Source organism: Janthinobacterium sp. BHSEK, assembly GCF_056174685.1.
Map to the genome: position 1 here is coordinate 1 of NZ_JBWBYV010000035.1, position 55,902 is coordinate 55,902.

53 protein-coding genes and 1 pseudogene are annotated in these 55,902 nt (G+C 63.6%); 21 read left to right on the top strand and 33 right to left on the bottom strand.

The genetic code is table 11. The features are described 5' to 3' along the window. Positions 1-113 (bottom strand): annotated as a pseudogene (locus AC0V2Y_RS14105) (IS5/IS1182 family transposase); the annotation flags it as partial. 140 nt (positions 114-253) lie between these two features. Here AC0V2Y_RS14105 and pcaC point away from each other — a divergent pair. After that, positions 254-652: a 4-carboxymuconolactone decarboxylase gene (gene pcaC, locus AC0V2Y_RS14110; RefSeq protein ID WP_475416777.1), complete on the top strand. Its 399-nt coding sequence runs from the start codon at positions 254-256 to the stop codon at positions 650-652. A 71-nt stretch (positions 653-723) separates the two neighbouring features. Here pcaC and AC0V2Y_RS14115 read toward each other — a convergent pair whose 3' ends face one another. The 3 genes from AC0V2Y_RS14115 to dprA all read right to left on the bottom strand — a co-directional run bounded on the left by AC0V2Y_RS14115 (position 724) and on the right by dprA (position 5,326). Continuing rightward, positions 724-3,390, bottom strand: coding sequence for a DNA topoisomerase III (locus tag AC0V2Y_RS14115; RefSeq protein ID WP_475416776.1), 2,667 nt, complete (start codon positions 3,388-3,390; stop codon positions 724-726). Between the two features lie 273 nt (positions 3,391-3,663). Beyond that, positions 3,664-4,128 carry a Smg family protein gene (locus tag AC0V2Y_RS14120; RefSeq protein ID WP_475416775.1) on the bottom strand — a complete coding sequence of 155 codons (465 nt, stop codon included), beginning with the start codon at positions 4,126-4,128 and terminating at the stop codon, positions 3,664-3,666. A 94-nt stretch (positions 4,129-4,222) separates the two neighbouring features. Beyond that, a complete protein-coding gene (dprA, locus tag AC0V2Y_RS14125; protein ID WP_475416774.1) occupies positions 4,223-5,326 on the bottom strand; it encodes a DNA-processing protein DprA in 1,104 nt (367 codons plus the stop codon). Positions 5,327-5,630: 304 nt separating this feature from the next. Between dprA and def the strand changes: the two genes are divergently transcribed. After that, the gene (def, locus tag AC0V2Y_RS14130; RefSeq protein WP_099665527.1) at positions 5,631-6,173 is read left to right on the top strand and encodes a peptide deformylase; all 543 of its coding nucleotides are present in this window, start codon (positions 5,631-5,633) and stop codon (positions 6,171-6,173) included. 93 nt (positions 6,174-6,266) lie between these two features. Beyond that, positions 6,267-7,223 carry a methionyl-tRNA formyltransferase gene (fmt, locus tag AC0V2Y_RS14135; protein ID WP_475416773.1) on the top strand — a complete coding sequence of 319 codons (957 nt, stop codon included), beginning with the start codon at positions 6,267-6,269 and terminating at the stop codon, positions 7,221-7,223. An 88-nt stretch (positions 7,224-7,311) separates the two neighbouring features. Here the strand turns inward: fmt and AC0V2Y_RS14140 are convergent, their stop codons facing one another. Then, positions 7,312-9,792 (bottom strand): hypothetical protein, encoded by a 2,481-nt coding sequence (locus tag AC0V2Y_RS14140; RefSeq protein ID WP_475416772.1) that lies wholly within the window; start codon positions 9,790-9,792, stop codon positions 7,312-7,314. Positions 9,793-10,433: 641 nt separating this feature from the next. On the opposite strand from AC0V2Y_RS14140, the gene metH reads away from it, so the two are divergent. Beyond that, a complete protein-coding gene (gene metH, locus AC0V2Y_RS14145; RefSeq protein ID WP_475416771.1) occupies positions 10,434-14,228 on the top strand; it encodes a methionine synthase in 3,795 nt (1,264 codons plus the stop codon). Positions 14,229-14,341: 113 nt separating this feature from the next. Next, complete coding sequence (locus AC0V2Y_RS14150; RefSeq protein WP_099409758.1) at positions 14,342-14,713, top strand: SPW repeat protein; 372 nt, start codon at positions 14,342-14,344, stop codon at positions 14,711-14,713. 104 nt (positions 14,714-14,817) lie between these two features. On the opposite strand, the gene AC0V2Y_RS14155 is transcribed toward AC0V2Y_RS14150, so the two are convergent. From AC0V2Y_RS14155 to AC0V2Y_RS14195, 9 genes are all read right to left on the bottom strand, one after another. Further along, positions 14,818-16,098, bottom strand: a complete 1,281-nt coding sequence (locus AC0V2Y_RS14155) for an EAL and HDOD domain-containing protein (RefSeq protein ID WP_034784728.1) — start codon at positions 16,096-16,098, stop codon at positions 14,818-14,820. Positions 16,099-16,235: 137 nt separating this feature from the next. Continuing rightward, on the bottom strand, positions 16,236-17,015 hold the full coding sequence (locus tag AC0V2Y_RS14160; RefSeq protein ID WP_475416770.1) for a class II glutamine amidotransferase: 780 nt from the start codon (positions 17,013-17,015) through the stop codon (positions 16,236-16,238). Between the two features lie 86 nt (positions 17,016-17,101). Beyond that, positions 17,102-17,359, bottom strand: coding sequence for a BTH_I0359 family protein (locus tag AC0V2Y_RS14165; protein ID WP_010393222.1), 258 nt, complete (start codon positions 17,357-17,359; stop codon positions 17,102-17,104). 156 nt (positions 17,360-17,515) lie between these two features. Next, positions 17,516-17,917 carry a GTPase gene (locus AC0V2Y_RS14170; protein WP_475416769.1) on the bottom strand — a complete coding sequence of 134 codons (402 nt, stop codon included), beginning with the start codon at positions 17,915-17,917 and terminating at the stop codon, positions 17,516-17,518. Further along, on the bottom strand, positions 17,914-18,633 hold the full coding sequence (locus AC0V2Y_RS14175) for a response regulator (protein ID WP_034749318.1): 720 nt from the start codon (positions 18,631-18,633) through the stop codon (positions 17,914-17,916). The genes AC0V2Y_RS14170 and AC0V2Y_RS14175 overlap by 4 nt, the downstream gene beginning before the upstream one ends. Before the next feature lie 98 nt (positions 18,634-18,731). After that, complete coding sequence (locus AC0V2Y_RS14180) at positions 18,732-21,026, bottom strand: sensor histidine kinase (protein ID WP_475416768.1); 2,295 nt, start codon at positions 21,024-21,026, stop codon at positions 18,732-18,734. Next, positions 21,026-21,532: a DUF4390 domain-containing protein gene (locus tag AC0V2Y_RS14185; protein ID WP_226939765.1), complete on the bottom strand. Its 507-nt coding sequence runs from the start codon at positions 21,530-21,532 to the stop codon at positions 21,026-21,028. The genes AC0V2Y_RS14180 and AC0V2Y_RS14185 overlap by 1 nt, the downstream gene beginning before the upstream one ends. 97 nt (positions 21,533-21,629) lie before the next feature. Beyond that, positions 21,630-23,051 (bottom strand): 16S rRNA (cytosine(967)-C(5))-methyltransferase RsmB, encoded by a 1,422-nt coding sequence (gene rsmB, locus AC0V2Y_RS14190; protein ID WP_475416767.1) that lies wholly within the window; start codon positions 23,049-23,051, stop codon positions 21,630-21,632. 2 nt (positions 23,052-23,053) lie between these two features. After that, a complete protein-coding gene (locus AC0V2Y_RS14195) occupies positions 23,054-23,245 on the bottom strand; it encodes a hypothetical protein (protein ID WP_475416766.1) in 192 nt (63 codons plus the stop codon). A 182-nt stretch (positions 23,246-23,427) separates the two neighbouring features. Between AC0V2Y_RS14195 and argS the strand changes: the two genes are divergently transcribed. From argS to AC0V2Y_RS14230, 7 genes are read left to right on the top strand one after another with little or no spacing between them, the layout of a single operon-like run. Then, the gene (gene argS / locus AC0V2Y_RS14200; RefSeq protein ID WP_475416765.1) at positions 23,428-25,137 is read left to right on the top strand and encodes an arginine--tRNA ligase; all 1,710 of its coding nucleotides are present in this window, start codon (positions 23,428-23,430) and stop codon (positions 25,135-25,137) included. Positions 25,138-25,157: 20 nt separating this feature from the next. Beyond that, complete coding sequence (locus AC0V2Y_RS14205; protein WP_475416764.1) at positions 25,158-25,865, top strand: SPOR domain-containing protein; 708 nt, start codon at positions 25,158-25,160, stop codon at positions 25,863-25,865. 9 nt (positions 25,866-25,874) lie between these two features. Further along, complete coding sequence (locus AC0V2Y_RS14210; RefSeq protein WP_475416763.1) at positions 25,875-26,546, top strand: thiol:disulfide interchange protein DsbA/DsbL; 672 nt, start codon at positions 25,875-25,877, stop codon at positions 26,544-26,546. A 37-nt stretch (positions 26,547-26,583) separates the two neighbouring features. Then, complete coding sequence (locus AC0V2Y_RS14215; RefSeq protein ID WP_475416762.1) at positions 26,584-27,345, top strand: SDR family oxidoreductase; 762 nt, start codon at positions 26,584-26,586, stop codon at positions 27,343-27,345. Positions 27,346-27,355: 10 nt separating this feature from the next. Further along, on the top strand, positions 27,356-28,159 hold the full coding sequence (locus tag AC0V2Y_RS14220) for a biotin--[acetyl-CoA-carboxylase] ligase (protein ID WP_475416761.1): 804 nt from the start codon (positions 27,356-27,358) through the stop codon (positions 28,157-28,159). Positions 28,160-28,163: 4 nt separating this feature from the next. Further along, complete coding sequence (locus AC0V2Y_RS14225; protein WP_475416760.1) at positions 28,164-28,922, top strand: type III pantothenate kinase; 759 nt, start codon at positions 28,164-28,166, stop codon at positions 28,920-28,922. Then, entirely contained in the window at positions 28,916-29,614 is a 699-nt protein-coding gene (locus AC0V2Y_RS14230; protein WP_475416759.1) for an SPOR domain-containing protein, read from the top strand. Before AC0V2Y_RS14225 ends, AC0V2Y_RS14230 begins: the two co-directional genes overlap by 7 nt. Here AC0V2Y_RS14230 and AC0V2Y_RS14235 read toward each other — a convergent pair whose 3' ends face one another. The 6 genes from AC0V2Y_RS14235 to AC0V2Y_RS14260 all read right to left on the bottom strand — a co-directional run bounded on the left by AC0V2Y_RS14235 (position 29,615) and on the right by AC0V2Y_RS14260 (position 36,488). Continuing rightward, a complete protein-coding gene (locus tag AC0V2Y_RS14235) occupies positions 29,615-30,658 on the bottom strand; it encodes a septal ring lytic transglycosylase RlpA family protein (RefSeq protein ID WP_475416758.1) in 1,044 nt (347 codons plus the stop codon). Next, positions 30,658-31,773, bottom strand: a complete 1,116-nt coding sequence (rodA, locus tag AC0V2Y_RS14240) for a rod shape-determining protein RodA (RefSeq protein ID WP_436520050.1) — start codon at positions 31,771-31,773, stop codon at positions 30,658-30,660. Before rodA ends, AC0V2Y_RS14235 begins: the two co-directional genes overlap by 1 nt. An 8-nt stretch (positions 31,774-31,781) precedes the next feature. Further along, a complete protein-coding gene (gene mrdA / locus AC0V2Y_RS14245; protein ID WP_475416757.1) occupies positions 31,782-33,752 on the bottom strand; it encodes a penicillin-binding protein 2 in 1,971 nt (656 codons plus the stop codon). Between the two features lie 12 nt (positions 33,753-33,764). Then, on the bottom strand, positions 33,765-34,277 hold the full coding sequence (mreD, locus tag AC0V2Y_RS14250; RefSeq protein WP_035824494.1) for a rod shape-determining protein MreD: 513 nt from the start codon (positions 34,275-34,277) through the stop codon (positions 33,765-33,767). Further along, a complete protein-coding gene (gene mreC, locus AC0V2Y_RS14255; RefSeq protein WP_475416756.1) occupies positions 34,274-35,338 on the bottom strand; it encodes a rod shape-determining protein MreC in 1,065 nt (354 codons plus the stop codon). The genes mreD and mreC overlap by 4 nt, the downstream gene beginning before the upstream one ends. A gap of 106 nt (positions 35,339-35,444) precedes the next feature. Further along, positions 35,445-36,488 (bottom strand): rod shape-determining protein, encoded by a 1,044-nt coding sequence (locus AC0V2Y_RS14260; RefSeq protein ID WP_010393186.1) that lies wholly within the window; start codon positions 36,486-36,488, stop codon positions 35,445-35,447. 351 nt (positions 36,489-36,839) lie between these two features. Between AC0V2Y_RS14260 and gatC the strand changes: the two genes are divergently transcribed. The 6 genes from gatC (at position 36,840) to AC0V2Y_RS14290 (ending at position 43,147) form a co-directional block, all read left to right on the top strand. After that, positions 36,840-37,142, top strand: a complete 303-nt coding sequence (gatC, locus tag AC0V2Y_RS14265; protein ID WP_076568266.1) for an Asp-tRNA(Asn)/Glu-tRNA(Gln) amidotransferase subunit GatC — start codon at positions 36,840-36,842, stop codon at positions 37,140-37,142. A 53-nt stretch (positions 37,143-37,195) separates the two neighbouring features. After that, positions 37,196-38,692, top strand: a complete 1,497-nt coding sequence (gene gatA / locus AC0V2Y_RS14270) for an Asp-tRNA(Asn)/Glu-tRNA(Gln) amidotransferase subunit GatA (protein WP_475416755.1) — start codon at positions 37,196-37,198, stop codon at positions 38,690-38,692. 37 nt (positions 38,693-38,729) lie between these two features. Further along, positions 38,730-40,205, top strand: coding sequence for an Asp-tRNA(Asn)/Glu-tRNA(Gln) amidotransferase subunit GatB (gene gatB / locus AC0V2Y_RS14275; protein WP_475416778.1), 1,476 nt, complete (start codon positions 38,730-38,732; stop codon positions 40,203-40,205). Between the two features lie 191 nt (positions 40,206-40,396). After that, on the top strand, positions 40,397-40,780 hold the full coding sequence (locus AC0V2Y_RS14280) for a BlaI/MecI/CopY family transcriptional regulator (protein ID WP_475416754.1): 384 nt from the start codon (positions 40,397-40,399) through the stop codon (positions 40,778-40,780). Then, positions 40,777-42,024, top strand: a complete 1,248-nt coding sequence (locus tag AC0V2Y_RS14285; protein ID WP_475416753.1) for a M56 family metallopeptidase — start codon at positions 40,777-40,779, stop codon at positions 42,022-42,024. Before AC0V2Y_RS14280 ends, AC0V2Y_RS14285 begins: the two co-directional genes overlap by 4 nt. Positions 42,025-42,109: 85 nt before the next feature. Next, positions 42,110-43,147: an oxidoreductase gene (locus AC0V2Y_RS14290; RefSeq protein ID WP_475416752.1), complete on the top strand. Its 1,038-nt coding sequence runs from the start codon at positions 42,110-42,112 to the stop codon at positions 43,145-43,147. Positions 43,148-43,166: 19 nt separating this feature from the next. Here the strand turns inward: AC0V2Y_RS14290 and AC0V2Y_RS14295 are convergent, their stop codons facing one another. The 4 genes from AC0V2Y_RS14295 to AC0V2Y_RS14310 form a co-directional block, all read right to left on the bottom strand. Continuing rightward, complete coding sequence (locus AC0V2Y_RS14295) at positions 43,167-43,631, bottom strand: carboxypeptidase regulatory-like domain-containing protein (protein ID WP_475416751.1); 465 nt, start codon at positions 43,629-43,631, stop codon at positions 43,167-43,169. 62 nt (positions 43,632-43,693) lie between these two features. After that, positions 43,694-43,885 (bottom strand): YqaE/Pmp3 family membrane protein, encoded by a 192-nt coding sequence (locus tag AC0V2Y_RS14300; protein ID WP_326458128.1) that lies wholly within the window; start codon positions 43,883-43,885, stop codon positions 43,694-43,696. 95 nt (positions 43,886-43,980) lie between these two features. Next, positions 43,981-44,847 (bottom strand): alpha/beta fold hydrolase, encoded by an 867-nt coding sequence (locus AC0V2Y_RS14305; RefSeq protein WP_475416750.1) that lies wholly within the window; start codon positions 44,845-44,847, stop codon positions 43,981-43,983. 21 nt (positions 44,848-44,868) lie between these two features. Continuing rightward, positions 44,869-45,762, bottom strand: coding sequence for a LysR substrate-binding domain-containing protein (locus tag AC0V2Y_RS14310; RefSeq protein WP_034749390.1), 894 nt, complete (start codon positions 45,760-45,762; stop codon positions 44,869-44,871). A 125-nt stretch (positions 45,763-45,887) separates the two neighbouring features. Between AC0V2Y_RS14310 and AC0V2Y_RS14315 the strand changes: the two genes are divergently transcribed. Then, on the top strand, positions 45,888-46,631 hold the full coding sequence (locus AC0V2Y_RS14315) for a sulfite exporter TauE/SafE family protein (protein ID WP_475416749.1): 744 nt from the start codon (positions 45,888-45,890) through the stop codon (positions 46,629-46,631). After that, positions 46,619-46,891, top strand: coding sequence for a GNAT family N-acetyltransferase (locus AC0V2Y_RS14320; RefSeq protein WP_475418344.1), 273 nt, complete (start codon positions 46,619-46,621; stop codon positions 46,889-46,891). The genes AC0V2Y_RS14315 and AC0V2Y_RS14320 overlap by 13 nt, the downstream gene beginning before the upstream one ends. Here AC0V2Y_RS14320 and AC0V2Y_RS14325 read toward each other — a convergent pair. Next, positions 46,827-47,153, bottom strand: coding sequence for a low molecular weight protein tyrosine phosphatase family protein (locus tag AC0V2Y_RS14325; protein ID WP_475416747.1), 327 nt, complete (start codon positions 47,151-47,153; stop codon positions 46,827-46,829). The two genes, AC0V2Y_RS14320 and AC0V2Y_RS14325, sit on opposite strands and share 65 nt — an antisense overlap. Before the next feature lie 13 nt (positions 47,154-47,166). Then, a complete protein-coding gene (gene pyrE / locus AC0V2Y_RS14330; protein ID WP_475416746.1) occupies positions 47,167-47,829 on the bottom strand; it encodes an orotate phosphoribosyltransferase in 663 nt (220 codons plus the stop codon). Positions 47,830-47,938: 109 nt separating this feature from the next. Between pyrE and AC0V2Y_RS14335 the strand changes: the two genes are divergently transcribed. Further along, positions 47,939-48,715: an exodeoxyribonuclease III gene (locus AC0V2Y_RS14335; protein WP_436544100.1), complete on the top strand. Its 777-nt coding sequence runs from the start codon at positions 47,939-47,941 to the stop codon at positions 48,713-48,715. A 140-nt stretch (positions 48,716-48,855) separates the two neighbouring features. On the opposite strand, the gene AC0V2Y_RS14340 is transcribed toward AC0V2Y_RS14335, so the two are convergent. The 7 genes from AC0V2Y_RS14340 to AC0V2Y_RS14370 form a co-directional block, all read right to left on the bottom strand. Continuing rightward, the gene (locus AC0V2Y_RS14340; RefSeq protein WP_475416745.1) at positions 48,856-49,758 is read right to left on the bottom strand and encodes a pseudouridine synthase; all 903 of its coding nucleotides are present in this window, start codon (positions 49,756-49,758) and stop codon (positions 48,856-48,858) included. Between the two features lies 1 nt (position 49,759). Continuing rightward, positions 49,760-50,662, bottom strand: coding sequence for a M48 family metallopeptidase (locus tag AC0V2Y_RS14345; RefSeq protein WP_475416744.1), 903 nt, complete (start codon positions 50,660-50,662; stop codon positions 49,760-49,762). Next, positions 50,643-51,902, bottom strand: a complete 1,260-nt coding sequence (locus tag AC0V2Y_RS14350; protein ID WP_475416743.1) for an AmpG family muropeptide MFS transporter — start codon at positions 51,900-51,902, stop codon at positions 50,643-50,645. The genes AC0V2Y_RS14345 and AC0V2Y_RS14350 overlap by 20 nt, the downstream gene beginning before the upstream one ends. Beyond that, complete coding sequence (gene metW / locus AC0V2Y_RS14355; protein WP_475416742.1) at positions 51,902-52,513, bottom strand: methionine biosynthesis protein MetW; 612 nt, start codon at positions 52,511-52,513, stop codon at positions 51,902-51,904. The genes AC0V2Y_RS14350 and metW overlap by 1 nt, the downstream gene beginning before the upstream one ends. Further along, entirely contained in the window at positions 52,510-53,709 is a 1,200-nt protein-coding gene (gene metX / locus AC0V2Y_RS14360) for a homoserine O-succinyltransferase MetX (protein ID WP_475416741.1), read from the bottom strand. The genes metW and metX overlap by 4 nt, the downstream gene beginning before the upstream one ends. A 133-nt stretch (positions 53,710-53,842) precedes the next feature. Beyond that, positions 53,843-55,585, bottom strand: a complete 1,743-nt coding sequence (gene ptsP, locus AC0V2Y_RS14365; protein ID WP_475416740.1) for a phosphoenolpyruvate--protein phosphotransferase — start codon at positions 55,583-55,585, stop codon at positions 53,843-53,845. Between the two features lie 44 nt (positions 55,586-55,629). Next, positions 55,630-55,899 (bottom strand): HPr family phosphocarrier protein, encoded by a 270-nt coding sequence (locus tag AC0V2Y_RS14370; protein ID WP_010393142.1) that lies wholly within the window; start codon positions 55,897-55,899, stop codon positions 55,630-55,632. Positions 55,900-55,902 lie beyond the last annotated feature (3 nt).

Consider the following 55,902-nt stretch of genomic DNA (forward strand, 5'->3'; position numbering starts at 1 on the left):
CGCGGGTTATGGCAACCCAACGGATGAGATTTGCGTGGCGGCAAAAGCGGCTCCAACTGCGCCCACATCGCATCCGGCAAGCGCCAACCATCGTCCTTGTTCAGCATGCCCATGATTTTTCCTCCTGCAGAAAAATCATGGACTTCATAACATCACGATGGTTCCAGCAGGATGCCTACTGAAATGTGCTCTAAGCTTGACCACCGCATGCCAGCTCGCTAGTATCGAAAGCGTACAGCAACGGGAGCGCGGCATGGATGAACAATTCGAGAATGGTTTGCGCATGCGCAAACAAGTAATGGGCGACGCCTTTGTCGAACGCGCCTTTGCCCAGGTGGACGCCTTCACGGCGCCCTTGCAGGACTTCGTCACGCGCAACGCCTGGGGCACGACCTGGTGCCGCAACGGTCTGGATTTAAAAACGCGCAGCCTGGCGACGATCGCCATGCTGACGGCCCTGGGCCGCGTCCAGGAACTGCGCGGCCACGTGCGCGGCGCCGTCAACAATGGCGCCTCCATGCAGGAAATCCAGGAAGTGCTGCTGCACGCCGCAGTGTATTGCGGCATGCCGCTGGCCATCGACGCCTTCCGCTCGGCGCATGAAGTACTCAAGGAAATGGGCCTGGTGGCGCCGGCCGCGCCGCCAGCCTGAGCATTGCCCCATCAAATCGGGACGTAAAAAAAGCCAGGGAAATCCCTGGCTTTTGTCTGGCTGGCGCGCAATTACTCCGCCGCTGCCGCCTTCTTCGCCGGCGCCTTCTTGGCGGCCGGCTTTTTCACGGCCGTGGCCTTCTTGACCGGCGCCTTCTTGACGGCTGCCGCTTTCTTGACGGCCGTTTTCTTCGCTGGCGCCGCGCCTTCTTCGCCTTCGACTTCGGCAGCTGCCGCTTTGGTCTTCGCGCCCGGCTTGGCCTTGCGCTCTTCAAACTCGAAGCTCACCTTGCCATCCTTGCCCCGTACGAGGAAAGCCTTGAACGGACGGCGCGTGCGCTGCGAAACAAAGCCCGGCAGCAAGTCCGTCTTGCCATCGTTGAGCAGCTTTGCCATTTGTTCCGGCAAGATTTCCTGCTGCAAGATGATGCGGCCGCTGCGGAAGTCGCACGTCTTCGGCTTGGCTACGCTGTGTTCGCACACATAGGCCAGGCCCATTTCGTACACGCCGGCATTGCACTTGGGGCACGGTCCCACGGGCGTCTGGCCCGTGAAATCGACGCCTTCGCCATCTTCGCTCTCGTCGTTCTGGCCGAAATCGAATTCCAGCTTGAAGTTCTTGATCTCTTCATCGCGCACGATGCGCAGGATGGCGGCGAACGGACGGCCCATCTTCGAGCGGAAGCCTTGCAGCGGGCCGATGGTGCGGTCCTTCAGCAATTGCTCCACTTCGGCGATTTCGAACTGGCGCGAACCCGGTGTCTTGCTCATCGAGAATTCGCACTTGGTGCAGGCGAAACGGCGGTAGTTTTCCTTCACCACGCCGCCGCAGTTCGGGCACGGCGTTTCCAGCGTCGCATAGTCGCCGGGAATCGTGTCGTTGTCGTATTCCTTGGCGCGCTTGACGATGATTTGCGTCATCTGCGCGATTTCACGCATGAATTCTTCGCGCGAAATCTTGCCTTTTTCCATCTGCGACAGCTTGTATTCCCACTCGCCCGTCAGCTCCGGCGCCGTCAATTCATTGACGCCCAGGCCTTTGAGCAAAGTCATCAGCTGCGACGCCTTGGCCGTCGGAATCAGTTCGCGGCCTTCGCGGATCAGGTAGCGTTCCGTCAGCAAGCCCTCGATGGTGGCCGCGCGCGTGGCCGGGGTTCCAAGACCCTTGCCGGCCATCGCATCGCGCAGCTCGTCGTCGTCGATCAGCTTGCCGGCGCCCTCCATGGCCGACAGCAAGGTCGCTTCCGTGAAACGCGCGGGCGGCTTCGTCACCAGGCCGTTGGCGCTGACACTTTCCGTCTGCACCTTCTCGCCCTTGGCGACGGGCACCAGGTTGCCGTTGCCATTGCTTTCCTTGTCGGCGTCCGTCGACGCTTCCTTGCCGTAGATGGCCAGCCAGCCCGGATTGGTCATGACCTTGCCTTCAGTCTTGAACTGATGGCCCGACACTTCCGTGTAGCGCGTGGTGACCTGGAATTCGGCAGGCGGGAAGAACACGGCCATGAAGCGGCGCGTGACCAGGTCGTACAGCTTCTGTTCCGGCTCGGACAAATTCTTTGGCGCGATCGTCGTCGGGATGATGGCGAAGTGATCCGAGATCTTCGTGTTGTCGAAGATGCGCTTGTTCGGCTTGACCCAGCCCTTGTCGATGATCTGCTTGGCGAACTGGTGGTAGTTGCTGTTTTCCTTGACCGTTTCCAGCGCCTGCAGCACGGTCGGCATGTAGTCTTCCGGCAAGTGGCGCGAATCGGTACGCGGATACGTCAATACCTTGTGCTTTTCATACAGCGCCTGGGCCAGGCCCAGGGTGTTCTTGGCGGAGAAACCGAAACGCGAGTTCGCTTCGCGCTGCAGGCTGGTCAGGTCGAACAGGCCCGGCGCCATCGAGGTAGTCGGTTTCGACTCTTCCGTGACGATGCCTTGGCGGCCGCGGCAGGCGGTGGCAATCGAGTCGGCAGCCGTCTTGCTCCACAGGCGCTCGGCGCGCTTCTCGGGATCGTTCTCGTCCTTCTTGAACTTCGTGTCGAGCCAGCGGCCTTCATAGATGCCGGCCGCACAGACGAATTCGGCGCGCACTTCCCAGAAGTCGCGCGGCACGAATTTCTTGATCTTGTCTTCGCGTTCGACGACGATGGACAGGGTCGGCGTCTGCACGCGGCCCACGGTGGTCAGGTAGAAGCCGCCTTCTTTCGAATTAAACGCCGTCATGGCACGCGTGCCATTGATGCCGATCAACCAATCGGCTTCCGAACGGCAGCGGGCCGCGTCGGCCAGCGGCAGCATTTCTTCGTCGCTGCGCAGGTGCGAGAAACCGTCGCGGATGGCGCCCGGCGTCATCGACTGCAGCCACAGGCGCTTGACCGGTTGCTTGGCCTTGGCGTTTTGCGCGATCAGGCGGAAAATCAGCTCGCCTTCGCGCCCCGCATCGCATGCGTTGATGAGGGTGCTTACGTCTTTGCGTTTGATCAGCTTGTTTAATACTTTGAGGCGCGCTTCCGTCTTGGCGATCGGGTTCAGCGCGAAATACGGTGGAATCATCGGCAAGTGCGCGAAACTCCATTTGCCGCGCTTCACGTCGAATTCTTCCGGCACGGCGATCTCCAGCAAGTGGCCGACCGCCGACGACAGGACGTATTCATCCGATTCAAAGTACTCATCGTGCTTGGTGAAGCCGCCAAGCGTCTTCGCGATATCGTTCGCGACAGAAGGCTTCTCGGCGATGATGAGGGTTTTTGTCATATTTTTTGGTCTCGAAAAATGCTCTAGGATAGTTTCAGCATGCGCATCATACAGTGCATTGCCAGGCGCCGACGCTTTTGTCTGCGCAAGGCCTTGTGACTTGTGGTCTTGTCAAGCGGCCAATGATAAGCGCCTATTGAAGAATTCGGCAAGTTATCTGCAAGCAAGAATGCGCCAGCGCAAACACAATCGACTGGCATACGCGGTGCCGCAGCATATAGTAAGGGAGATGGCGCGGCAGCGGCGCCAGGTGCGGCCAGGGGCGTTTATCGACTAGTGCATCAGGCGCGGCGGGAGATCTTCGTCGTCGACAAACAAGTCGTCGAACATCAAGGCGTCCGGTTCCTTGCCCTGGCTCCATAGCAGCATCAGCACGATGACTTTCAGCTTGCCCAGCGAGACGGGCGCCTCGTCGAGCGCCAGCGCCCGTTCGATGACGATTTCGCGCTGCAGCGGCGAGAGCACCTTGGCGCTTTCCAGGAACTGGATGAAACCGATGGCGGCCGTGCCCAGCACGTCGCTTTCCTGCTGCACATAGAAACGCGTGCCCGTGGAGCTGGCCGTCAGGGTTTGCTCGGCGCCTGCCATGGCGTTCAAGTCCGTCAGCCACACGAGCGCTTCGGAAATCTCCACGTCGTCGAAACCGACGGCCGACAGTTTGCGCGCCAGCACTGCCGGCTCGGGGCAGGCATCGGGGCGATAGTAAGTCTCGTAGAGGTACACCAGGATATCGAACATGGCTCTACTCTAGCAGCTAAGTTCGCTAAGGCACAAGGGCGCACACCGACAAAGCGCCCCCGTGCGGCAAGGCCGCCACACAAGTGACAAGCTGTCATTTGCAGCGTTGAAACAGTCCTCCCGGCAAGCGTTCCACCCGGCCCGCCAGCTCCAGCGCCAGCAATTGCCCCATCAGTTCACCCATGGCCAGGCCGCTGCGCGCGGCCAGGGTATCGGCATCGTGCGGGTCGTGGCCCAGCGCGGCCAGCAGCGGCGGTTCGTCTTCCACCGCGGCCTGCACGCTGGGGACGACGCCCAGCCATTGCAGCTCCTGCAGCACGTCATCGGCCGATTCGACCAGCTTGGCGCCCTGCTTGATGAGTGCATGGCATCCCTTGGCCAAAGTCGCATGGATGGAACCGGGCAAGGCATACACGTCGCGTCCCTGCTCGCCGGCCAGGCGTGCCGTGATCAGGGAACCCGACTGGGCCGCCGCCTCGATCACCAGCACGCCGCGCGCCAGGCCGCTGATCAGGCGGTTACGGCGCGGAAAGTTCCCCGGCATGGCGGGCAAGCCCAGCGCGTATTCGCTGACGATGCAGCCTTCTGCGGCAATTCTTTGCGCCAGATCATGGTTGCGTCGTGGATACACCAAATCGGCGCCCGTGCCGATCACGGCGACGGTGCCGCCCGCGCCGCGCAAGCCGCCCTCGTGCGCGTGCGTGTCGATGCCCAGCGCCAGCCCGGATATGATGGTCAGGCCCGCCATGCTCAGCGCGTGGGCAAAGGCGGCCGCATTCTGCATGCCTTGCGCGCTGGCATTGCGGCTGCCGATGATGGCCACGCCGGGACGCGACAGCAGTTCCGCCCGCCCCCGCACATATAACAACAGCGGCGGATCGGCGATTTCCAGCAGCAGGGGCGGATAGGCGGCATCGGCCAGGGTCAGCACGGCATTGCCAGGCAGTTGCAGCCACTGCAGGGTAAGCGCCAGCTGGCTGTTGGCCACCGGCTTGGGCGGCTGCCCGATGGCGCGCGCCACGCCGGCCGGCACCACCTCGCGCAAGGCCTCGAACGGCGCGGCAAAGATATCCGGCGGCAAGCCGAAGCGGGCCAGCAAGGCGCGCGCCGCCACCGGCCCCACGCCGGGCAGATGCTGCAGGCGCAGCCAGCCCGCCAGTTCCGTGGCCGGGTCCGCCGTCGTTGCGATTGCATGCATGACAACCTCGTTGTGTACTGTGCCATCCCATGCTAGCGCCATGGCGCGCACGCGATACCGACGCGCGCAAGGATGCGTGCAATGGCGCCGCAAAACGGCCCGCCGTCCACAGGGCCATGGGCGTCTGTGATAAAATTTCCCTTTGCAGCAAACGAATAGCGCACTGGCAAACGCATCTGCCGCGCCGTTGCGCCATACGCGCCCAACCGTAGCGTACCCAGCATAAAATAGCCCTGCCATCGTCCGCATGGCCCGGCATGAATAATCCGGCGCACCGGCGCCCACCTTAACCAGTCGAATCCGTATGTCCATATTAAATATCCTGCGTTACCCCGATCCTCGCCTGCACACGATCGCCAAGCCCGTCACCGAATTTGACGCGCGCCTGCAAACCCTGATCGACGACATGGCCGAAACCATGTACGACGCGCCTGGCGTCGGTCTGGCCGCATCGCAAGTGGACGCGCATATCCAGATGATGGTGATCGACATCACCGAAGAGAAAAACCAGCTGCAAGTGTTCATCAACCCGGAAATCACCTGGGCCAGCGAAGAAAAGCAGGTCTACGACGAAGGCTGTCTGTCCGTGCCCGGCGTCTACGATGGCGTCGAGCGCCCGGCCCGCATCAAGGTGCGCGCCCTGGACCGCCACGGCAAGCAGTTCGAGCTGGAAGCCGATGGCTTGCTGGCCGTCTGCATCCAGCATGAGATGGATCATTTGCTGGGCAAGGTATTCGTCGAATACCTGTCGCCGCTCAAGCGCAACCGCATCAAGACCAAGATGATCAAGGAAATCCGTGGCCTCGAGCGCGAAGCGAGCCTGCGCGCACAGAACCGTCGTTTCTAAGCCGCTGCTGATAGACTAAGCAACAATAGTCGTAACACCACGCCAGCCTGGCGCCTCCGGCCCGGGCCTGCGCACCTCACGTCAAGGAACGCTATGAAAGTGATCTTCGCAGGCACGCCTGAATTCGCCGCCACGGCCCTGAAAGACTTGCACGAAGCGGGATTCGAGATTCCGCTGGTGCTGACCCAGCCCGACCGCCCTGCCGGACGCGGCATGCAGCTGCACGCCTCGGCGGTCAAGCAGTACGCGCAGCAGCATGGCATCGACGTGCTGCAGCCGCTGTCGCTGCGCATGGACAGCAAGGACCCGCAGCGCGCCGCCGAGGCAAAGGCGGCCCACGAACGCCTGCTGGCCACCGACTACGACGTGATGGTGGTGGCGGCCTACGGCTTGATCTTGCCGCGCAGCACGCTCGACATCAAGCCCTGCATCAATATCCACGGTTCATTGCTGCCGCGCTGGCGCGGCGCCGCGCCCATCCACCGCGCCATCGAGGCCGGCGATGATGAAACGGGCGTGACCATCATGCAGATGGAAGAAGGCCTCGATACGGGCCCCATGCTGGCCATCGAGCGCACCCCCATCGAAGCGGGCGACTCCACCGCCACCCTGCACGACAAATTGGCCAAACTGGGCGGCAAGATGATCGTCGAGACCCTGCGCAAGATGCAGCAGCAGCCGCTGGAAGCCGTGCCGCAGCCGGAAGCGGGCGTCACCTATGCGGCAAAGATCGCCAAGGAAGAAGCGGCGCTCGATTTCAGCCAGCCGGCGCTGGAACTGGGCCTGAAGATCCGCGCCTTCAATCCGTTCCCCGGCGCCTGCGGCCAGGTCGATGGCACCACCATCAAGATCTGGACCGCCGAGGTGCTCGACGCGGACAGCAAGGAAGCGCCGGGCCAGGTGCTGGCGGCCGACGCCCAGCACGGCATCGTCGTGGCTTGCGGCAATGGCTCGCTGCGCCTGACGGAACTGCAAAAACCGGGCGGCAAGCGCCTGCCCGCGGCCGAGTTCATCAAGGGCTTCCCGCTGGAAGGCAAGCGTTTCGCATAGTTTCGCTTGAACGCACCGTGCCGTCATGTTGACGGCCATAAAAAAAGGGCTTGCCACGGCAAGCCCTTGTTGCATCCAGCCCGCTGGTTTAGCGGCGCTGCACCTTCATCAAACGTCCTCCCACGGACGACGACAGGCTGACCTCGAAGCGGCCACCGGCCGGCAAGGCGCTCACGTCGACGCTGGCTTTGCCACCCGTCAAGTCACTGGCGACCACCGTCTTGCGGCCATCGGCGGCCACGTGCAGCACGGCGGCGTAGGGTTCCGCTTCGGCATTCCAGACCAGCGCCAGCTTGCCGCCGCTTTGTACCGCATCGAACGTGGCATCGTTGGCGGCGGCCCTGCTGCGGCGCGCCGGGCGCTCCAGCTTGGCCAAAGCCTTGCCATTTTGCAGCACTTGCACGTCGCTGATGTCGCCCGGATTGGCGAAGCTGACGCGGAAATGGCTCATGGCGTTGCCGCCATGGTCGGCCACGGAGACGCCATCGAAGGGCAAGTCGATAGTCTGTCCCGACGCCGTCAACACGCGCAAGGTATACGCATGGCCGCTGCCGCTGGCGGCGCCGCCGCCAGTGCGCACCGACGAGGCCACGGCAGGACGCAGCCCCACGCCAGCCGGCGTGATGCGGCCGGAAATGGTCAGATAGCCATTCTCGGCCACGGCCATGCTGGCGGCCAGCACATTGCTGCCCGTCACCTGCGTGCTGCGGCTTTCCAGGAATTGCTGCACCCGCACATAACTGTAGTCGGAGAACCAGGCGCCGCTGCAATAGCTCATCACGTCTTTCATCGGCGTGCTGCCATAGACTGCCTTGCTCAACTGGCCGATGGTGCCCGCATAGCTGCTGTTGTACAGCGGTTGCGGGCCCAGGTCGCCATTCGCATACGGATAGTCAGTGACCGCACCAGTCGGGCCGCCGCAGGCGACGTGCTTGAGCGAATGATTGTGGCCCAGCTCATGCACAAGCGTAGTCAGCCATTCAGGCCAGCTGTTGCCGAACGGATCGACGGAGGCAATGCTGTTGAACCTGGCATCGAGGCCGATGGCCGCCGTGAAAGCGTTGTTGCTGCCAGTCGGGTTGACGTAGGCCAGGCCGGCGGCACGCGTGGAGGACATTTTCGGCACGAAGCCATAATAATAGGCGCCGCTATCTTCCTGGGCGCGCTTGCCGTTCAGGGTTTCCAGGGTCGTGCTCCACCAGCTGTCGGCCGTGCTGCTGCCCGGCACGCTCAGCGGGGCGCGCGTGGTGATGCTGATATTTTCCGCCGCATACGGATAGACGCGGGTCAGCGCGGTGCGGATCACCTCGGCGTCCGGCAGTTGTGCCACGCCATCGTCGGTGCTCAGCGGTACCAGCACCAGGTGGATTTTCGCCGCGCTGGCCACGACGGGCGCCGCTTCCTGGCTCACTTGCGTACCGTCATTGCCCACGGCCGTCACGCGCACGCGCACGCCGGGCAAGATCCAGGCTGACGGCAGGACGGCGCTGAAGTTGCCGTTGAAACTGTAATCGCTTTTCGCCGTCGGCAAGACCGATGGGCCGCTCATGCTGATGCTGCCCAGGTTGCTGCCATTGGCGGCCGTCGCATTCAAGACCACGGCCGGGCTGGCCTGGCCTGCTTGCATGGCCAGCACGGACACGCGCACGGCGGCCGACTTGCCGCGCGTCAGGCGCAAGGCTGCATCGCTGGCGTTCAGGTTCAGTACCTGCGCGAAATCAATGCTGCCCAAGGTAAAGGCCGACACCGTGCCCGCATTCACGGCGATGCGCGAAGCGGCCGACAGCATCACGCTGCCCGTTGCCGACGCTGGCGCGGACAGCAGCAACTGGCTGGCGCTGGCGCTGACGATGACGGCTGGCGTACTGCCCACCGTGGCCGCGCTGACCTGGTCGAGATTGCTGCCCTGCAGCGTCACCGACAAGGTCGCGCCGTTGACGGCCGACGTGATCGACGTCACCGCCACGCTGGCCAGGAGCGTGTACGTGTCGCTGCTGATGACGTCGTTGTACGGACCGCGCACCGTCAGCGGCCCCGTTGCCGCGCCCGCAGGCACCAGCACCGTCACGCTGCCGGCCGTCTGGCTTTGCGGCGTTGCTGCCGCGCCATTGCCGAACTGCACCGCCGTCACGGCGCCCATGCCGCCGCCCGCGAGCGTCACGCTGGAACCGACACCGCCCGTCGCCGGCGCGACGCTGCTCACGCTCAGCGGCAGGTACACGTTCACGTTATAGCTGGTGGCGGCCGTGCCGCCGGCGCTGACCAGGCTCAAGGCGCCCGTGACGGGTACGCCCGGCATGACCAGGGTCGCGCTGGTGTCGCTGACGGCACTGCTGGCGACCGTCACGCCGCCGACCTGGAAGGCCGTCACACGGCTCAGATTCGTGCCCGTCACCACCAGGCTGCCGCCCACGGCGACGTTCGCCGCCGAGACGGCCGTCACGGCAGGAATCACGGCAGGATTGCCCGACGTGGTCGCCACCACCGTATCGCCACCGCCACCGCCTCCCCCGCCGCAAGCGGACAGGCCCAGCACGACAAACAATGCCACAAGCAGATGGTTTTTCATGGCTGGCAACCATGTTGGTGCAGCGCGATGCCGGGGAGGACACGAGAGAAATGTGACATATTGGTGACTTTTGGTGAGAATTTAGTTTCGAAGAACCAATATTATGGGTTAATTCGATTCCTAAAGACAACTATTAATGCTTTTGATTCAATTGGTTTTGATAATAATTAAGATATCTGTTTGAAAAGCTTTATTTTGGGAATTATCCGCGCCACTCTGTATTGTCTTAAATCAAAATTATTTTCCTTTGCAGCTATTGCCATTCAATTCATTAAAAATTTCTTGAGCCGGCACAAATAATGTGGAAATTTTTCCACAGCCTAGACGTCATGCCTTCCTGCCAATTTTGGTGGAAGAATTAACGTTTTGAGTAAGATTTTCAGGAATGTAATTTTCAGCAGGCGGTGCGGTGCAAGGCGATGTGTTGCAAGAAGGCCTGCCGTGGGACGAACGGCCGCTTTTGCTTAAAACCAAAGCAGCCTGATGCCGTATAATTTTAGACCCGGTGAAATCAGGCGATTGCCACCTTCTGCCTGCCCTACCCGGCCGGCACTCTCCGTCAGCTGATCCTGCTGGCCCGCAACCGCCCCCGTACAGTCCTGTCGCCGCGCCGCCGCCCGTTTGCCTATTGAAAGCATGAAATGAACGATACCGTGATCCCCGCCATGTCCCCGACCGAAGCCACCTTGCGCGCCATCCTGGCGCAGCGGATCATGATCCTCGACGGCGCCATGGGCACGATCATCCAGCAATACAAGCTCGACGAAGAAGCCTACCGTGGCGGCCCCGCCGGCCGCTTCATCGATTTCGCCGCGCCGGCCGACAGCGGGGCGCGCGAACTGTTCGTCAAAGGCAACAATGAGCTGCTGACCCTGACGCAGCCGCACATCATCCAGGAAATCCACGAGCGCTACCTGGCGGCTGGCGCCGACCTGATCGAAACGAATACCTTCGGCGCCACGACGATCGCGCAAGACGATTACCATATGGCCCACCTGGCCTATGAAATGAACGTCCAGGCGGCAAAACTGGCGCGCGCCGCCTGCGATAAATATTCCACGCCGGACAAGCCGCGCTTCGTCGCCGGCGCCCTGGGACCGACGCCAAAGACGGCATCGATCTCGCCCGACGTGAACGACCCGGCCGCGCGCAACGTGACCTTCGACCAGCTGGTGGCCGCCTACCTGCAGCAGACGCAGGGCCTGGTGGAAGGCGGCGCCGACGTGCTGCTGGTGGAAACCATTTTCGATACCTTGAACTGCAAGGCGGCCCTGTTCGCCATCGACCTGTACTACGAGCAAAACCCTGGCGTCGTGCGCCTGCCTTTGATGATTTCCGGCACCGTCACGGACGCCTCGGGCCGCATCCTGTCGGGCCAGACCGTGCCCGCCTTCTGGAATTCCGTGCGCCACGCGAAACCGCTGACCATCGGCCTGAACTGCGCGCTGGGCGCCGCCCTGATGCGTCCGTACGCGGAAGAGCTGGCCAAGATCGCCGACACCTTCGTCTGCATCTACCCGAACGCGGGCTTGCCCAATCCCATGAGCGACACGGGCTTCGACGAGTTGCCGGCCGACACGTCCGCCCTGCTGCGCGAATTTGCCGACGCGGGCTTCCTGAACATGGCGGGCGGCTGCTGCGGCACCACGCCCGAGCACATCGCCGCCATCGGCGAGTTGCTGTCGAAAAACACCCCGCGCACCGTGCCGGCCCCGTCGCACGACTTGCGCCTGGCCGGCCTGGAACCGTTCGTCGTCAACGACGAATCGCTGTTCGTCAACGTGGGCGAGCGCACCAACGTCACAGGTTCCAAAGCGTTCGCGCGCATGATTCTCAACGAGCAATACGACGAAGCCTTGTCCGTTGCCCGTCAGCAAGTGGAAAACGGCGCGCAAGTGATCGACATCAATATGGACGAGGCGATGCTCGACTCGCTGGCCGCCATGACGCGTTTCCTGAACCTGATCGCCTCGGAACCCGATATTTCGCGCGTGCCCATCATGGTCGACTCGTCGAAATGGTCGGTCATCGAAGCGGGCCTGAAATGCGTGCAGGGCAAGGCCATCGTCAATTCCATTTCCATGAAGGAAGGCGAGGAAGAATTCCTGCGCCAGGCAAAGCTGTGCCGCCGCTACGGCGCGGCCGTCATCGTCATGGCCTTCGATGAAAAGGGGCAAGCCGACACCTTCGAGCGCAAGATCGAGATTTGCGCCCGCGCATACCATTTATTGATCGATGCGCTGGACTTCCCGCCGGAAGACATTATTTTCGACCCGAACATCTTTGCCGTCGCGACCGGCATCGAAGAGCACAACAACTACGCCGTCGATTTCATCAATGCCACGCGCTGGATCAAGGAAAACTTGCCGTACGCGAAGATCTCGGGCGGCGTGTCGAATGTGTCGTTCAGTTTCCGCGGCAACGATCCCGCCCGCGAAGCCATCCATACCGTCTTCCTGTACCACGCCATCAAGGCCGGCATGACCATGGGCATCGTCAACGCCGGCATGGTGGGCGTGTACGACAACCTGGACCCGGAATTGCGTGAACGCGTGGAAGACGTGGTGCTGAACCGCCGCGAAGACTCGACCGAGCGCATGATCGAATTTTCCGGCACCCTGAAGGCGGGTGGCAAGGCCGAGGCGCAAACCCTGGCCTGGCGCGAAGGCACGGTACAGGAACGCCTGTCGCACGCGCTGGTGCACGGCATCACGCAATTCATCGTGGAAGACACGGAAGAAGCGCGCCAGCAGCTGCTGCACAATGGCGGGCGCCCCATCCACGTGATCGAGGGGCCGCTGATGGCCGGCATGGACGTGGTCGGTGATCTGTTTGGCCAAGGCAAGATGTTCCTGCCGCAAGTGGTGAAATCGGCGCGCGTGATGAAGCAGGCCGTGGCCCACCTGATTCCGTTCATCGAGGAAGAAAAGCTGCTGGAAGAACAGCGTACGGGCATCGTCGCCAAACCGAAGGGCAAGATCATCATGGCGACCGTGAAAGGCGACGTGCATGACATCGGCAAGAATATCGTCACGGTAGTCTTGCAATGCAATAACTTCGAAGTGGTGAACATGGGCGTGATGGTGCCGTGCTCGGAAATCCTCGCGCGCGCCAAGGTGGAAAACGCGGACATCATCGGCCTGTCGGGCCTGATCACGCCGTCGCTGGAAGAAATGGCGTATGTCGCCAAGGAAATGCAGCGCGACGAACATTTCCGCATGCTCAAGATTCCCCTGCTGATCGGCGGCGCCACCACCAGCCGCGCCCACACGGCCGTGAAAATCGCGCACAACTACGAAGGCCCCGTCATCTACGTGCCGGACGCTTCGCGTTCCGTGTCCGTGGCGCAATCGCTGCTGACGCCGGAACAGCGCGACAAATACGTGGAAGACATCGAACTCGACTACGCGCGCATCCGCGAGCAGCACGCCAACAAGAAGGCCCTGCCCATATTGCCGCTGGCGCAGGCGCGCGCCAACAAGATGCTCGTGCCGTTCGACGGCGCCTGCACGCCCGTGAAACCGAAGTTCATCGGCCGCCGCGTATTTAAAAATGTCGACCTGGCCACCCTGGCCAACTATATCGACTGGGGTCCGTTCTTCCAGACCTGGGACCTGGCCGGCCCCTTCCCCGCCATCTTGACGGATGAAGTGGTGGGCGACGCGGCCACCAAGGTATACGCGGAAGGCCAGGCCTTGCTGAAAAAACTCATCGACGGGCGCTGGCTGACGGCCAACGGCGTCGTGTCCCTGCTGCCGGCCAATAGCGTCAATGACGACGATATCGAGGTGTACACGGACGATACGCGCAGTACGGTGGCGTTCACCTACTACGGCATGCGCCAGCAAGGCGTCAAACCCGTGGTCGACGGCGTACAGCGTCCGAACCAGTGCCTGGCCGACTTCATTGCGCCGAAGGCATCGGGCGTGAAGGATTACATCGGCATGTTTGCCGTGACGTCCGGCCTGGGCATCGAAAAGTATGAAAAACGCTTCGAGGATGCGCACGACGATTACTCGTCCATCATGTTGAAGTCGCTGGCCGACCGCCTGGCCGAGGCGTTTGCCGAATACCTGCACGAGCGCGTGCGCAAGGATTTGTGGGGCTACGTGCCCGATGAGCACTTGAGCAACGACGACATGATCGCCGAGGAATATGTCGGCATCCGCCCGGCGCCAGGCTACCCGGCCTGCCCCGAGCATACCGTCAAGAAAGAGATGTTCGAAGTCATGCAGGCCGAGGAAATCGGCATGCAGCTGACGGAATCGTATGCCATGTTCCCCGGCGCGGCCGTCTCCGGCTTCTATTTCGCCCACCCGGAGTCGAAATACTTCGTCGTCGGCAAGATCGGCATGGACCAGGTGGAAGACATGGCCAAGCGCCGTGGCGCCAGCATCGAGGACGTGGAGCGCTGGCTGGCACCCAATCTGTCATAATATAAGCACAAGGCGCGCGGAACTTTTCGCGCGCCGCAGCGCACTAACGCAGTATGCCGGCCGGCATGCTGCATGCCCGCTCCGGCCCGTTCCCCAACTGGCAAGGAGGATATATGGCAACCAATTTCAAACTGAAACGCTGGCAGGATCAGGTGATCCTGTTGCTGGGCCTGTGGCTGCTCGTCTCGCCCTGGGCCTTTTCCTATCCCGAAGGCTCGCCGCAGATGCTCAACGCTTTTGTTTCGGGCCTGGTCATCGCCGTGCTGGCCGCCTTCGATCTGTACAAGACCTATTTTTGGGCCGTCGTCGTCAACCTGCTGGTGGGCGTCTGGGTCGCCGCCTCGCCGTGGGTGCTGCGGCTGGCCGATCAGCGCGTCGTCATGTGGAACGAGCTGATCGTCGGTATCGCCGTCGCCGTGCTGGCCCTGTGGGAGCTGCGTACCGACCCCGAGCTGCACAAGCACTGGCCCGGCGCCGCCGCGTAGCGGCGCAAAAAAGCCCTGTCACGGCGATGCCGTGCAGGGCTTTTGAAGAACGCGCCAACAATGTTGTCGGATTACGCGTGGCCTGACGGCCGCGCTAATCCGACCTACAGCGCATACCTGACAACGTTATCGCTCCATTCATAGGCCGCCATTTCCAGCTCCACCAGGTCGTCCGGCGACATGGCCAGGTCGCGCAAGGTCGGCACGATCTCGCCTTCCATGTCTTCGATGCGCTCGATGCATTCGGCCAGGCGCAGCAGGTCGCCATAGAAGCCTTCGCGCGACAGCAGCGCTTCGGCCACTTCGTCGATGACTTCGATCTGGCTGAGGATTTCCGACATCGGCACGCCGAACAGCGTATCCATCAGGGACATGATACCGACCGTAAAGGCGATATCGGCCGAATGGGCATGGTTCGGGCGCAGTTTATGCGCGAGCAATTCGAGCAGGCGGCCCCGCGTGGTGGCCAGCATCAGCAGCGGCGTCATGCTATGGCCACGCTTGCTTGGCTCCGCGTACAGCATGATTTGCAGCCAGCGCTGCAGCTGGCGGCGGCCCAGCACGGTCACGGCCTGGCTCAGCGAATCGATGCGCTGGCGCGCCCCCACGGCCGGCGTATTGACCAGGCGCAACAGGTTCAGGGCCAGCGAGACGTCGCGCTTGATGGCGCGTTCGATGTCCATGTTGTCGGCATCGGACGTCACCAATGTCATCAGTTCCATGACGGCCAGTTGCGACGGCGACAGCTTCTTGCCCGTCATGATGGCGGGCTTGGCAAAGTAATAACCTTGGAAATAATCGAAGCCCAGGTCCAGGCCCGACTTGAATTCTTCGCGCGTCTCGACCTTTTCCGCCACCAGTTTCTTGTTTTCCTGCTTGAAACGGGGCGCCAGCGCTGCCAGCACTTTCGGGTCGACCGTGCTCATGTCCATCTTGACGTATTGCACCAACGGCAACAGCTCCTGCACTTGCGACGTATCGGAGACGACGTTTTCCAGCGCGAAGGTAAAGCCATGGCCCACCAGTTCGCTGATGCGTGCGCGCACTTCCGGCGTGACGGGCATCGATTCGACGATTTCCAGCACCACTTTTTCACGCGGCAGGAAGACGAAGATGTCGCTCATGATCACGTCGGCATCGACGTTGACGAAGCCGAGCGCGTCGCCGATGACCTTTTCCATGCCCAGCTGGGAAGCGTGGGCGATCACGGATGCCGTGGCGGACAGGTCGCTGGTAATGTTGGCGGGGCCGACCGGAGCGTTGCGGAATAGCAACTCATAGCCGAACAGGGCCTGGTTGCGGTCGAGGATAGGTTGTCGCCCCAGATAGAACTCGCGCACGCGCAAGGGTTTCGGGGTGATGTCGTTGCTGGAAATATCGATCATTAACTCTTCATCAATCACGTCGAGTGACACCGGCCGCGCGGCGCCCGCATCAAGGTTCACTATTGACAATACTTTAGCTGAATTTCGCCCGCGCTGTGGGTATTTTGGCAGCAATCCAGCGTATTGTCGTCAACAAATTAGGCCGCTGGCGTGTCTTGCACCACCCCGTCGACAAATAATTTCAATTCGCCCGGCGCAAACGCCGTCCATTGCTCATTCGTCGTCAGCGGCTGGGTAACGATCACGGCCACGCGGTCCTGCGGCGTCGTCACCTGGGAAAAGTCCACGCTCAGGTCTTCATCGGAGAGTTTAGCAGTTGGAAACGGATGTTGTCGCACCAGATAGTGCAAGCTGGTCGAGCAATGGGCAAACAGCGCCTCGCCGCTCGACAGCATCATGTTGAACGTGCCGTGGGCCGCGATGCCGGGCAACAGCTCCGCCAGGGCGGCATGCAGTTGCGGCAAGGCCGGCGGAGCATCGCCAAAGCGCGCGTGCAATTCCTGCAGCAGGTAGCAGAAGGCCAGCTCGCTGTCCGTGCAGCCGACGGGGCGGTAGCTGCCCGTCAGCACGGGATGGAACTCCTTCAAGTCGCCATTATGGGCAAAGACCCAGTAGCGGCCCCACAGTTCGCGCACGAAGGGGTGGCAATTTTCCAGCGCCACCTGGCCCTGAGTCGCCTTGCGGATATGCGCGATGACATTGCGCGACTTGATGGGATAGCGTTTGATCAGTTCGGCCACGGGCGAGGCGATGGCCGCCTGGTGGTCGACGAAATGGCGCACGCCGGCGCCCTCGAAAAAGGCGATGCCCCAGCCGTCATGGTGGGTATCGGTCTGGCCGCCGCGCATGGCGAAGCCGGTAAAACTAAAGACAATGTCCGTAGGGACATTGCAATTCATTCCGAGAAGTTGGCACATGGTCTGTTTGCAGCGGGATAACACGGCCACCATACCATGCCGCCAGGCGGATTGGTATGGCGGCGATCGCCATCAGACAGCCAGAATCAGTGCAACAGGACCGGCTGGCTCATGAGGGAATCATAGCTGCCCAAAAATTCATCGATCTCTTCCATGCTGGGTTCGCTGGCGATCAGCTCCGTGACGTCGCGGCGGAAATGCTGGGCAAGGACTCCCGCGATGAAAGTCTCGCGTTTGCCGCCCTTGTCGACGATTTCATAGCCGCCGAAGCGCAGGGCTTCCAGGTCGACGTCGGCGCCGAATTCCACGACGCTGTATTGCTCGCTGTTATAGATCAGGTTCATTTTGCATCCTTCGCTCAAGCAAGAGAAACTCTTGCGGTTTCAGGACAGAGGTGGGGTTCCCACGCCGCCATTTCAAGCGGCCAGGCCACCCTGCGGGCTACAGAGTTGTAACGAGATGCAAACTGCGACTGCGGTAATACCGTCAGGCAACCACGTTCAGGAAACGAGCAGGTCTGGTTCCAGCGCCAGCAGGACATCGTAGGGACTGGCCGTCAGCCAGGTGCGCAGCTGTTCGATATGCGAGGCGTCAGCCAGGCTGATGAACAGGCGCGCGGGTGGATGGCGCAGCAGACGATTTAATGTTACACGCAATACGAGATTGCCGCTGCAGCACAGGCAACCGGGCGCGATGCGCAACAGTTGCAGTGGAAACGATGGAGAAGGGGAAATTTGCTCGGCCAGGTCGGCCAGGATGGCGTTGCCGTCAGCAAGGCCTTCGAGAATCACGGCGGCCGGCTGGCCAGGCTGCAAGGCTTGCGCGATGGCCGCCTCGCGCCCGGCGGCGCGTCCACCGCTGACCAGGGTCAGCGGCGTCGGACGCCGCACGGATGCCGTCACAGGCCTTTCTTGGCCAGCTTGCCCGGTTCGACGCCCAGCTGTTTCAGCTTGCGGTACAAATGGGTGCGTTCCAGGCCCGTTTTTTCCGCCACGCGGGTCATGCTGCCGCCTTCGCGGCCCAGGTGGTGTTCGAAATACATGCGCTCGAAGGCGTCGCGCGCCTCGCGCAGCGGCAAGTCGAATGACAGGTTGTAGCCATGGCCTTCGGCCACCGCCGGTACGGCGATGCCTGGGCGCACCATCAGCTGTTGCGGCGCGCTGCCGCCAAAGCTGGGCACGGGATGGCTGCTTTCCTCGGCCACCACGGGCGCCACGGGGCGCGGCGCCACGCTCGGCGCGCGCACGGTTTCCTGTGCCCGCGTCAAGCCTTGCTGGACTGCCTTCAGCAGTTTTTGCAGGGCAATCGGTTTTTCCAGGAAGTTCATGGCGCCGATGCGCGTCGCCTCGACCGCCGTATCGATGGTGGCGTGGCCGGACATCATGATCACCGGCATGGTCAGCAAGCCATCGCGCTGCCATTCCTTGAGCAAGGTGACGCCATCCGTGTCGGGCATCCAGATATCCAGCAATACCAGATCCGGCGCACCGGCGGCACGCGCTTCGCGCGCCTGCTGCGCATTTTCGGCCAGCTGGATAGCATGTCCTTCGTCGCCCAGAATTTCCGAGAGCAACTCACGGATACCCATTTCATCATCCACTACGAGTATGTTTGCCATTCGTGTCTTGCCTTCCTCATTTCGCCGGCCGTCGCGCACAAGATGTACACGGCGGACAACTATGATTTTATTAGTGTTTTAAATACTAAACCAGACCCTCACGCCAGGAATTCCTGGGCACGAGTGTCGGGAGCTAACTTTAACAGCAAAATGACCACCGAAGCGCCATTGCCGTCGACCCGGTTCTCGATATCGATGCGTCCGCCGTGTTCATCGATAATTTTCTTTACCATCGCCAGGCCCAATCCCGTGCCGCGCGCCTTTGAGGTCACATAGGGTTCGAAGGCGCGCGCCAGGATTTTTGGCGCAAAACCAGGACCATTGTCGGTGATGGCCAGCCGTACGGCGATATTCACGCCGCCGTCCGCACTGCGATAATGAATTGCTTCCGTCCTTACGTCAATCCGCGGATGCGGCGAGTCCGGCGGCAGGTCGGTCATGGCGTCCTGCGCGTTCTGCAGCAGGTTATGGATCACCTGGCGCAACTGGGTCGGATCGCCCATCACCATCGGCAGATTCGGCGCCAGCTGCGGGTGGATGATGTCGCCATCGTCGCCGCGCAGGTACAGGTTCAGTATCTCTTCGATCAGCTCGTTCAGACGCAGGGGAACGAGCACGGCCGGCGGCGTGCGCGCATAGTCGCGGAAATCGTCGACCATGCGCTTCATCGCATCGACCTGCTTGACGATGGTGGTGGTGGCGCGGCTGAGCAGTTCGGCGTCGCGCGGCTCCAGCTTGTCTTCGAGCTTCATCTGCAGGCGCTCGGCCGACAGCTGGATGGGCGTGAGCGGATTCTTGATTTCATGCGCCAGGCGGCGCGCCACTTCGCCCCAGGCGATCGAGCGCTGCGCGGATATCACGTCGGAAATATCATCGAACACGACGATGTAGCCGCTGCCGGACTCCAGCGGCAGCCGCGAGCCGCGCGCCAGCAAGGTGATGTCATGCTCGTCGGCACTGCTGCCCAGGCGGCGCGGAATCTCGATTTGCCGCTGCCAGTGCAGGCGCTGCTGCCGGCCCGACGCCGATTGCGCGCTTTGCGCCGTGAAGGCGCTGATGATGGCGCCGCCAAACTCTTCCATTCCGGCAATCTGCGCCAGCGGCTGGCCCACCATGCTCATGCCCGAATGCTGGAGGATGCGCTCGACGGACTCGTTGCAGGTGACCAGCTTGAAATCGCCGTCGAGCACCATCACGCCGGCCGACATGTTGGCCAGCACCGATTCCAGGTGGGCCTTGGCGTTTTGCAGCGCGGCGCGGTTGCTTTCCACGGCCGTGCGCGCATCGAGCAGCTGGCGCGTCATGATGTTGAACGATTGCGTCAAGGTACCCAGTTCATCCTTGGTGGCGACGATGGGACGCGGCGACAGGTCGCCCTCGGCCACGGCGCGCGTGCCTTCCGCCAGCAGCAGCAGGGGCTGGGCCAGGTTGCCGGCGATCAGGAAAGCGCTGCCGATGGCGCCAAAGATGGCCAGCAGCAAGGTCAAGGTGAGGATTTCCATGTACATCTTGCGCAATCCCACGCGCGCGACGAAACGTTCCTTGTATTCGCTGTAGGCGGCGCGCAGCACTTCGCCATTCGTCGCCAGCTTGGGCGGCACCGCCTGCAGCAGTTGCAAATAGCGGGGCGAGACGGAGGGGCCCGGCACGGCCACCAGCACCCGCAGGCGCAGGCTGGCCGCCGTTTCCAGCGACGCCGGCAAGCCCGAGCGGAAACCGCCGCCGCCCGACTCCGTCCCATCGTCATGCAATTCCAGGCCCCCTTCAGCGGAGGCATAGCCGGCCGGCAAGGCCGCCTGCACCAGCATGGCCGGCGTCGGCAAGTCGGCCGCGCTGTGCGGCCCGGCGCTGGCCAGCAGCACGCCGTCGCCGCTGACGAGCATGACATTTTGCATGCCCTCTTCGCGCAGCAGGCTGGTCAGCACGGCCGGCCCGGCCACCGGGTCGGAGCCCATTTCGTCGACGGCCTTGCGGCCCCGGTGGTCGAGCTCGACCAGGGCCGCATCGAGGCCGGCACGCCCCAGCTCAATCCCCGATTCCAGCGCCGCTTCGATCTTGACGTTGAACCAGGATTCGATGGAATGGGAGACGAATTGCACGGAAACAAGGAAAATCACCAGGCCCGGCAGGATGCCGACGGCGGCGAACAGCATCACCAGGCGCGTCATCAGCTTGGAGCCGAACTTGCCGCTCTTGTAGCGCGCATACAGGCGGGCCAGGGAAATACCCACCAGCGCCAGCAGGGACACGGCCACGGCCGCGTTCAGGCCCAGCAGCCAGGTGTAGTAACGGTCGAAAAAGCCGGAATTGTCGGAAGCCGACGCCAGCAGGAATAGCAGGATACTGACTATGCCGCCGCCCACCACCAGCAGATAGCGCAATGCTTGACTCACTACTCCGCCGTATACAAGAAGGTTTTTTTATTCGAAGCCAGGCGCCAGTCGCTGTTATTGAAGGCATTGACCTGTATCGGCTTGGGCAGATAGTCGCGGTCCATGCCCATGCGCAAGGTGACGTTATACGTCTGCCCCACTTTCAGCTCGCCGCGCCGCGCCACCAGCCAGCGGCTGGGACGGCGGATCAGGAACAGTGCATCGTCGAGCGTGGGAAAGCTTTGCTGCAAGCCGCCGCCCGACACATGATATTGGCGCGTGAGCACGTTGTATGACAGCTTGCTGGTCTGGCGCGCCACGATGGCTTTTTCATCGAACCAATACCAGCGAGGCCGGGTCAGTTCGATTTCCGTCGTGAAATACAGCGGCACGCCATGCTGTACCGCATCATCGAGGTCGTGATTGAGCTCGAAGGAATATGTGGCGGCCAGCTTGTAGCCCTCTTCGCTAGCCTCGATGTAGGCACGGGTGATCTCGACCATGTCGGCGGCATGCGCGCGTGGCATGGTACATGCCAGCATCAGCAGCAGGGCCAGGAGTCGGAAGAGTCGTGTTGTCACAAGTGAGCCGGTAGTGTCCGTAGGAAAAGGTTCGACGAATCGCTCAAGCCGCATTTTTTTGGAATAGCGCATAGAACAAACCGTCGTGGTCCTGCTCCGCGCTGCCAGTTGGCAACAGCTGGCCAGGCGCTGTCAATCGGGTCGCATTATTGCGCACCGCAAATGCCGCCGCCTGTGCCTCGGACTCTTGCGGCCACAATGAACAAGTCACGAACAGCAATTTACCATCGGGGCGCAGCATCTGCCACAGGTTGTCCAGAATTTTGGATGAAAGTGTTGCAAGTTGGAACGCGTCGCCCTTGCGGCGCAACCAGCGGATATCGGGATGGCGGCGCACGATGCCCGAGGCCGTGCACGGCACGTCGGCCAGGATGCGGTCGTACTGCTGGCCGTCCCACCACGCGCTCGATTGCGCATCCTGCGCCTTCAGGGTGGCGTCCAGGCCCAGGCGCTCGAGGTTTTCCGCGATGCGCGGCAGGCGCTTGGCATCCGCGTCGATGGCCGTCACCTGCACGTCGGCCAGCTCCAGGATGTGGCACGTCTTGCCGCCCGGCGCCGCGCAGGCGTCGAGCACGCGCATGCCGTCCTGCAAGTCCAGCAGCGGCGCGGCCAGTTGCGCGCCGGCATCCTGCACCGAGACGACGCCCTGCTCGAAGCCGGGAATCAGCGCCACGCCGATCGGCTTGTCCAGGCGCACGGCGAACGGTCCCACCTGGCGCGCGGCAATGCCCGCATCAGCCAGCACGGCCAGATACGCCTCGACCGTGCTCTTGCGGCGGTTCACGCGCAAGGTCAGTGGCGGCACGGCATTGCCGGCCGTCAAAATGGCTTGCCAGTCGCGCGGATAGGCCAGGCGCAGCGAATCGATCCACCACTGCGGATAATTCCATTGCGCCAAAGGTTGCTGCAGGGCTGCCTCCAGCAAGGACTTGCGCTCGCGCAAGAATCGGCGCAAGACGGCATTCACCATGCCCTTGGCATGCGCCAGGTCAGGATGCGAGGTGGCCACCGTGACAGCCTGGTCGACCACGGTGAATTCTTCGTACGGCTGCTCGCCCGGCTCGGCCGACATCAAGGACAGCGCGCAGCACAGCAGGGCAGCAAGCATCGGCGGCTCCGGCGCCTTCGACGTCATCAGGCCGACCAGGGTTTCGCTGCGGCCCAGCTGGCGCATGGTGCGGTAGGAAATATCCTGGATGGCGCCGCGCGCCTGCGGGCTGGCGTTCGATTGCGCAAACACCTTGGCCAGCGCCTGCGGCAGGGCCGTGCCGGTGCGCACTTGCGCCACGGCATTGGCGGCGCCCAGCAGGCAAAACGCCAGCGAGTCGGCGCGCAAATCGGGCTGGAAGCCTGGCTGCAAGACGGGCTTCAGGTCGGGATGGTAGCTGGGACGCAATTTCGGTGCGGCAGGCGCCTGGCCTGGCGCCGGCTTGGTTTTCAATTTCAGCGTGGGGCGCTTGTTCATAGTTATCCGGTGTGGCTGCGCGCGGCGGGCTGCATGGTGGCAAAGTCGCGGCCGCGCGTCATCAATAAAGGGTCGATTGTAGCGTTTGTGGCGCCCTCTGGCCCAAGCGATTGCAGCGATACCTGTAAATTGCGGCAAAAAACCGCATATATACAAGCAGAATGCACCACGCTGATGTTTTCGCGCACCAACATGGGCATGCTGTCCTGATAATATCGTGAAATGCGCCGACACGGGAAGCTTGCCGGCAAGCGTATTGTTCCCGGCGGCAAACCAGTATAATTAACGCAGTCTGGGCGGCTTGGGTACTTGCCGTCCGTTTTGCTTTTTGATTCATTCTATTCATTCTTAACGCGGTTCCACCGCCATCCCGCTCATGCTCGCCCAACAGAAACAAGAAATCATCGCCCTGTTCCAGGCCGCCCTCGCTCCCGTCCTGGCCGGCACTTCGCTGACGCCATCCGTGGTGCTCGAGCGACCACGCGATGCATCGCATGGCGACGTCGCCTGCAATATCGCCATGCAACTGGCCAAGCAGCTGAAACAGAACCCGCGCGAACTGGCGCAAACCATCGTGACGGCCGTGCTGGCCAACCCGGCCGGCAAGGGATTGATCGAGGCAGTGGAAATCGCCGGTCCCGGCTTCATCAACGTGCGCGTCTCCGCCGCCGCCAAGCAGGCCGTCGTAAACACCATCTTGAGCGAAGCCGGCAGCTATGGCCGCAGCACGGCAGGCGCCGGCAAGCAGGTCATCCTGGAATTCGTCTCGGCCAACCCGACCGGTCCGCTGCACGTGGGCCACGGCCGCCAGGCGGCCCTGGGCGACGCCCTGTCCTCGCTGTTCGACGCGCAAGGCTACCAGGTGACGCGCGAGTTCTACTACAACGACGCGGGCGTGCAGATCCAGACCCTGGCCAATTCCGTGCAGGCGCGCGCGCGCGGCTTCAAGCCGGGCGACGCCGAATGGCCCGAGTCCGCCTACAACGGCGACTACATCGCCGACATCGCCAATGACTTCAAGGCCGGCAAGACCGTGTCGGCCAGCGACGGCTTGCCGGCGACGGCCAACGGCGACGTGGAAGACATCGATTCGATCCGCCCGTTCGCCGTCACCTACCTGCGCAACGAGCAGGACATCGACTTGCAGGCCTTCGGCGTGAAGTTCGACAATTACTACCTCGAATCGTCGCTGTATGCGGACGGCAAGGTCAATAGCGCCGTCGAAACCTTGATCAAGGCCGGCCACACGTATGAACAGGATGGCGCGCTGTGGCTGCGCACCACCGACTTCGGCGACGACAAGGACCGCGTCATGCGCAAGACGGACGGCACCTACACGTATTTCGTGCCCGACGTCGCGTATCACCTGGTGAAATGGCAGCGCGGTTTCGTGCAGGCCATCAATATCCAGGGCAGCGACCACCACGGCACCATCGCGCGCGTGCGCGCCGGCCTGCAGGCCGTCGACATGGGCATCCCGCAAGGCTACCCCGACTACGTGCTGCACAAGATGGTCACCGTCATGAAGGACGGCGAGGAAGTCAAGATTTCCAAGCGCGCCGGCTCCTACGTGACCGTGCGCGACCTGATCGAATGGTCGGGCGGCGGCGACATCGCCAAGGGCCGCGACGCCGTGCGCTTCTTCCTGATCTCGCGCAAGGCCGACACGGAATTCGTCTTCGACGTCGACGTGGCGCTGAAAACCACCGATGAAAACCCGGTCTATTACGTGCAGTACGCGCATGCGCGCATCTGCCGCATCCTGGAAAACTGGGGCGGCGATGAAAGCACGGTCGCCGGCGTGGACTTGTCCCCGCTGACGGCGCCGACGGAAGCGACCCTGCTGGCGACCCTGGCCGCCTATCCGGAAACGCTGGCGCGCGCGCAAGCGGAACTGGGACCGCACCAGGTCGCCTTCTACCTGCGCGACCTGGCCGCCAACCTGCACAGCTTCTACTTCGCCGAAAAAGTGCTGGTCGAGGACGAAGCCGTCAAGATGGCCCGCCTGGCCCTCGTCGTCGCCGCGCGCCAGGTATTGCGCAACGGCTTGGCACTGATCGGCGTGTCCGCGCCAAACAAAATGTAATCGCGAAGGTCTAACCGTCAATGAATCATGCTTCCCGCTTCTCTTCGACCCGGCGCCAGCAGGGCAATACCCTGGTCGGCATCATCATCGGCCTGGTCATCGGCCTGGGCATCGCCGTGGTGGTCGCCCTGGTGATCACCAAGGGCGCCTCGCCCTTCACCGACAAGTCAGGCAAGGCCGGCAAGTCGGCCGAACCGACGGCCGGCCAGATCGCCGACCCGAACAAGCCGATGTACGGCAACAAGGAAGCGGCCAAGGAAGCGGCGCGCGACTTCTCCAAGGAGCCGCGCGAGATCGTCACGCCGACGCAGCCTGCCGCGCCGGCGCCGGCGCCCACCACCGCGCAGCAGCCGAAGGCACCGCCGCCGGACGCGCTGCAGGAATTGATCGGTACATTGAAAGACAAGCCGGCGCCGAAAACGCCGGCGGCAGCGCCCGCGCCGCAAGCCAAGGCCGACGCGAAAGAGGCCAAGACCGATGCAGCCAGCGACAAATGGATTTATTATCTGCAGGCCGGCGCCTTCCATGACATGTCGGACGCCGAAAGCACGCGCGGCAAACTGGCGCTGCTGGGCTTCGAAGCAGCCATCAGCGACCGCAGCACCGATGCCGGCGTGCTGCACCGCGTGCGCATCGGGCCGTTCAACCAGCTCGAAGCGATGAACCGCGCGCGCACCAAACTGTCTGAAAACGGCATCGATGTCGCCGTCGTCCGCAACCAAAAATAAGGAACCAGCATGCGTTTTCTGAAGAAGATCCTGTTCGCCGCCGCCCTGTGCAGCATCGCCCTGGGCGCGTCCGCCTCGCCGGCCGAGCCGAAGAACGGCGTCGAATACGAAACCCTGCCCGCGCCGCAGGCGACGGAATCGGGCAAGAAAATCGAAGTGACGGAATTCTTCGCCTATTACTGCCCGCACTGCAACGTGCTCGAACCGCAGCTGGCGGCCTGGGTCAAGAAACAGGGCGACAACATCGTCTTCAAGCGCGTGCACGTGTCGCGCGACGAGAGCGTGGCGCCGCAGCAGCGCCTGTTCTTCACCCTGCAAGCCATGGGCCTGGTCGACAAGCTGCATACCGGCGTCTTCCACGCCATGCACGTGGAGCGCAACCGCCTGAACACCGACGACGCCGTCTTCGACTTCATCGCCAAGCAGGGCGTGGATCGCCAGAAATTCATCGACACCTACCGTTCGATGGGCGTCTCGGCCCGCGTGCGCCGCGCGGACGCCATGATGCAGGGCTATAACGTGACGTTCTGGCCCATGATCGCCATCGACGGCCGCTACATCACCTCGCCTTCGCAGGCCGACCAGGGCAGCAAGTCGGCCAAGAACGAAGAGCAGCTGAACGCCCAGGCGCTCAGCGTGATGGACGTGCTGGTCGCGAAAGCCAAAGCGGAAAAGAAATAAGCATGACCACTTCCCTGGCGCGCCCGGGCATCGCCTGATGCACAGCGTTTTCATCACGGGCGCGTCGAGCGGACTGGGCGCCGCCCTGGCGCTGCAGTACGCGCGCCAGGGCGCCCAGCTGGGCTTACTGGCCCGCCGCGGCGACGCGCTGCGGCACCTGATCGCTTCCCTGCCCCACCCTGAACGCCACCGCGCCTACGCCGTCGACGTGTGCGACCACGCCGCCCTGAAAGGCGCAGCACAGGACTTCATCGCCCATTCCGGCCGCATCGACGTCGTCATCGCCAGCGCCGGCGTATCGTACGGCACCTTGAGCGAACACGCGGAAGACCTCGACGCCTTCGCGCGCCTCATCGCCATCAACGTCACGGCCACCGTCGCCACCTTCGCCCCCTTCATCGCCGCCATGAAAAGCCAGGGCGGCGGACGCCTGGTGGGCATCGGCAGCGTGGCGGGCATCCGCGGCCTGCCCGGCGCCGAAGCCTACAGCGCCTCGAAGGCGGCCGTCATCAGCTACTGCGAATCGCTGCGCCTGGAATTGAAACCGGCGGGCATCAAGGTCGTCACCATCACGCCCGGCTACATCGACACGCCGATGACGCGCCATAACGCCTACCGCATGCCCTTCCTGATGCCGGCCGGAAAATTCGCCGTGCGCGCCGCGCGCGCCATCGCCGACGGCGACAGCTACCGCGTGATCCCGTGGCAGATGGGCGTCGTCGCCAAGCTGCTGCGTGCATTGCCCAATGCCGTCTACGACCGGGCCTTCGCCAACGCGCCGCACAAGGCGCGCAACTGAACAGACCAACATGACGAAGCACGCAGACCTGAACAGCGCGGCCATCGCCGCCCATTGCGCCACGGGCGCCTCGCACGTTGCCATCGAAGTGGTCGATGAAACGGGATCGACCAACGCCGACCTGCTGGCGCGCTGCACCACCCTGGCCGGCCCCACCCTGCGCATCGCCGGCCAGCAGACGGCCGGACGGGGGCGCGCCGGACGGCCGTGGGTGTCGCAACCGGACGCCAGCCTGATGTTCTCGCTGGCCTGGCGCTTCAAGGGGCCGCTGCACCAGCTGGTCGGCCTGCCGCTGGCCGTCGGCGTGGCGCTGGCCGAAAGCATGACGGCGCTGGGCGTGCCGGTGCAACTGAAATGGCCGAACGACCTGCTCAAGGATGGCCACAAGCTGGCCGGCATCCTCGTCGAGACGCAACAGGCACAGGGCGACGATAGCGGCGGCGTATGGGCCGTGATCGGCTGCGGCATCAATCTCTTGATGCCCGATGCGCTGGAGCGGCAGATCGGGCGCAGCGTCTCGGCCGTGCCCTGGCTGGCGCAGATGGAGCGCAATACCCTGGTGGCGGCCCTATTGAGCCGCCTGGCAGGCGTGCTGGCCGAATTCGACGACACGGGCTTCGCGCCGTTTGCGGAACGCTGGAACCTGCTGCATGCGTGGCAGGGCCAGCACGTAAAAATCCTCGACAACGGCCAGCTGCTGCAGCAAGGCGTGGCGGCCGGCGTCGACCACCTGGGCCGTCTGCTGCTGCGCACCGATGGCGGCCTGCAGGAAGTCATGTCCGGCGACGTGTCCTTGCGCCTGGCCGGGGAGTAAGCGCATGCTGCTGCTGATCGACGCCGGCAATACGCGCATCAAATGGGCGCTCGTCGCCGCCGACAGTGCCGCCGGCGGCTGGCTGGCCAGCGGCGCCGTCGCGCATGCGCAGATCGACACCCTGGCCGCGCAGTGGGCGCCACTGGCCATCAGCGAGGCACTGCTGTCGAATGTGGCGGGCGCCGTCATCGGCGCGCGCCTGCGCGCCATGCTGCCGATCGTGCCGCGTGACTTTGTCTCGCTGCCGCAGCTGGCGGGACTGAGGAACGGCTACCGCGCGCCGTCGCAGCTGGGCTGCGACCGCTTTGCCGCCGCCATCGGCGCGCACGCGCTGGCGCCTGGGCAGGCCGTCATCGTCGCCAATTGCGGTACCGCCACCACCATCGACGCCATCACGGCCGATGGCGTGTTCCTCGGCGGGATGATCTTGCCGGGACTGGGATTGATGGCCAGTTCGCTGGCGCGCAACACGGCGCAGCTGCCGCACATCGCCAGCGGCGCCATGCTGCCGGCCGGCTTTGCCGACAATACGGACGACGCCATCCTCTCCGGCTGCCTGGCGGCGCAGGCGGGCGCCATCGAACGGGCCGTGCGCATGCACGGCGCCAGCGCCTGCCTGCTGTCGGGCGGCGCCGCAGCGCGCATCGCACCGGCCCTGGCGCTGGCGGTGCCGCTGCACCTGGTGGACAATATCGTCATGCTCGGCCTGCAGGCGGCCGCGCGCGCCGGGGCTGCAGGAACACAAGGAAACCACGTATGCTGAAATTCGTCTTCTGGCTGCTGGCCGGCGTCAACCTGCTGGTGCTGGCCATCGGCCAGGGTTATCTGGGCAGTTTTCGCAGCGAGACGCGCGAACCGGCGCGCCTGAAAAACCAGCTGCAGGCGGGCAAGCTCACCTTGCTGACGCAGGAGCAGGCCACGGCGCCCGCCGCGCCGCCGGCTGCCGAAGAAGCTGAGAAGCCGGCAGCGGCCACGCCGACGCCGCCGACCACGTATGCCTGCACGGAAGTGGGCAATTTCCTGCTGGCCGACGGGCGCCGCTTCGAAGCGCAAGTGGCGGCGCTGGACCTGGGCGACCGCCAGTCGCGCCGCAACGTGGCCGGCCAGGACATTTCCAGCTACATGGTGTACATCCCGCCGCAAGGCAGCAAGGAAGGCGCCGACCGCAAGGCCGGCGAATTGAAGCAGCTGGGCGTGACGAATTACTTCATCATGAATGAAAGCAGCCCGCTGCGCTGGGGCATTTCATTGGGCGTATTCAAGTCGGAAACGAGCGCGCAAAGCCAGCTGGCATCGCTCAACAAACAGGGCGTGCACAGCGCCCGCGTCGCGCCGCGCTACAGCGCCAGCAAGCAGTTCGCCTACCAGTTCCGCGGCCTCGACGCCGCCACGCGCGCGCGTCTCGAGAAGATCAAGGCGCAGTTCCCGGAACAAGACCTGCGCACTTGTAAATAACTACCTTTGGATCACGATGGGCTTGATGCCCGTCGATTCCGGCAAATTCGCCGCCGCCCGTGCCGCCTCGGCGCGGCTGGCAAACGGTCCGCCGTACAGGCGGAACAGGTTACCGGCCTGCACCACGCCCAGGGTACCGAGCGCCGCCGCGTACGGCGCCAGGCGCGAACGGCCCGATTCCGCATTGTCGGCGCGCGAATAGGCGCCCAGCTGCAGATAGAAACCGCTGGCCAGCGCCGCCGGTGCCGGCATCGCCACCGTCGCATCGACGGGCAGCATCTGCGACGACACTTCCGGCTGCACCACGGCGCCCGTTTCCACCGGCGTGTCGATGGAGATGGCCACCACCGACGGCACCGGCTTGGGTGCCGCGCGGGCCGCCAGGATGGCGTCGATATCGGCCGGCAGCAGGCGTTCCACGACCACTTGGTGGCTGCCCTTGCCGAGGAAGCCCAGTTTCAGCGCCGCCGTGTAGGATACGTCGATGACGCGCGTGGCGTGGAACGGACCGCGGTCGTTGATGCGCACGATCACCTGCTCACCGCTGTCGATGCTCGTCACGCGCGCATACGATGGAATCGGCAAGGTCGGGTGGGCCGCCGTCATCTTGTACATATCGTAGATTTCGCCCGACGAGGTGCGCTGGCCATGGAATTTCTTGCCATACCAGGTGCCCGTGCCCTTCTGCGTGAACGGTTCGTTGTCGGTGATCGGCGTGTACGTCTTGCCGAAGACGACGTAGGGACGGTTCGAGCGCGTCGAATACGGCTCGTTGCGCACTTCCGCATCGGGCACGTCGCGCAGGTTGGCCGGCGGATTGTCGCCCGGGCCATCGTCCTTGTAGTAGCCGCCGCGCCCGGAGCCGGCCGCCGGCAATGCCGGCAAGGTGGGATCCTGGCGCACGGGCACCTTGACCTTGCCGCCGGAGGGCAGCGGCACGTTGTTCGATGCGGGCTTGTGCGGCGCGGTGCCGCAGGCGGCCAGGGTCAGCAGGACGACAAGGCTCAGCCCGCGCGTGGCGAAGGTATCGAAAGGCGCCCGCATCAGGTCTGCACCAGCTTGCGGTGGCGCTGAATGCTCATCAGGATGCCGGTGGCGACGCCCAGGGTCAGCAGCGCGGTGCCGCCATAGCTGAGGAATGGCAGGGGGACGCCGACCACCGGCACGATGCCGCTGACCATGCCCATGTTGACAAACGCATACGTAAAGAAAATCATAGTTATCGCTCCTGCCAGCAGGCGAGTGAAAAAACTGGGGGCGTTGGCGGCGATCATCATCCCCCGTCCCACCAGCAGCAAATACATCAGCATCAGAATCAGATTACCCACCAGGCCGAACTCCTCCGAATACACGGCGAAGATGAAGTCGGTGGTGCGCTCCGGAACGAATTCCAGGTGGGCCTGCGTGCCGTGCGTCCAGCCCTTGCCCGTCATGCCGCCGGAACCGATGGCGATGATGGACTGGATGATATGGAAGCCCTTGCCCAGCGGGTCCTTGGTCGGGTCGATCAGCATCATCACGCGGTCGCGCTGGTAATCATGCAGGTGCGACCAGGCGATCGGCAGGCAGGAAACAAAGGTGATCAGCAAGCCGGCCAGCACCTTCCACGACAGGCCGGCCAGGAAGATGACGGTAAAGCCGGCCGCCACCACCAGCAGCGCCGTGCCCAGGTCGGGCTGGCGCGCGATCAGGTACACGGGCACCAGCAGCAGCACGGCCGCCATCAGGAACGATTTCCAGCGCAGGGCGCCCGCATTGTGCTGGAAGAACCAGGCCAGCATCAGCGGCGTGGCGATCTTCAGGAATTCGGAAGGCTGGATGTCGATCACGCCGATATGCAGCCAGCGCCGCGCACCGAGCTTGATGGTGCCGAACAGCGCCACGGCCACCAGCAAGATCACCGACACCGTGTACACCGGCACGGCGATGCGCATCATCATCTGCGGCGTGACGTTGGCCGCCACCCACATGACGAAAAAGCACAGCAGGATATTGCGCAAATGGTCCTCGATCTTGCCGGGGATGCCGATGCTGGCCGAATACAGGGTCAGCAGGCTGGTGCACAGCAGCATCAGGATGATGATCATCAGCGGCGGATCGAACACCGCCAGGTAGGGTTTGGCGCGCCGCCACAGCGAGCGCCTCTCGTTAATGGGCATGTGCTTCCTTATTGCCTGGCAGGCGGCGCCGGGGCGGCCTGCTCGTCGGTGATTTCTTCCAGGGTGCGCACTTCGTCGACATCTTCCTTGGGCACCTTGGTGGTGTCCTTTTCCTTGTCGCTCGGGCGCTTGCCCAGCAGGTAGTAGTCGAGCGCCTTGCGCGCGATCGGCGCGGCCACGCCGGCGCCGAAGCCCGCGTTTTCCACTACGATGGCGATCGCGATGCGCGGCTTGTCGGCCGGCGCGAAGGCCGTAAACAGGGCGTTGTCGCGCAGGCGTTCGGCCAGCAGCTTGGCATTGTACTTCTCGTTTTTCTTGATGCCCACCACCTGCGCCGTACCCGTCTTGCCGCCCACCGTGTACTGCACGCCGGTGAAGATGCGCGCGGCCGTGCCGCCCTGCTCGCTGGTCACGCCCACCATGGCGCGCTTGATGATGTCGATGTTTTCCTGCTTGAGCGCGATGCGGTAGCTTTCCTTGGGCACCGTCAGGGTGCGCGCGCGCGTGGCCGCGTCTTCGATGATCTTCACCAGATGCGGCTTCATCACCACGCCGTTATTGGCCAGGTTGGCCGTCGCGTGGGCAATCTGCAGCGGCGTGTAGGAATTGTAGCCGGAGCCGTTACTCACCGAAATCGTGTCGCCGCCCACCCATTTTTTCTGCTGCGGCGTCTTGAAGCGGTTGCGCTTCCATTCCGTCGACGGCAGCACGCCCGTCTTTTCGTTATTCAGGTCGATGCCCGTCAGCTGGCCGAAACCGAACGGCTTCATGAAGTCGTGGATGGCGTCGATGCCCATGTCGCGGCCCAGCTGGTAGTAATAGGTGTTGCACGAGACGACGATGGACTTGTGCATGTCCACCGTGCCATGGCCGCCCACCTTGTCGTCGCGGAAGGTGTGGCCGCCGAGGATGAAGAAGCCGGGATCGGAAATCGACTGGCTCGGCGTGCGCTTGCCCAGTTCCAGCGCGGCCAGCGCCATGAAGGGTTTGAAGGTCGAGCCGGGCGCGTAGGTGCCCGACAGGGGACGGTTGACCATCGGCCGGTCCAGCGAGGTATTGAGTTCGTTCCAGCTTTGCTGGTCGATGCCGTCGACGAACAGGTTCGGGTCGTAGCCTGGCTTGGAGACGTAGGCGAGGATGTCGCCCGTGGCCGGATCGATCGCCACGGCCGCGCCACGCCATTCGCCGAACGCTTCCTCGACCACCTTCTGCAGTTCGATGTCGATCGACAGGATCAGGTTGTTGCCGGGGGTGGCCGCCGTGCGCGACAGGGTGCGCATGGCGCGCCCGCCGGCCGACACTTCCACTTCTTCGTAGCCGGTGGTGCCATGCAGCTGCTTCTCGTAGCTTTTTTCCAGGCCCTCCTTGCCGATATGGTCGGTGCCGTTGTAGTTGGCCGCGTCCTCGCCCTCTTCCAGCGCCTTGGCCTCATTGCGGTTGATGCGGCCGATGAAGCCCACCACATGCGAGGCGATTTCGCCCATCGGATACTGGCGGAACAGGCGCGCCTGCACTTCCACGCCGGGGAAGCGGAAACGCTGCGCCGTGAAGCGCGCCACTTCCTCATCCGTCAGGCGCGTGCGCAGCGGCACGCTGACGAAGTTCTTCGATTCTTCCAGCAGCTTCTTGAAGCGGCGGCGGTCCTTGACGTCGATCTGCACCAGGGTCGACAGCTCGTCGATCACCGAATCGAGGCTGGCGCTCAATTTCGACGGCGTGATTTCCAGCGTGTAGGCCGAGTAATTGCGCGCCAAGACCACGCCGTTGCGATCGAGGATCAGGCCGCGCGTGGGCACGATGGGCACCACGGCGATGCGGTTGTCCTCGGCCTTGGTCGCGTAGTCCTCGTGCTTGATCACCTGCAGCCAGATGAAGCGCGCCAGCAGCAGCGAAAAGCAGACGAAGACGAGCGCGCCCAGGATGGTCAGGCGCATGCGGAAAAAATGCAGTTCGCGCTCGGTATTTTTCAGTTCGGTCATGGCAGGCGCCCGTCAGATCGGCCGGTTATGGTCGCGGTCCACGGCGCGGCGCTGCGGCGCCAGCAGGATCCACGTCACGAAAGGCCACAGGGCGACGGCGACGAAGCTCTCGATGAAATTGAGCCAGCCGGGGAAACGGCCCGAGACGATCAGCCGCGTCAGCAATTGCAGCGCCTGCGTCAGCAGCAGCAGCGGCAGCACGTGCAGCGCCTGCGTCAGGATGGGGAACCACAGCACGCGGCGGTGCATCATGATGGCGAAATACGACAGCAAGGTATAGGCCAGCGCATTCTCGCCCAGCAGGGTCGAGTCGTGCACGTCCATCATCAGGCCCATGAAGAACGCCACGCCGATGCCGACCTTGCGCGGCTGGTGGATGCCCCAGAAGACCAGCACCAGGGCGACGAAATCGGGCACGCCGACGAACTGCCCCCATGGCAGCAGGTTCAGCAGAAAAGCGCACAGCAGGGAAAAACCGATGAACAGGGGGCTGACCGGCAGCAGGATGTAATGCGGGCGGTTCATCGTGTCGCTTCCTTCGGTGGCACGGCGGCAGGTGCTGGCGTTGTTACGGGCGTTGGTACAGGTCCTGCCGGCGCCGCCGGTTTCGGCGCGGCGCTGGCGGGCGGCTTCGCGGCGGGGGCTGTCGCGGCGGCGGCGGCAGGCTCCTTGGCCGGGTCCTTGATCGGCGCCATCTTGCCGGCGATCTTGCGGCCCGTCTTGACTTCCTCAGCGGGTGGGCGCGGCGGAATCTCGGGCGACGTCATCAGGATGAGCAGCTGGGTGTTGCGTTCGATGCCGGCCAGCGGCTGGCACACCACGCGGCCGAACGGGCCATGCGCATTGCGCTCGACCAAGGTCACGCGCGCCACGGCCAGGCCGGCCGGGTACAGGCCGTCGAGGCCCGAGGTAATGACGATGTCGCCGATCTGGATGTCGGCGCTGGGGGCCGTGAAGCGCAGTTCCATGGTGCCGGACTTGCCGCGCCCGATGGCCACGCTGCGCACGCCATTGCGCAGCAGCTGCACGGGGATGGCCTGCTCTTCGTCCGTCAGCAAGGTCACTTCGGAGGTGAACGGGAACACGCGCGTGACCTGCCCCACCACGCCGAGATTATCGATCACGGGGCGGCCCAGTTCCACGCCATGCTGGATGCCACGGTCCAGCACGATCTTGCGCGTGGCCGAGTCGCGCGTGTCATACAGCACTTCGGCCATCATGGTCTTGACGGGCACGCGCTCGCGCGCTTCCATCAGCTTGCGCAAGTGGTTGTTTTCAACGATGTTGAGTTGCGCCTGCTGCAGGATCTGCGCCGAGGCGATCTGTTCGTGCTTCAGGTCGCGCACCTGTTTTTCCAGGGCGGACAGCGAAGAAAAGTAGTTGCCGACGCCCAGCGCCACGTCGCGCGGCACCAGGGCCGCCATCTGCACCGGATACAGCACGGTGCCGACGGCCTGGCGCACGGCCGTCAGCGCGTGCATGCGCGAATCGACCAGCAGCAGGGCGATAGAAATGCCGGCGAACACCATCATCTTGACGCGGGCGGAGGCGCCTTGTTTGAAAAGTGGCGGAGGACTGTATTCCATGACATCCAGTAATCAGGCGCAGTGCGCCAACGTGCGGGCCCCGGGCAAACGCCGGTGCCAAAACCAAAAAAAGGCCGGAAACTGAAGTTCCGGCCCTTCTGTCAGATTATTCGTAGGAGAAGATCGAGCCGAGCTTGTCCATACGTTCCAGTGCCATCCCGGAACCGCGCACCACGCAGGTGAGCGGGTCCTCTGCCACCAGCACCGGCAGGCCGGTTTCCTCCATCAGCAGGCGGTCCAGGTCACGCAGCAGTGCGCCGCCGCCCGTCAGCATCATGCCTTTTTCGGCGATGTCGGCGCCCAGTTCCGGCGGCGTCTGTTCCAGCGCGTTTTTCACGGCCGAGACGATGTTGTTCAGCGGATCGGTCAGCGCTTCGAGGATCTCGTTGCTGGAAATGGTGAACGAACGGGGGATGCCTTCGGACAGGTTGCGGCCCTTGACTTCCATTTCCTTCACTTCCGAGCCAGGGAAGGCCGAACCGATGGCCTTCTTGATGGCTTCGGCCGTCTGTTCGCCGATCAGCATGCCGTAGTTGCGGCGGATGTAGTTGACGATGGCTTCATCGAACTTGTCGCCGCCGACGCGCACGGAACCCTTGTAGACCATGCCGCCCAGCGAGATGATGCCCACTTCCGTCGTGCCGCCGCCGATGTCGACCACCATCGAGCCGGTCGCTTCCGACACGGGCAAGCCCGCGCCGATGGCCGCTGCCATCGGTTCTTCGATCAGGTACACCTGCGAGGCGCCGGCGCCCAGGGCCGATTCGCGGATCGCGCGGCGCTCGACCTGGGTCGAACCGCACGGCACGCAAATGATGATGCGCGGCGATGGACGGAAGAATTTCGAGTCGTGCACCATGCGGATGAATTGCTTGAGCATCTGCTCGGTCACGGTGAAGTCGGCGATCACGCCATCTTTCATCGGACGAATCGCTTCGATATTGCCCGGCACCTTGCCCAGCATCTGCTTGGCTTCCTTGCCGACTGCCTGAATGGTCTTCTTGCCATTCGGACCGCCTTCCTGGCGGATGGCGACGACGGATGGCTCGTCCAGGACGATACCGAGGCCGCGTACATAAATAAGGGTGTTGGCCGTGCCCAAGTCAATGGCCAGATCGGTGGAGATATACCTGCGTAAAAAACCAAACATGAGTGTCCTGTAGCGCATCGAGCTGCGCAAAAGCTGTTTATGGGGAGTTTCAAAGCGGGCGCTTTCAGGCACCCTGAAAATCCGTGGAGGCGATTTTTCCGGGTTTCGCTTGGCGCTTGCGCAATCTTTTCTATGCTGCGGCAGCGGTCCATCAGCGCCGTCAACGCATTAACCCGCCATTCTACCTTATAATTTGAATGCGATTTGCTCAAAAACCATGGAAAAGTGCGACTCTTGCAGCCGCGAGTTACGCGGCATTCCTCGATTTTTGTGAACAAAATAGCAGTAAATACCCGCGTTTTATCAAAACGCCAACTTAATACTAATGCGCGGCACTCCGCGCCATTCGCCATGTCCCTGACACTCTCCGACGTAAAACGCATCGCCCACCTGGCCCAACTTGAAATGGCCGACGACCAGGCCGTCACGTCTTTGGCCCAATTGAACAAGATTTTCGCACTGGCCGAACAAATGCAAGCCGTCAATACCGATGGCGTGGCGCCCCTGAGCCACCCGCTGGCCGCCCACATGGACAATATCGCCCTGCGCCTGCGCGAGGACGTCGCCACGGAAACGAATCGCCGCGACGCCTACCAGGCCGTGGCACCGAAGGTACAGGATGGCCTGTACCTGGTGCCCAAGGTTATCGAATAAACACGCCGTTGCGCCGTTCCCGCCTTCTTGCCGAATATCAAAATAGAAACGCCATGCATACAAAATCCATCAAACAGCTGTCCACGCTTTTGCAGAACAAGGAAATTTCCGCCGTTGCACTGGCGACGCATTTCCTCGACCGCATCGAAGCGGACAACTCGAACACCTTCCTGCACGTCGACCGTGCCCTGACCCTGGCGCAAGCTGCCGACGCCGATGCGCGCATCGCCGCCGGCACGGCCACGCCGTTGACGGGCGTGCCGATCGCGCACAAGGACTTGTTCGTCACGAAAGGCTGGCGCACGACGGCCGGCTCGAAAATGCTGGCCAACTACGCCAGCCCGTTTGACGCCACCGTGGTGGAAAAATTCCAGGCGGCCGGCATGGTCACTTTGGGCAAGGTCAACTGCGATGAATTCGCCATGGGTTCCGGCAACGAGAACTCGGCCTTCGGCGCCGTGCAGAACCCGTGGGATAAAACGGCCGTGCCGGGCGGCTCGTCCGGCGGCTCAGCCGCCGCCGTCGCGGCCGGCCTGGCGCCAGCGGCCACCGGCACCGATACGGGCGGCTCGATCCGCCAGCCAGCCGCCTTCTGCGGCATCACCGGCATCAAGCCGACCTACGGCCGCGTCTCGCGCTTCGGCATGATCGCCTTTGCCTCGTCGCTGGACCAGGGCGGCCCGATGGCCCGCTCGGCCGAAGACTGCGCCCTGCTGCTGACCGCCATGGCCGGCTTCGACGAACGCGACTCGACCAGCCTGTCGCCGGAACAGGGCGGCGTGGCGGAAGATTTTTCGCGCGACCTGGAGCAACCCCTGACCGGCTTGCGCATCGGCGTGCCGCGCGAGTACTTCGGCGAGGGCCTGGCCAAGGACGTGGAAGCGGCCGTGCGCGGCGCGCTGGCGCAGTATGAAAAGCTGGGCGCCACCCTGGTCGACATCTCGCTGCCGAATACGGCCCTGTCGATTCCGGCCTATTACATGATCGCGCCGGCCGAAGCGTCGTCGAACCTGTCGCGCTACGACGGCGTGCGCTACGGCCACCGCGCCGCCGAGTACAAGGATTTGCAGGACATGTACAAGAAGTCGCGCGCCCAGGGCTTCGGCCCGGAAGTGCAGCGCCGCATCATGGTCGGCACCTATGTGCTGTGCCACGGCTACTACGACGCCTACTACCTGAAGGCGCAAAAGATCCGCCGCCTGATCGCGCAGGATTTCGACGCCGTGCTGAATGGCCCGGACGCCGTCTGCGACGTCATCATGGGCCCCGTCGCGCCGACCGTCGCCTGGGACCTGGGCGACAAGACGGACGACCCGGTGGCGAACTACCTGGCCGACATCTACACCCTGTCGACCAGCCTGGCCGGCCTGCCCGGCATGTCGATACCCTGCGGCTTCGGCGCAGGAGACAAGAATGGCAAGCGCCCCGTCGGCCTGCAAATCATCGGCAATTATTTTGGCGAAGCGAAGTTGCTGAACGTGGCCCACCAGTTCCAGCAAGTGACGGACTGGCATACGCGTGCTCCAGGCAACGCAACTGCCGGCATCTAAGAAAAAATTCGCGCCGCCCAGGCGGCGCCACCAAAAAATAAGCGAGAACACTATGCAATGGGAAGTCGTCATCGGTCTTGAGAACCACGTGCAGCTCACGACCGAATCCAAAATTTTCAGCGGTTCGCCGATCAAGTACGGCGCCGAAGCCAATACGCAGGCCAGCCCCGTCGACCTGGCGCTGCCGGGCGTGCTGCCGGTGATGAACAAGCAAGCCGTCGACCGCGCGATCCGCTTCGGCCTGGCCGTGGGCGCCACCGTCGCGCCGCACTCGGTCTTCGCCCGTAAAAACTATTTCTATCCCGATTCGCCCAAGGGTTACCAGATCAGCCAGTTCGAGGACCCCGTCGTCATCGGCGGCGCCCTGACCTTCGGCTATGAAAAGGACGGCGAATTCGTCACCAAGACGGTGAACCTGACGCGCGCCCACCTGGAAGAAGACGCCGGGAAGTCCTTGCATGAAGACTATGCCGGCATGAGCGGCATCGACTTGAACCGCGCCGGCACGCCGCTGCTGGAAATCGTCTCGGAGCCGGAAATCCGCAGCGCCGCAGAAGCCGTGGCCTACGCCAAGGCCCTGCACTCGCTGGTCATGTGGCTGGGCGTCTGCGACGGCAACATGCAGGAAGGCTCATTCCGCTGCGACGTCAACGTCTCCGTGCGCCCCGTCGGCCAGAAGGAATTCGGCACGCGCTGCGAGATCAAGAACCTGAACTCCTTCCGCTTCATCGAGGAAGCCGTGCACGTGGAAGTGCGCCGCCAGATCGAACTGATCGAGGACGGCGGCAAGGTCGTGCAGGCGACGCGCCTGTACGATCCGGACCGCAAGGAAACGCGCGAAATGCGCAGCAAGGAAGACGCGCAGGATTACCGCTATTTCCCGGACCCGGACCTGCCGCCGCTGGTCATCTCGCAAGCGTGGATAGACTCCGTCAAGGCCTCGATGCCGGAACTGCCGGCCGCCATGCGCGCCCGCTTCATCAGCGAATACGCGCTGCCGGACTACGACGCGCTGGTGCTGACGCAGTCGAAGGCCATGGCCACCTATTTCGTCGCCGTGGTCGAGAAGGCCGGCAAGGAAAACGCCAAGGCCGCCGCCAACTGGCTGATGGGCGACGTGTCGTCGACCCTGAACCGCGAAGGCGTGGACCTGGACGACGCCCCCGTCTCCGCCGCCCAGCTGGCCGCCATGCTCAAGCGCATCGCCGACGGCACGATCTCGAACAAGGCGGCAAAGGAAGTCTTCGCCGGCATGTGGGAAGCGAAATCGAACGACGAGCACCTGGTCGACGCCATCATCGACGCCAAGGGCTTGAAGCAGATCTCGGACTCGGGCGCGCTCGAAGCCATCGTCGATGAAGTGCTGGCGGCCAACGCCAAGTCGGTGGAGCAGTACCGCGCCGGCAAGGAAGCGGCCATCAATGCGCTGATCGGCCAGGCAATGAAAGCGTCCAAGGGCAAGGCCAACCCGGCCCAGCTGACGGAACTGCTGAAGGCCAAGCTGGCGGGATAATTTTCACTCGCCCCAAAAAAAAGACGCTGCGGCGTCTTTTTTTTCGCCTGTCGGATCTCTTCATAAACAAGCTTGTCTACGTTTCATGTCACGCCTGACGGGCGTTTATACGCTACTGAAAATTAAAGTATACATTTTTGTCTACAAGGTTTAATCTAGCCCTATTGAATTTCAGGCAAGAGGAAAACCGCATGACCAAGACGCACGACATTCCGAAACCAACGGCAGCCGAACTCGATCTGCTGCAGGCGCTGTGGCCGCTGGGCGCCGCCACAGCCAAGCAGGTGCACGAGGCGATGGCGCTGGCCAAGCCGGCCATCACCTATGGCACCGTGCTGCGCCTGATGCAGATCATGCACGGCAAGGGCTTGCTGATCCGCGACGAAAGCCAGCGCTCGCACGTGTATGCGCCGGCGCAGGCCCAGGACAGCCTGCAGACGAATTTGCTCAAGGAATTGATGCAGAAAGCCTTCGCCGGTTCGGCCAAGGCGCTGGTGCTGGCGGCGCTGCGCACGGGCGTGTCGCGCGCCGAACGCGCGGAAATCGAAAAAATGCTCAAGGACGATCCATCATGAGCGGCTTCGTGCCGGCGCTGGGCTGGACCCTGCTGCACTTCCTGTGGCAAGGGCTGCTGATCGGCTGCGCCACGGCGCTGGCGTGGGCGGCCCTGCGCAATGCGCGTCCGGAGGCACGCTACGCCGTCGGTTGCGGCGCCCTGCTGGCCTGCCTGGCGTGGCCGGCGGCGGGCTTGTATCTGCGCCTGGCCGGGGCCGATGCCACGGGCGCGCTGTACTCCAGCGCCTTGCTGCCCGCCGCCCTGCTGGCGCCCGACAGCCTGCCCGACCTGGACCTGCTGCTGCGCGCCGTCGTCGGCGTGTGGGCCCTGTGCGCCGCCGTGCTGGCCGTGCGCATGGCGCTGGGCATGCTGTGGATAGAGCGCAGCGCCAGGAACACGGGCACCGCGCATGCAAAACTGCAGACAAGGCTGTCGCGCATGGCGCACGATGCCGGCGTGGCGCGGCCCGTGCGGCTGCGCGTGCTCGACAACATCGCCAGTCCGCTCACGGCCGGCATCTGGCGCCCCATGGTGCTGGTGCCCGCGGCGCTGCTCACCGGCATGCCGCCGCACCTGCTCGATGCGCTGCTGGCGCATGAACTGGCGCACATCCGGCGCCACGATTATCTGCTCAACCTGCTGCAAAACGCCATCGAGGCGCTGCTGTTCTTCCACCCTGCTGTCTGGTGGATTTCACGCGGCGTGCGCCTCGAACGCGAACATATTGCAGATGATTTCGCAGCAAGACAACTGGGCGAACCGCGGCGTCTGGCTCTTGCACTCTCGGAACTGGAACGTCTCCAGTTCTCAACCCACCACCTGGCCCAGGCGGCCAACGGAGGAGATCTTATGTCACGTATCAAACGATTGCTGCGCCCCGCACCACAAGCCCTGAACTGGAAGGCGGCCGTGCCGCTGCTGGCATTGGCCGGCGCCTGCCTCGGCATCTACGGCCAGGCCGTCGCCGCCGACAGCGCACCGGTACTGGAGCGCCGCCCCGTCATCGACTTTGGCGTGTGCGGCAAACCGGTCTACCCGGCCGCATCGCTGCAGGCGAAGGAAACGGGCACGGTCAACCTGTCCTTTGATGTCGACGCCACCGGCAAGGTCCAAGGGTCAAGCGTGGTCAAGAGCAGCGGCCATCCGGCCCTCGACGAGGCGGCGCGCACTGGCATTGCCAAGTGCACGTTCAAGCCGGCCCTCGCTGGCGGCAAGCCGGTCAGCGCCAGCGTCAAGGTGCAATACGTCTGGCGCCTGAACTAATGTCTGCGCGGCGGCAGGCAGCAGCGCTACCGCCGCCCGCTTGCGGGTATGATCATGGATTCTTCCACGCACCTGTGAACACGCCATGAACAAGATCAAAACCGGCCTGGTCGGCTACGGCTTTGCCGGCTCCACCTTCCACGCTCCCGTCCTGTCCGCCATCGATGCCCTGGAACTGGCGGCCGTCGCCTCCAGCAAGCCCGAGCTCGTGCACAAGGATTGGCCGCACGCCACCGTGTATGCGGAAGCGGCGCAGCTGTTTGCCGATCCATCCATCGAACTGGTCGTCATCGCCGCACCCAACGAGGCGCATTTCAGCCTGGCGCAAGCGGCCCTGCAGGCGGGCAAGCACGTGGTGGTCGACAAGCCCTTCACCATTTCCAGCGCCGAAGCACAGAGCCTGATCGCGCTGGCGAAAGAGCGCCAGCTGGTGCTCAGCGTGTATCACAACCGGCGCTGGGATGGCGACTTCCTGACCTTGAAAGCGCTGCTGGCGCAAGGCACCCTGGGGCGCATCGCCAGCGTCGAATCGCACTTCGACCGTTTCCGCCCCGAGATCCGCCAGCGCTGGCGCGAATCCGGAGCGCCGGGCGGCGGCTTGCTGTACGACCTGGGTCCGCACATGCTGGACCAGGCCATGCTGCTGTTCGGCCAGCCGGAAAAGCTGTATGCCGATATCGTCCTGCAGCGCGATGGCGCGCAAGCCGTCGACTACATGCACATCGTTTTGTATTACGAGCGGCTGCGCGTGGTGCTGCAAGCGGGCTGCCTGGTGAAGGCGCCGACGGCGCGCTTCGCCGTGCATGGCGACAAGGGCAGTTTCGTGAAATTCGGCCTCGATCCGCAGGAAGATGCCCTGAAGGCGGGCGGCAGGCCGGGCCAGCCCGGCTGGGGCGTTGACCCCGTGCGCGGCGCGCTGCACCTGGGCACGCAGCCGGACGGCCATTGCGAACACCTCGAAATGCAGGCGGGCCGCTACCAGGACTTTTACCAGGGCATGGCCGACGCCATCCGCCACGGCGCACCGGCGCCCGTGGCGGCCGAGGATGCGGCAGCGACGATACGCCTGATCGAACTGGCGCTGCAAAGCGCCGCCGAAGGGCGCGTGCTGGCGGTCAGCTGATCGGGCTGCCGTCGCCGCATCAAGGCCGGCCCTGGTTCGTTCCCGCCGGCCAGACCAGCTCCACGCGCGCGGAACTGCCCGCCTTGATCTGTACCTTGCGCTCCAGCGTCTTGCCCGCCAGGGTGGTGCGCAGGCTGTAGCTGCCGGGCGCCAGTTTCGCCAGCAGGAAGGGGCCGCTGGCCGTCGTATCCAGCACCGGAGCGCCCTTGGCGTCGCGTATTTCCAGCTTCACGTCGGAGGCAAATTCCGCCTTGCCCGCCGCCTGCACGGAAAACACGAGGCTCAAGGGCCAATCCCGGCTGGCGCTCTTGATGGCCGTCGACTCATCGAGGCCGATGCCGCCGCTCAGGTACTCCACCGCCCCGCTCTTCTGCACGGGCGGCAGTGCTCCGTCGGTTTGCGCCTGCGCCGCACTTCCCAGCAACAGCCCGGCGGCCAGCATTGCCGCCGCCAGGCCCAGGGTACCGCCTCTGTTCAATGCCATCTCACTCTCCTCATGTCGGTTGAATCAAGATAGGAAGCGCAGCTTAGGCCAGTCTTAGAAGGTTAGCGCCGGCGCATGGCGTCGGCGATCTTCTGGTCCGTCTTGTACTGGCTCAGCGCATACACGGCCCAGATCGTGGCCGGCAGCCAGCCGATCACGGTGATTTGCAGGATCAGGCAAATGATGCCGGCGATCGGGCGGCCGATCGTGAAAAAGGTCAGCCACGGGAGTAACAGGGCAATCAGCAAGCGCATCGTTCGTTCCTTGAGTATTCCCCTGTGCCGCGGGGACCGGGCCGGCATGCGCCGGCGGTAAATTCAGTTAATCCGATTATAACGATACCCGGCCCTCACGCCTGCACGGGTGCCAGCAGTTTTTCCATCCAGGCCAGGATGGCGGCAAAGATCGCCTCGCGGTTCACCTCATTGAAATTCTCGTGATAGTTGGCCGGATAAAAATGATAGTCGAGCAGGCCATCGGGCACGCTGCGCAGCAGGCTTTCCGTGGCGCGGCTGTCGGCCAGCTTGTCGTCGCCCGCCACCGCGGCGAACAGGGGGAAACGCCAGTCTGACAAGCCGCCCGCCAGCGCCTTTTGCGCCGACGTCAGCGCATGGGCGAAACGCACCGACGCGGCACTGGCGCGGATGCCATCGCGCTCGTCCTGAAAATGGCGCGCGGTGATGGTCTGGTCATGCGTGAGCAACATGGTCAGGTTACCCAGCGGCACTTTCATCGTCGGAAAGCGCTGCGCCAGCCAGCCGGACAGCATCTGCAGCACCTTCGGCACGGGTATCGCATTCACGTAATACGGCGATGAAAACACAAATCCCTTGATGGCCGGGTCGCCCGCAAAGCGCCACAGCCCCAGGTGCGTGGCGATCAGACCGCCCATGGAGTGGCCCATGACGAACACGGGCACGCCCGGATACGTCTGCGTGACCCAGGCGAGGAACAGCTCCTCGTCGTCGAGGAAGGCGTCGAACGAGGGGATGTCGACCTTGCGCTTGCCGTCGTGGCCCACCATGTCAAAGCTGACGGTGGCGATGCCGTGCTGGCGGAAGTATAGCGCCGGCGTGACGTAGTCGCCCGCATGCGCCATGCCGCCGTGGATCGCCAGGATCACGGCGCGGGGATGCTCCGGCTGCCAGATGTGGATGGGCCGCTCGACCCGGTCGCTGCACAGCAGGCTGGCCATCTTGTCTTCTGAAAAACGCATCGCTGCTCCTGTCATGCCCTGTCACGCCTTCAGATGATCGATCAACTGGCGCGCATACAGGGGTAATTCACTGAACTGGCGCACGCAGATCGTCAGATTGCGTACCGACCAGGGATCGGATAATTCCAGGCAGCGCAGCGCCATCGTCTGCTGGCAGCGGCTGGCCGCCGCCAGCGGCACCACGCTGATGCCCACGCCGCTGGCCACCATGCGGCACACGGCATCGAAGCTGCGCAGGCGCACGCGCACCTTCAAGGGGCGTCCCAGGCGCGCCGCATGCATGCCCAGGTACTGCTGCATCGCGCTGTCGTCGGCCAGGCCGATGAAATCGTGATCCAGTACGCTGGCAAAGTCGACGACGCCATCCTGGCCCAGGGCGCGGTGATGCACGCCGTCGGCCGCGGCGATCACCACCAGCCGGTCGGGGCGGAACAGAAACGTCTGCAAGCCGCGCATGTCGACCGAGTCGGACACGATGCCCATGTCGGCCAGTCCTTCCGAGACGGCCTTGACGATATCGTAACTGAGGCGCTCTTCCAGGTCGATGGTCAGGTTCGGATGGCGGTCGAGAAAAGCGCCTAGCGCCTCGGGCAAAAACTCGCTGAGCGCCGCCGTATTGCACAGCAGGCGCAACTGCCCTTTCAAGCCGCGTGCAAATTCGCCGAGTTCGCCGCGCATTTTCTCCATTTGCAGCAGTACCAGGCGCGCGTGATGCAGCAAGGTCTGGCCCACGGGCGTCGGCTCCACGCCGCGCCGGCCGCGCAGCAGCAAGGGCATGCCCAGCATCTCTTCCATGCCGCGCACGCGCGCACTGCTGGAGGCCAATGCGAGATGGCTGCGCGCGGCGCCCGCCGTCAGGCTGCCCGCTTCCACCACGTTGACGAACAACTGCAAATCGACCAGATCAAAGCGCATGGCGGCTCCCCTTTTCAGCATCTTACCAGCCTTCGTATTTTACTGAGCCTGACTCAAAATAATCCACCTTGGCGAAACCGCCCAGCGCGCGCAGAATCCACGCAATTCACTTTGGAATAGAAAAAATGGAGACGTCATTCCTGCTGGCCGTCGGCGCCAGCTTCCTCGTCGCTGGCTTCGTCAAGGGCGTAGTCGGATTGGGCTTGCCGACGGTGGCCATGGGCACGCTCAGCCTCGTCATGCCGCCCGTGCAGGCGGCGGCCCTCCTGATCGTGCCGTCGATGGTGACGAATGTCTGGCAGCTGGCGGCCGGCCCCGGCCTGCGCGCCCTGCTGCGGCGCCTGTGGCCCATGCTGGCCGCCGTCATGGCCGCTACCGTGGCGGGCGGCGCCCTGCTGCCGGCCGACAGCGGCGCCTGGGCCGTCGTCGCGCTGGGCGTGGTGCTGATGCTGTATGCGCTGGCCGGCCTGTTTTCGCTGCAGCTGCGCGTGCCGGCGCGGCACGAAACGTGGCTGGGGCCATTGGCGGGTGCGGCGACGGGACTGGTGACGGCCGCCACGGGCGTGTTCGTGATCCCCGCCGTGCCGTATCTGCAGGGACTGGGCCTGGCGCGCGATGCGCTGGTGCAGGCGCTGGGCCTGGCCTTTACGGCATCGACCGTGGCGCTGGCGGCCAGCCTGGCCCTGCACGGCGACTTCAGCCTGGGCGCAGCCGGCGCTTCCGCGTATGCGCTGCTGCCGGCGCTGGCCGGCATGCTGGCCGGTCAATGGCTGCGCGGACGCATCGCGCAGCTGGTATTCAAGCGCTGCTTTTTTATCGGCCTGTTCGCCCTGGGCCTGCATGCGGTGGTCAAACCATGGCTGGCGTGATCCAAGTAACGGCTTTGGGAGAGCATGCGCTGTCGGCCTGCATCGACGGGCAGCAGGTGGCCATGCTCGATTTCAGTCCCTGCGGGGCGCAAGCCACGCTCAATATGCTGTTCGTGAAACCGCCGTTTCGCCATCGCGGCGTGGCCAGGGCATTGATGCGCGAAATCCAGCGGCGCTATGCGCAGGTGCGCTGGGTCAATCGAGGCCGAGAATGGACGCGACCGACAGTTCGAGCTGCTCGACCAGTTCCGGCTGCATGAATTGATACTCGTCGGGGATATCGAGCACGTGGATGGTCTTGTGCTCGAGCAGGCGGCCAAACTGCGCGCGCAGGCGCGACTTGTGCTTCTCCTCCATCACGAAAATCACCTCGCACCAGGCCAGGTCATTCGCATTGACGGGATGGCGCGCGTTCGTGCTGGTGCCGCCCGAACGCACGGACAGGGCGGGATGGCTGCGCCATACCCGCTCCGCCGTGGGACTGCGCCACTGGTTGCGGCTGCAAACGAACAGGACGTTCAAGCGCGCCTGAGCCTTAGATACCGTAGCGCGCGCGGTAGGCGGAGACAGCTTCTTTATGTTTCAGCAGTTCCGGATCGGCGCCCGCGCCGTTCAGGTAGCCGAACAAGTCGTCCAGGTTGCCGATCGAGATGACGGGGATGCCGTACTGTTTCGACACTTCCTGCACCGCCGAACTTGGCGACAGCTGGCCGTCCGGGCCCGAGCGCTCCATGCGGTCCAGGGCGATCAGCACGGCGCATGGCTCGGCGCCGGCGGCGCGGATCATGTCCACCGATTCGCGCACCGAGGTGCCGGCCGAGATCACATCGTCAATGATGACAACTTTGCCATGCAACTTGGCGCCGACGATGGTGCCGCCTTCGCCATGGTCCTTGGCTTCCTTGCGGTTGAAGGCGAACGAGGTGTTGCGGCCCTTGCCGGCCAGCGCCACGGCGGTGGCCGACGCCAGGGTGATGCCCTTGTAGGCGGGGCCGAACAGCATGTCGAACTCCACGCCCGAGTCGAGCAGGGTCTGCGCGTAGAACTGCGCCAGCTCGGCCAGGGTGGCGCCGTCGTGGAACAGGCCCGCATTGAAGAAGTACGGCGATGATCGCCCGGCCTTGGTGGTGAACTCGCCGAACCGCAAGACTCCCTTGGATACTGAAAACGCGATAAACTGCTGGCGTAAATTATTCACATTAGCCTCATTTTTTAAAAGTGCCTGTATTTTAATCCGCGCGCAGCGGCGAGACAATCGCCATGCCGCGCCCGCCGGCCCCGTCCAGCGCCCTTTTCACTTTCGACCTATGCCAAAAATTATCTCCGCCAACCTGAACGGCATCCGTTCCGCCGCCAAAAAAGGCTTTTTCAACTGGATGGGCACGCAGACGGCCGATTTCATCTGCGTGCAGGAATTGAAGGCGCAGCTGCCCGACATGACGCCTGAATTCCTCAACCCGCACGGCTACCATGGCCATTTCCACTATGCCGAGAAAAAGGGTTACTCCGGCACGGGCGTGTACAGCAAGGTGGAACCGGACGCCGTGCATATCGGCTTCGGCAGCCCCGAATTCGACGCCGAAGGCCGCTACGTGCGCTGTGATTTTGGCAACCTGTCCGTCATTTCCGTGTACTGCCCCTCCGGCTCGTCCGGCCCGGAGCGCCAGGAAGCCAAGTTCCGCTTCATGGAACTGTTCCTGCCGCACCTGCTGGAATTGAAGGCGCTGGGCCGCGAAGTGGTCATCTGCGGCGACTGGAACATCGCCCACCATGAAATCGACCTGAAAAACTGGAAGGGCAACAAGAAGAATTCCGGCTTCCTGCCGGAAGAGCGCGCATGGCTGACGCGCGTCTTCGACGAAGTGGGCTTCGTCGACGTGCACCGCGGCCTGGACAAGCGCGAAGACCAGTACACGTGGTGGAGCAACCGCGGACAAGCCTACGCGAAGAACGTGGGCTGGCGCATCGATTACCACGTCGCCACGCCAGGCATCGCGGCCCAGGCGCATACGGTCAGCGTCTACAAGGACGAGCGGTTTTCCGATCACGCGCCGCTGATCATCGACTACACGCTCAAGGGCTGATCTTTGACACGTCGCGGGTGTTGTCGGCTTACCCGCTTCGCGCTAATCCGACCTACGCCCGATCTGGCGTAGGTCGGATCAGGGCCGCAGGGCCGTAATCCGACAGCATGGTTGACGCGCCAATCAATGGGGGTATCTGGTTATGCCAGCATGCGCCGGCTTTCAAAATGGCGCGTCGCGCCGCTCAAGGGGTCGGTGAACTCGATCGCGCGCGCCAACAGCTGCAAGGGCTGCGACATGTCGTCTTCCTTGCACGGCAGCGCCACCGGGTAAAACGCATCGTTGACGATGGGGATGCCCAGCGATGCCAGGTGCACGCGCAGCTGGTGCTTGCGCCCCGTGTGCGGCTGCAGGCGGTACAGAGTCACGTCGCCACGCCGTTCGATCACGTCGATGACGGTTTCCGAATTCGGCTCGCCTGCTTCCTCGCGCATGAGGAAAAACTGCTCACCCTCGACCATGCGGCTGCGGTACGTGAATGGAAAATCGCGTCCCGCCAGCACGGGCGCCAGCGCCTCGTACGTCTTGCGCACTTCGCGGCGCTGGAACAGCGACTGATAAGCCCCACGGCTGGCGATCTGGCACGAAAAAATCACCACGCCGGCCGTCTCGCGGTCGAGGCGGTGGATCGGCGTCAGCTCGGCGCAGTCCAGGTTTTTCTTCAGGCGCGTCAGCAAGGTCTCCTGCACGAAGCGCCCGCCTGGCGTCATGGGCAGGAAATGCGGCTTGTCGACGACGATCAGATGCTCATCCTGGAACAGGATCTCCTCGTGAAAAGGGATCGGCGTTTCCCGTTCCAGCTCGCGGTAGTAAAAAATGCGCATGCCGCGCTTGTACGCGCTGTCAGGCGTCAGCACGGCGCCGTCGCCATCGACCACTTCGCCGCGCGCCATGCGGTCCCGCCATTGCGCGGCGCTGATGTGCGGGTAGCGCTCGACCAGGAAGGCGAGCATGTCCGGCCACTGCCCCTCCGGCAGCCACAGGTAGCTGGCTGCCACGCCGTCGCGCATGGGCAACGGTGCGGCGGCGTGACGCTTGGCCATCCTAGCGCTGCGCGATGGCGTTGCTGCGGTACGGCGGCAAGGCGTCCACGCTGACGCCCTTGCTGCGCGCATACAGGGGCAGCACTTGCGCCATGTGGCTGTTCATCTGCGAGATGCGGTCCTTGCCCGACGGGTGCGTCGAGAGGAATTCCGGCGGCGCGCCCTTGCTCACTGCCGCCATTTTCTGCCACAGGATGACGCCGGCGCGCGGGTCGAAACCGGCGCGCGCGGCCAGATCCATGCCGATCAGGTCCGCCTCGCGTTCATCATCGCGCGAAAACTTCAGCATCACGCCCTTCGCCGCCATATTCGTGGCGGTACTGGTCAGATTCGGGTCAACGCCGAGCCAGGCCGACAGGCCCGCGCCGGCCAGCTTGGCGCCCACGGCGGCCAGGTTACCCTTGCCCGCCTGCGCCTGCGAGTGTTCGCGCAAGGCGTGGGAAATCTCATGGCCCATGACGATGGCCACTTCGTCGTCGGTCAGATTCAGCTTGCTGATGATGCCGCTGTAAAAAGCGATCTGCCCGCCCGGCATGCAAAAGGCGTTGACCTCATCCGAGTTGAGCAGGTTGACCTGCCAGTTCCAGCTGGCCGCCGCCTCGTTCCAGCGCGTGGCGAACGGGATGATGCGCTGGGCGATGGCGCGCAGGCGTTTGACCTGCGGGTCACTGTCGGGCACCAGCGCATTTTTTTCCTTTGCCTCGTTGACCAGCTGCATATACTGCTGCTTCGACTGTGCATTGAAATCGGCGCCGCCGGCAAAGATGCGCGACGTCGACAGGGGACGCACCTCGATGCCATCCTGGACCGTCGCCTGCTGGGCGTGGACGGACAGGGGCGCCAGCGCGGTGGCCGCGCACAGGCTGGCCAGGACGGTGTAACGTTTAAGGGATATTGGTGCCATTGGCAGACCTCCATGGAGCGATTTTAGGCAGCATCATCATGGCCGGAAAGGCCAGGAAGAAGCACACGATGAAAAACGAGAACCAGCCCAGCTCGGCGACCAGAAAGCCCACCGAGGCATTGATCAGGGTGCGCGGCACGGCGCTCAGGCTGGAAAACAGGGCATATTGCGTGGCCGTGTAGCGCGGGTCCGTGGTGCGCGACAGGAACGCGACAAAGGCGGCCGCGCCCAGGCCCAGGCTGGCGAAGGCTTCGAAGCCGATCACGGCGCTGAGCAGCATGGTATTCGGTCCCACCTGCGCCAGCCAGGCAAAGCCCAGAATGGCGATCGCCTGCAGCGCGCCAAATACCCACAGGCCCCGGTTGATGCCCAGCTTGAGCATCCACACGCCGCCCACCACGCCACCGGCCAGGCTGGCCCAGAAACCCGTGGTGTTGGCGGCCAGGCCGATCTGCGTCATGCTAAAACCCAGGTCCAGATAAAACTTCGTCGCCAGCGCCGTCGCCATGCTGTCGCCGATCTTGTAGAGTAATACGAAGGCGAGGATCCACATTGCGTTACGCCAACCATCGCGCGCGATGAATTCCTGGAACGGCAGGATGATCGCTTCGCGCATCGTCTTCGGCGGCGAGCCGTACACGGTCGGCTCCCTGATCAGCAAAGTGCACACGAGACCCGGCAGCATGAAGGCGGCCGTGATCCAGAAGACGGGCTGCCACGGCATGCGGTCGGCCAGGATCAGCGACAGCGCGCCCGGCACCATGCCCGCCACTTTATACGCGTTGACGATGACGGCGGCGCCCAGGCCCTGCTCGTTATCGGACAGGATTTCGCGCCGGTAGGCGTCGATGACGATGTCCTGGCTGGCCGACAGAAAGGCGACCCCGCCGGCGGCGGCCGCGATCAGGCCGATCTGCGTGAGCGGGTCCAGCATGCCCATGCCGCCGATGGAAAAGAACAGCGCCACTTGTGTGAGCGCCATCCAGCCGCGCCGGCGCCCCAGTCCCAGGATGCGGTAGCGATCCATCAGGGGCGCCCACAGGAATTTCCAGATGTAGGGGAACTGCACCAGGGCGAACAGCCCCAGCGCCTTGACGTTCAAGCCCGACTTGGCCAGCCATGCCTGCAGCAGGTACAGCAGGATGAACAGGGGCAAGCCGGAACTGAAGCCCAGCACCAGCACGGCCAGCATGCGGCCATTGGCATAGGAACGCCATCCTGGCGCCGGGCTGACATTCATCAATGCACCGCTTTTTTACGCAGGCGGAAGACGGCCAGGTCGCCGCGCAGGTTGGGCAGCACGGAGACCATCTTGCCTTCGGCCAGGGCCACGCAGTCGATCACTTCCAGGCCGCATTCCTCGGCCAGCTCGCGGAAGTCGTTGATGGTGGCGCAGCGCACGTTGGGCGTGTCGTACCATTGGTAAGGCAGCGACTTCGACACGGGCATGCGGCCTTTCAGCAAGGCCACGCGGTGCGGCCAGTAGGCGAAGTTGGGGAACGAAACGATGGCCTCGGCGCCCACGCGCACGATGTCGCGCAGCAGCGGCTCGACCTGCTTCATCATCTGCAGCGACGACAGGCACAGCACCGTATCGAAGCTGTTGTCGCCGAAAATGGCCAGGCCCTTTTCCATATCCTGCTGGATCACGTTCACGCCGCGCAGGGTGCTGGCCAGCACCTTGTCGTCGGCGATCTCGATGCCGTAACCGCTGCACTCCTTGTCGCTTTGCAGATACTGCAGCATCACGCCTTCGCCGCAACCCACGTCCAGCACGTGCGCGTTGTCCGGCACCCAGTGGGCGATGAAGGCCAGGTCGGGGCGCAGCGCGCTCAATTCGTCAAAAGTCATGCTGTCTCCTTCGCGCCCTGGCGGACGGCGGTGTTCTGTACTGCGGCGGGCGCGCCCGCCCCGATGTCGTTCCAGACCTGGCCATAATAGGCGCGCACCATGTTCATGTAGCGCGCATCTTCCAGCAGGAAGGCGTCGTGGCCGTGCGGCGCGTCGATTTCGGCATACGTGACCTGGCGGCGGTTGCACACCAGCGCCTCGACGATTTCGCGGCTGCGCTCGGGCGAGAAGCGCCAGTCGGTGGAAAACGAGGCGAGGAAGAACTTGGCCTTCGTGCCCGACAGGGCCTTGGCCAGGTCGCCGCCATGCGCGCGCGCCGGATCGAAATAATCGAGCGCCTTGGTAATCAGCAGATAGGTGTTCGCGTCGAAGTATTCGGAGAACTTGTCGCCCTGGTAGCGCAGGTACGATTCGATCTCGAAATCGATGCCGAAGCCGAATTTGTAATCGCCCGTCTGCGCCGCGTCGCGCAGCTTGCGGCCGAATTTCTCGGCCATGTCGTCGTTCGACAGATACGTGATGTGGCCCACCATGCGCGCCACGCGCAAGCCGTTCTTCGGCACCACGCCGTGCGCATAGAAGTCGCCGCCCCGGTAATCGGGGTCGGACAGGATGGCCTGGCGCGCCACGTCATTGAAGGCGATGTTCTGCGCCGACAGCTTGGCCGTCGAGGCGATCACCACGCAGTGACGCAGCCGTTCGGGAAACATGATGCTCCACGCCAACGCCTGCATGCCGCCCAGCGAACCGCCCATCACGGCGGCGAACTGCTTGACGCCCAGTTCATCGGCCAGGCGCGCCTGGGCGCTGACCCAGTCTTCCACCGTGACGACGGGGAAGCTGGCGCCATACGGCTTGCCGGTGGCGGGATTGGTGTGCATGGGGCCCGTCGAACCGAAGCAGGAGCCGAGGTTGTTGACACCGATGACGAAGAATTTGTCCGTGTCGAGCGGCTTGCCGGGACCGACCATATTGTCCCACCAGCCCGTGCTCTTCGGTTCGTCCGCGTAGACGCCGGCCACGTGGTGCGAGGCGTTCAGGGCGTGGCAGACCAGCACCGCGTTCGATTTGTCGGCATTCAGGGTGCCGTAGGTTTCATACATCAACATATAGTCCCGCAGCGATGCGCCGCTTTGCAGCTGCAGGGGTTGCGCAAAATACATGGTTTGCGGCGAAACGATTCCAATGGATGACATGTGTGTCGGTTTATAAAAGGGGGGCGGCCCCACGGGCCATGGTCGATGCAGCACCGCGATGATAGGTACTGCAACTTTAACATCAGGACACCTCTTGCCGCGCGCGATGTGTCCTGATGCCTAAGGTGACAGTTTACATGAGCTGAAGTTGATGGACGGCTTCCGCGATCACATTTGGCTCCATGGAACGCATAATTTTGCGCATTTGTGGCGCAATCAGCCCCAGATCGCTGTTGAGGATCTCTTGCTTGACCGCCAACAGCTGGGCCGGATGCATGGAAAACTCGCGCAAGCCCATGCCCAGCAGCAAGCGCGTGAGCTTCACGTCGCCCGCCATCTCGCCGCACACGGCCACGTCGATGCCCGCCTTGTGACCGGCCGCGATCGTCATCGAGATCAGCTGCAGCACGGCCGGATGCAGCGGATTGTACAAATGCGCCACTTCGTAGTCGACCCGGTCGATGGCCAGGGTGTACTGGATCAGATCGTTCGTGCCGATCGACAGGAAATCCATGCGTTTGACGAACATGGGCAGGGCCAGCGCGGCGGCCGGAATCTCGATCATGGCGCCCACTTCGACCTCGTCGTCGAACTTGACGCCCTCCTCGCGCAGGCTGGCCTTCGCCTGCGCGATCATGGCCAGCGACTGGTCGATCTCGAACGCATGCGCCAGCATCGGGATCAGGATGCGCACCTTGCCGAAGGCCGAGGCGCGCAAAATCGCCCGCAGCTGCGTCAGGAACAGCTGCGGCTCGGCCAGGCAGTAACGGATGGCGCGCAAACCCAGGGCGGGATTCAAGGCCGTATGGTCGGACTGGTCGAGCGGCTTGTCGGCGCCGATGTCGAGCGTGCGGATGGTGACGACTTTTCCCTTCATCGACTGCACCGTGTTGCGGTAAGCCTCGAACTGCTCGTCCTCGGTGGGAATCTTGTGGGCGCGGCCCATGAACAGGAATTCGGAGCGGAACAGGCCCACGCCGCTGGCGCCCGACTCCAGCGCAAACGCGCAATCCTCGGGCAATTCGATATTCGCCAACAGGGTGACGGGCGTGCCGCACTTGGTCACGGCCGGCGTCTTTTTCAGCTTGCCCAGCTTCTTGCGCGCGCGCTGCATGGCCGTCTGGCGCTCGCGGTACTGTTCCAGCACCAGCGCGCTGGGGTTGGCGATGACGACGCCCGCGTCGCCGTCGATGATCAGCCAGTCATCCTGCTCGATCAGCATCGATGCCTGCGACATGCCGACGGCGGCGGGAATATCGAGGCTGCGCGCGACGATGGCCGTGTGCGAGTTCTGCCCGCCCACGTCGGTAATGAAACCGATGAAGGAGCGGTCGCGGAACTGCAGCATGTCGGCCGGAGAAATGTCGTGCGCGACGACGATCATCTGCGCCATCAATTCGTCTTCGGCCGCGGCCTTGGGCAACAGCTGTTCCGTGCCCAGCAAGACTTTCAATACGCGCTCGGCCACCTGCTGGATGTCGGCCTTGCGTTCGCGCAGGTACGGGTCTTCGATTTCATCGAACTGCGCCGACAATTCATCGATCTGCGTCAGCAGCGCCCATTCGGCGTTGTAATGGCGCTTGCGGATGATGTCGAGCGGCGCTTCGGAAATCATCGGGTCCGACAGGATCAGCGCATGCACGTCGATGAAGGCGCCCAGCTCCGTGGGCGCATCCTTGGGCAGCTCGTTCCACAGGGTCTGCAGTTCCTTGTGGACGGTGGCGATGGCGCTTTGCAGGCGCTGGACTTCGGCTTCGATCTGCTCCTGGGCGACCAGGTAATGTTTGACGTCAAGGGCGGCCGGCGCCAGCAGATGCGCGCGGCCGATGGCGATGCCGCGGGAAACCGGGATGCCGTGGAGCGTGAAAGATGCCATGGGTTGACCTGTCGGAATGCGGCTGCGGCTGCGTTCGGCGGGCATTACTCGCCTTCGCCAAACCTGTCATTAATCAGGGCGGTGAGCGCATCGACACATGCCTGCTCATCATCGCCCTCGGCTTCCAGGGTCACTTTCGCGCCCTTGCCGGCGGCCAGCATCATCACGCCCATGATGGACTTGGCGTTGATGCGGCGCGCGTTGCGGGTCAGCCAGACGTCGCTCTTGAACTTGGCGGCGAGCTGGGTAAATTTGGCGGAGGCGCGTGCATGCAGTCCCAGCTTGTTGATGATTTCGAGTTCTTTTTGAATCATTTT

What these genes read in the sequence shown, in the direction of transcription:
- AC0V2Y_RS14370 (WP_010393142.1), bottom strand. Translation starts at nt 55,899, where the DNA reads ATGATTCAAAAAGAACTCGAAATCATCAACAAGCTGGGACTGCATGCA.
- metW (WP_475416742.1), bottom strand. Translation starts at nt 52,513, where the DNA reads ATGACTTTTGACGAATTGAGCGCGCTGCGCCCCGACCTGGCCTTCATC.
- AC0V2Y_RS14290 (WP_475416752.1), top strand. Translation starts at nt 42,110, where the DNA reads ATGAACAAGATCAAAACCGGCCTGGTCGGCTACGGCTTTGCCGGCTCC.
- AC0V2Y_RS14195 (WP_475416766.1), bottom strand. Translation starts at nt 23,245, where the DNA reads ATGTTGGTGCGCGAAAACATCAGCGTGGTGCATTCTGCTTGTATATAT.
- AC0V2Y_RS14300 (WP_326458128.1), bottom strand. Translation starts at nt 43,885, where the DNA reads ATGCGCTTGCTGATTGCCCTGTTACTCCCGTGGCTGACCTTTTTCACG.
- AC0V2Y_RS14295 (WP_475416751.1), bottom strand. Translation starts at nt 43,631, where the DNA reads ATGGCATTGAACAGAGGCGGTACCCTGGGCCTGGCGGCGGCAATGCTG.
- AC0V2Y_RS14160 (WP_475416770.1), bottom strand. Translation starts at nt 17,015, where the DNA reads ATGTGCCAACTTCTCGGAATGAATTGCAATGTCCCTACGGACATTGTC.
- dprA (WP_475416774.1), bottom strand. Translation starts at nt 5,326, where the DNA reads ATGCATGCAATCGCAACGACGGCGGACCCGGCCACGGAACTGGCGGGC.
- mrdA (WP_475416757.1), bottom strand. Translation starts at nt 33,752, where the DNA reads ATGACCGAACTGAAAAATACCGAGCGCGAACTGCATTTTTTCCGCATG.
- rsmB (WP_475416767.1), bottom strand. Translation starts at nt 23,051, where the DNA reads ATGAACAAGCGCCCCACGCTGAAATTGAAAACCAAGCCGGCGCCAGGC.
- AC0V2Y_RS14220 (WP_475416761.1), top strand. Translation starts at nt 27,356, where the DNA reads ATGACGAAGCACGCAGACCTGAACAGCGCGGCCATCGCCGCCCATTGC.
- AC0V2Y_RS14340 (WP_475416745.1), bottom strand. Translation starts at nt 49,758, where the DNA reads ATGGCCAAGCGTCACGCCGCCGCACCGTTGCCCATGCGCGACGGCGTG.
- AC0V2Y_RS14280 (WP_475416754.1), top strand. Translation starts at nt 40,397, where the DNA reads ATGACCAAGACGCACGACATTCCGAAACCAACGGCAGCCGAACTCGAT.
- ptsP (WP_475416740.1), bottom strand. Translation starts at nt 55,585, where the DNA reads ATGGCATCTTTCACGCTCCACGGCATCCCGGTTTCCCGCGGCATCGCC.
- AC0V2Y_RS14150 (WP_099409758.1), top strand. Translation starts at nt 14,342, where the DNA reads ATGGCAACCAATTTCAAACTGAAACGCTGGCAGGATCAGGTGATCCTG.
- AC0V2Y_RS14205 (WP_475416764.1), top strand. Translation starts at nt 25,158, where the DNA reads ATGAATCATGCTTCCCGCTTCTCTTCGACCCGGCGCCAGCAGGGCAAT.
- AC0V2Y_RS14225 (WP_475416760.1), top strand. Translation starts at nt 28,164, where the DNA reads ATGCTGCTGCTGATCGACGCCGGCAATACGCGCATCAAATGGGCGCTC.
- rodA (WP_436520050.1), bottom strand. Translation starts at nt 31,773, where the DNA reads ATGCCCATTAACGAGAGGCGCTCGCTGTGGCGGCGCGCCAAACCCTAC.
- pcaC (WP_475416777.1), top strand. Translation starts at nt 254, where the DNA reads ATGGATGAACAATTCGAGAATGGTTTGCGCATGCGCAAACAAGTAATG.
- AC0V2Y_RS14285 (WP_475416753.1), top strand. Translation starts at nt 40,777, where the DNA reads ATGAGCGGCTTCGTGCCGGCGCTGGGCTGGACCCTGCTGCACTTCCTG.
- AC0V2Y_RS14260 (WP_010393186.1), bottom strand. Translation starts at nt 36,488, where the DNA reads ATGTTTGGTTTTTTACGCAGGTATATCTCCACCGATCTGGCCATTGAC.
- AC0V2Y_RS14230 (WP_475416759.1), top strand. Translation starts at nt 28,916, where the DNA reads ATGCTGAAATTCGTCTTCTGGCTGCTGGCCGGCGTCAACCTGCTGGTG.
- AC0V2Y_RS14310 (WP_034749390.1), bottom strand. Translation starts at nt 45,762, where the DNA reads ATGCGCTTTGATCTGGTCGATTTGCAGTTGTTCGTCAACGTGGTGGAA.
- AC0V2Y_RS14320 (WP_475418344.1), top strand. Translation starts at nt 46,619, where the DNA reads ATGGCTGGCGTGATCCAAGTAACGGCTTTGGGAGAGCATGCGCTGTCG.
- AC0V2Y_RS14210 (WP_475416763.1), top strand. Translation starts at nt 25,875, where the DNA reads ATGCGTTTTCTGAAGAAGATCCTGTTCGCCGCCGCCCTGTGCAGCATC.
- AC0V2Y_RS14115 (WP_475416776.1), bottom strand. Translation starts at nt 3,390, where the DNA reads ATGACAAAAACCCTCATCATCGCCGAGAAGCCTTCTGTCGCGAACGAT.
- metH (WP_475416771.1), top strand. Translation starts at nt 10,434, where the DNA reads ATGAACGATACCGTGATCCCCGCCATGTCCCCGACCGAAGCCACCTTG.
- metX (WP_475416741.1), bottom strand. Translation starts at nt 53,709, where the DNA reads ATGTCATCCATTGGAATCGTTTCGCCGCAAACCATGTATTTTGCGCAA.
- mreC (WP_475416756.1), bottom strand. Translation starts at nt 35,338, where the DNA reads ATGGAATACAGTCCTCCGCCACTTTTCAAACAAGGCGCCTCCGCCCGC.
- AC0V2Y_RS14155 (WP_034784728.1), bottom strand. Translation starts at nt 16,098, where the DNA reads ATGATCGATATTTCCAGCAACGACATCACCCCGAAACCCTTGCGCGTG.
- AC0V2Y_RS14215 (WP_475416762.1), top strand. Translation starts at nt 26,584, where the DNA reads ATGCACAGCGTTTTCATCACGGGCGCGTCGAGCGGACTGGGCGCCGCC.
- AC0V2Y_RS14345 (WP_475416744.1), bottom strand. Translation starts at nt 50,662, where the DNA reads ATGGCACCAATATCCCTTAAACGTTACACCGTCCTGGCCAGCCTGTGC.
- AC0V2Y_RS14335 (WP_436544100.1), top strand. Translation starts at nt 47,939, where the DNA reads ATGCCAAAAATTATCTCCGCCAACCTGAACGGCATCCGTTCCGCCGCC.
- AC0V2Y_RS14175 (WP_034749318.1), bottom strand. Translation starts at nt 18,633, where the DNA reads ATGGCAAACATACTCGTAGTGGATGATGAAATGGGTATCCGTGAGTTG.
- AC0V2Y_RS14350 (WP_475416743.1), bottom strand. Translation starts at nt 51,902, where the DNA reads ATGAATGTCAGCCCGGCGCCAGGATGGCGTTCCTATGCCAATGGCCGC.
- def (WP_099665527.1), top strand. Translation starts at nt 5,631, where the DNA reads ATGTCCATATTAAATATCCTGCGTTACCCCGATCCTCGCCTGCACACG.
- fmt (WP_475416773.1), top strand. Translation starts at nt 6,267, where the DNA reads ATGAAAGTGATCTTCGCAGGCACGCCTGAATTCGCCGCCACGGCCCTG.
- AC0V2Y_RS14120 (WP_475416775.1), bottom strand. Translation starts at nt 4,128, where the DNA reads ATGTTCGATATCCTGGTGTACCTCTACGAGACTTACTATCGCCCCGAT.
- mreD (WP_035824494.1), bottom strand. Translation starts at nt 34,277, where the DNA reads ATGAACCGCCCGCATTACATCCTGCTGCCGGTCAGCCCCCTGTTCATC.
- gatC (WP_076568266.1), top strand. Translation starts at nt 36,840, where the DNA reads ATGTCCCTGACACTCTCCGACGTAAAACGCATCGCCCACCTGGCCCAA.
- AC0V2Y_RS14305 (WP_475416750.1), bottom strand. Translation starts at nt 44,847, where the DNA reads ATGCGTTTTTCAGAAGACAAGATGGCCAGCCTGCTGTGCAGCGACCGG.
- AC0V2Y_RS14165 (WP_010393222.1), bottom strand. Translation starts at nt 17,359, where the DNA reads ATGAACCTGATCTATAACAGCGAGCAATACAGCGTCGTGGAATTCGGC.
- argS (WP_475416765.1), top strand. Translation starts at nt 23,428, where the DNA reads ATGCTCGCCCAACAGAAACAAGAAATCATCGCCCTGTTCCAGGCCGCC.
- AC0V2Y_RS14185 (WP_226939765.1), bottom strand. Translation starts at nt 21,532, where the DNA reads ATGCCACGCGCGCATGCCGCCGACATGGTCGAGATCACCCGTGCCTAC.
- AC0V2Y_RS14235 (WP_475416758.1), bottom strand. Translation starts at nt 30,658, where the DNA reads ATGCGGGCGCCTTTCGATACCTTCGCCACGCGCGGGCTGAGCCTTGTC.
- gatA (WP_475416755.1), top strand. Translation starts at nt 37,196, where the DNA reads ATGCATACAAAATCCATCAAACAGCTGTCCACGCTTTTGCAGAACAAG.
- AC0V2Y_RS14315 (WP_475416749.1), top strand. Translation starts at nt 45,888, where the DNA reads ATGGAGACGTCATTCCTGCTGGCCGTCGGCGCCAGCTTCCTCGTCGCT.
- AC0V2Y_RS14140 (WP_475416772.1), bottom strand. Translation starts at nt 9,792, where the DNA reads ATGAAAAACCATCTGCTTGTGGCATTGTTTGTCGTGCTGGGCCTGTCC.